Genomic DNA, 42,165 nt, shown 5'->3' on the forward strand with positions numbered 1-42,165 from the left:
CGCCGGCCTGCTGCTGGTGCTCTGCGCCGTGCTGCTGTACTGGGGCGACCGGCCGGCAGGGCGGAGCGCGGAGCGGGCCGGGGGGCGGGCCGGGTGGCGGGCCGTCTGACCCGGGCGGCTACCCTCGGACGCGTGGCGCTCAAGAACATCCCCGATCCCGGATTCTCCGGTGACGACGGCTCGGCCGACCCCGCACTCGCCCGGGCGCTGGCCGCCTGGGCGCAGGACCGCACCGCCGAGCCCGGGGTGCTGGCCGCCCTGGCGGAGGCCCGGCTGCTGGTGCCGGTGGTCGCCGTCCTCGGCGAGGTGGAGACCGGCGAGGACGGTCTGCGGCGGGAGAAGACCAGCGACATGGCGGTCCCCACGCTCAACGCACCGGGCGGGCGGAAGGCCCTGCCGGCCTTCACCTCCACCGACAGTCTGGCCCGCTGGCGCCCGGAGGCCCGCCCCGTCGCCGTCCCCCTGCGCCAGGCCCTCCAGGCCCTCGCCCAGGAGGGCGCCGACACCCTCGTACTGGATCTGGCCGGGCCGGTGACCTACCAGCTCACCGGCCCCGCGCTGGCGGCGCTCGCCGAGGGCCGCACCACCACCGCCGATCCGCTGGAGGACCCGGCCGTCCTCGGGGCGCTGCGCACGGTGCTGGCCGCCGAGCCCGCGGTGAGCGCCGCCCGGCTGGGTCCCGGCCGGGGCACCGACGGTGTCCTGGCCCTGCGTCTGGACCCGGCCGCGCCGCCGCGCGAGACGGCCGGGCGGGTGGCCGCCGCGCTCGCGACGGACGAGACGCTGCGCACGCGCCTGGTGCGCGGCCTGGACCTGGCACTGCTGCCGCCCGAGGGAGCCCTGCCGGGGCGCCCGCTGTACGACCGAGGCTGAGCCACCGCCGGAACGGGCCGGAGCGCGGCCGAACGGCCGGCCGCGGGGGCCGCCCGACCGAGGCGGCCCGCAGGAGGCGGCTCCCCTCAGCCGATGACCGGACCGGTGAACTTCTCGCCCGGACCCTGACCCGGTTCGTCCGGAACCGCCGACGCCTCGCGGAAGGCGAGCTGGAGCGACTTCAGGCCGTCGCGCAGCGGAGCGGCGTGGTAGGAGCCGATCTCGGTGGCGGCGGCGGTCACAAGCCCGGCCAGCGCCTGGATCAGCTTGCGGGCCTCGTCCAGGTCCTTGTGGTCCTCGCCGCCCTCGGCCAGACCGAGGTTGACCGCGGCCGAGCTCATCAGGTGGACCGCGACCGTGGTGATCACCTCGACCGCGGGCACGTCCGCGATGTCGCGGGTCATCGTCTCGAAGTCGGCCGCCCCCGCGGCCCCTCCGGCGGCGCCGGGGGAGGGAGTGGGGGTGCCGCTGTCGTCGCTCATCGTTCTCCGCTTCCTGCCGATCGGGTGCGCTTCAGCCTAGGCTCCGTCCGTCGCGCACGCGTGCGACACCGGGGGAGGAACTTCTTCGCGGCCCTGCTATGCTGGGATATCGACCGGCCGGACCACCCTCTGGGGACAGATGTGTGATCCGGCCCGCAAGTGGAGGCTCCGAAGCTCCCACCCGACCGACCCCGGAGTCGGCGGGTCACAGGTCAGGCTGCGCCCCGCGGTGTATGCGGCGGTGCTCCCGGTCAATGAGGAGCCCCGCCTGCGTTCCGTCCGGGGCGCTTTCGCGTTCCGGCTCGGTGGTCACACCAAAGCAACCGTGCGCGGCTGTCCGCCAGGCATCCGTGTGGCGCAACCGAGGAGGCCCCATCAGCGCCGAGCCCCGCATCAACGACCGGATTCGCGTCCCCGAGGTGCGACTCGTCGGTCCCAGTGGCGAGCAGGTCGGCATCGTGCCGCTTGCCAAGGCCCTGGAGCTTGCCCAGGAGTACGACCTCGACCTGGTCGAGGTCGCGGCGAACGCCCGTCCGCCGGTGTGCAAGCTCATGGACTACGGAAAGTTCAAGTACGAGTCGGCCATGAAGGCCCGTGAGGCGCGCAAGAACCAGGCGCACACGGTCATCAAGGAGATGAAGCTCCGGCCGAAGATCGATCCGCACGACTACGACACCAAGAAGGGTCATGTCGTCCGGTTCCTCAAGCAGGGGGACAAGGTCAAGATCACGATCATGTTCCGCGGTCGTGAGCAGTCCCGTCCCGAGCTGGGCTACCGGCTGCTCCAGCGCCTCGCGGAGGACGTCCAGGACCTGGGCTTCGTCGAGTCGAACCCCAAGCAGGACGGCCGGAACATGATCATGGTTCTCGGTCCGCACAAGAAGAAGACCGAGGCGATGGCCGAAGCCCGTGAGGCGCAGGCCGCCCGCAAGGCGGAGCGCCAGCAGCAGGGGAACGCGGCCCCTGCCGAGGAACACGCCGAGGCGTGATCCGGCGGCCGCGGAGCCGGCCGCCGATCGCACGGGCCCTTCCAGGGCCCGGACAGCAACCGAAACAGCTGACGCTGCCCGCACGCCGGCCCACGGCCGGCTCCGGCGGCGCCACCGACGAGGAGAGAACGGCGACATGCCGAAGAACAAGACGCACAGTGGTGCGAGCAAGCGCTTCAAGATCACCGGCTCCGGCAAGGTGATGCGCCAGCGCGCCGGCCGCCGCCACCTTCTCGAGCACAAGCCGTCCACGCTGACGCGCCGCCTCGCAGGCAAGACCGAGATGGCTCCGGCCGACGCCAAGAAGATCAAGAAGCTTCTCGGCAAGTGAGCCCTGCCGCCCGCTGATCCCCGTGATCGGCCGGGCAGGACACCGGACACCGGGACCCCATCGAACCTTCGGGCCGGCGGCGCCGCAGCACGGCAGCCGGACCACCACACCGGCCCCGCGACAAGGAGTAATTCACGTGGCACGCGTCAAGCGGGCGGTCAACGCCCACAAGAAGCGCCGGGCGATCCTCGAGCAGGCCAGCGGTTACCGCGGCCAGCGCTCCCGCCTGTACCGCAAGGCGAAGGAGCAGGTCACCCACTCCCTGGTCTACAACTACAACGACCGCAAGCGCCGCAAGGGCGACTTCCGGCAGCTGTGGATCCAGCGGATCAACGCCGGCGCCCGCGCCAACGGCATGACCTACAACCGCTTCATCCAGGGTCTGAAGGCCGCCGAGATCGAGGTGGACCGCAAGATCCTGGCCGATCTCGCGGTCAACGACCCGAACGCGTTCGCCGCGCTGGTCGAGGTGGCCCAGAAGGCGCTGCCGAGCGACGTCAACGCCCCCAAGGCCGCCTGACGACGGCAGGGACACCACCGGACCCGCGGGCCGCCGAGCCCGCGGGTCCGGTCGTCCGCCCCGGCCCGTCCGCCCTGTCCGGTACGCCCGCCGGGAAGCCCCGAGAGACCCGAGAAGCGAGAACGCCGCGCCATGGCCGCCGCCCCGGAACTGACCTCCCCGCGCTCCCCGCGCGTCACCGCCGTCCGGCGGCTGGCACGCCGCAGCACCCGCGGCAAGGAGCGCCGCTTCCTTGCCGAGGGGCCCCAGGCCGTACGCGAGGCGGTCGGCCACCGCGGCGGCGGTGAGCCCACGCTCACCGAGCTGTTCACCACCCCCGAGGCCGCCGAGCGGCACGCCGACATCGTCGCCGACGCCCGCGCCGCCGGGGCCCGTGTCCGCACCGCCACCGACGAGGTGATCGCGGAGCTGTCGCAGACCGTCACCCCGCAGGGGCTGGTCGGGATCTGCCGCTTCCTCGACCTGCCCTTCGACCGGGTGCTGGCCGCCCGTCCGAAGCTGGTCGCCGTCCTCGCCAACGTGCGCGATCCGGGGAACGCCGGGACGGTGCTGCGCTGCGCGGACGCCGCCGGGGCCGACGCGGTGGTGCTCACCGACGCCTCGGTGGACCTGTACAACCCCAAGTCGGTACGCGCCTCCGTCGGCAGTCTCTTCCACCTGCCCGTCGCCGTCGGCGTCCCCGTGGAGCGGGCCGTGGCCGGGCTGCGCGAGGCGGGTGTACGGGTGCTGGCCGCCGACGGCGCGGGCGAGCACGATCTGGACACCGAGCTGGACGAGGGCCGCATGGGAGGCCCCACCGCGTGGCTCTTCGGCAACGAGGCGTGGGGACTGCCCCAGGAGACCCGCGCACTGGCCGACGAGGCGGTGCGCGTACCCATCCACGGGCGCGCGGAGAGTCTGAACCTCGCGACCGCCGCGGCGGTGTGCCTCTACGCCTCGGCCCGTGCGCAGCGCGCACCCGGAGGGTGCCGCAGCGTCACCCCGGGCTAGTAGGGTGGCGGCCCCGGGAACCGAAGGGGGTGCGAGCGGGAGTGGACGTGAGGACATCCGGCAGGCAGGGCGGCGCCCCGCCCGACGCGCCCCATGCGTCCCGTGTCCGCCCCGCCCGGCAGGAACCGCAGCGGCCCGGCGGCGCGGCGGTGCTTCCCGACGATCTCCCCGACGGGCTGGTCGTCGCCGACGCCCGCGGCCGGGTCGTCTGCTTCAACGCCGCCGCCGCCCGCATCACCGCGCTGCCGTGCGAGGACGCGCTGGGCCGTCCCGTCGAGCAGGTCCTGCCCCTGGAGGACCTGGAGGGACGCCGCTGGTGGAAGGTCACCGACCCCTACGGGGGTCTGGCCATCCGCACCGGCCAGCCCGAGCGCAACCTCTTACTCCCCGGAGGCCGGGAGGTCCTGGTCTCCGCCCGGTACGTCCGCGCCCGACCCGCCGGCCCCGTGCAGCGGCTGGTGGTCACCCTGCGCGGCACCGAGGCCCGGCGGCGCACCGAGCGCAGCCACGCCGAGCTGATCGCCACCGTCGCCCACGAACTGCGCTCACCGCTGACCTCGGTGAAGGGCTTCACCGCGACGCTGCTGGCCAAGTGGGAGAGGTTCACCGACGACCAGAAGCGGCTGATGCTGGAGACGGTGGACGCCGACGCCGACCGCGTCACCCGGCTCATCGCCGAACTGCTGGACATCTCGCGCATCGACTCCGGGCGGCTGGAGATCCACCGCCAGCCCGTCGACATGGCCGCCGCCGTGGAGCGGCACATCCGGGCCCACGTCGCCGCGGGCCGGCCCCGGGAGCGCTTCGCCCGCAGGATCGTCACTCCGCTCCCGCCGCTGTGGGCCGACCCCGACAAGATCGACCAGGTGCTCGGCAACCTGCTGGAAAACGCCGTGCGACACGGTGAGGGAACGGTCACCATGGAGGTGGCACCGGCACGGACGAGGACGGGCGACGAAGGGACGGCGGTCACGGTGAGCGACGAGGGTCCCGGTATCCCCGAGGAGTCGATGAGCCGTGTCTTCACCCGCTTCTGGCGCGGCAGCAAGCGCGGTGGCACCGGTCTGGGCCTGTACATCGTCAAGGGCATCGTCGAGGCCCACGGAGGGGCGATCACGGTCGGCCGCTCGCCCGCGGGCGGCGCCGAGTTCAGGTTCACCCTGCCCGCGGGCGTCCCGGCCTTCATGGCCTGAGCGGGCACCCGCGGGTTCCTCCGGGTCCGTGGCGATCTTCCTCGCCCCGTAGACTCGACAGCCGGTACCTTCGAGCGGCCCGGGGACCGGCTCCGCCGAGACACCAGGGTGCCGAAGCGCCGAAGCGGGGCGAAGCAACCAACCGAAACCACGGGCCAAGCGAAAAGCACGGGAAGAGATGTCCGCACCCAACAAGTCGTACGACCCCGTAGAGGTCGAGGCACTGAAACCGGAAGAGATCGACCGGGCACGGGACGCGGCCCTCGCCGCGATCGCCGCCGCCGGTGATCTGGAGGCGCTGCGCGAGGTGAAGGCCGCTCACGCGGGCGACCGCTCACCGCTGGCACTGGCCAACCGAGAGATCGGCGCCCTCCCGCCGCACGCCAAGGCCGAGGCCGGCCGGCGCGTCGGCCAGGCGCGCGGCGCGGTGGGCCAGGCCCTCAAGCGGCGCCAGGAGGAACTGGAGGCCGAGCGCGACGAGCGCGTGCTGGTCGAGGAGGCGGTGGATGTCACGCTGCCCTTCGACCGCGTCCCCACGGGCGCCCGCCACCCACTGACCACACTGTCCGAGCGCATCGAGGACGTCTTCGTCGCGATGGGCTACGAGGTCGCCGAGGGGCCCGAGGCCGAGGCCGAGTGGTTCAACTTCGACGCCCTCAACTTCATCCCGGACCACCCGGCCCGCACCATGCAGGACACCTTCTTCGTCCAGGGCCCGGACGGCTCCGGCGAGGGGGAGTCGGGGGTCGTGCTGCGCACCCACACCTCGCCGGTGCAGGTCCGCTCCCTGCTGGAGCGGAAACCGCCGGTGTACGTGATCTGCCCCGGCCGGGTATACCGCACCGACGAGCTGGACGCGACCCACACCCCGGTCTTCCACCAGGTCGAGCTGCTCGCCGTGGACGAGGGCCTGACCATGGCCGACCTCAAGGGCACCCTGGACCACATGGTCAAATCCCTGTTCGGCGAGGATCTGAGCACCCGGCTGCGCCCGTCGTACTTCCCCTTCACCGAGCCGTCCGCCGAGATGGACATGGTGTGCTTCGCCTGCCGCGGGGAGTCCGTCGGCAACCCCGACCGCCCCTGCCGCACCTGTTCGTCGGAGGGCTGGATCGAGCTGGGCGGCTGCGGCATGGTCAACCCGCGGGTGCTGACCGCCTGCGGTGTGGACCCGGAGCGCTACAGCGGCTTCGCCTTCGGGTTCGGTATCGAGCGGATGCTGATGTTCCGCCACAACGTCGAGGACATGCGAGACATGGTCGAGGGCGACGTCCGGTTCACCCGGCCGTTCGGGATGGAGATCTGATGCGGGCCCCGCTTTCGTGGCTGCGGGAGTACGTCGACCTGCCGGCCGGTGAGACCGGCCGCGATGTCGCGGCGAAGCTGATCGCGGCCGGTCTGGAGGTCGAGACCGTCGAGCGGCTCGGTGCCGACATCACCGGGCCGCTGGTCGTCGGCCGCGTCCTGGCGATCGAGGAGTTGACCGGCTTCAAGAAGCCGATCCGCTACTGTCAGGTCGACGTCGGGGAGGCCAACGGAACCGGTGAGCCGCAGAACATCGTCTGCGGCGCCACCAACTTCGCCGTCGGCGACAAGGTCGTGGTGATCCTGCCCGGCGGCGTGCTGCCCGGCGACTTCCGGATCAGCGCCCGCAAGACCTACGGCAAGCTGTCGGAGGGCATGATCTGCTCGGCCAGCGAGCTGGGCATGAGCGACGACCACGAGGGCATCATCGTGCTCCCGCCCGAGCACGAGGTGGGCGCCGACGCGATCGAACTGCTGGAACTGGTCGACGAGGTTCTCGACATCGCCGTCACGCCCGACCGCGGCTACTGCCTGTCCATGCGCGGTGTCGCCCGCGAGGTGGCCACCGCCTACGGTCTGCCGCTGCGCGACCCGGCGCTGCTGGACGTCCCCGTGCCCAACGAGCACGGCCACCCGGTCAGGATCGACGACCGGCGCGGCTGCGACCGCTTCACCGCCCGCATGGTCACCGGCGTGCGGCCCGACGCCCGCTCCCCGATCTGGCTCCAGCGGCGGCTGCAGAAGGCCGGGATGCGCCCGATCTCGCTGGCCGTGGACATCACCAACTACGTGATGCTCGAACTCGGCCAGCCCCTGCACGCCTACGACCGCTCCCGTCTCAGCGGGACGATCGGTGTGCGCCGGGCCCGGCCGGGGGAGAAGCTCACCACTCTCGACGGCACCAAGCGTGAGCTGCATCCCGAGGACCTGGTCATCACCGACGACACCGGACCGGTCGGCCTGGCCGGTGTGATGGGCGGAGCCGACACCGAGATCGCCGACGCGCAGGAGGCGGCGGGCACCACCGAGATCGTGATCGAGGCCGCGCACTTCGACCCGATCTCCATCGCACGCACCGCCCGCCGCCACAGGCTCTCCTCCGAGGCGTCCAGGCGCTTCGAGCGAGGCGTCGACCCGCAGGCCACCTCCGCCGCCGCTCAGCGCACCGTCGACCTGCTGATCCTGCTGGCGGGCGGCGCCGCGGAGGCAGGTGTGACCGAGGTCGTCTCGCCCAGCGGTCCGCGTACCGTCAGGATGCGCGCCGACCACCCGGACCGGGTCGCGGGCGTGGCCTATGGCCGCGAGACCGTGGCACGCCGGCTGCAGGACGTGGGCTGCGACGTCTACGGCACCGACGAGCTGACCGTGACCGTGCCGTCGTGGCGGCCGGACCTGACCGACCCCAACGACCTGGCCGAGGAGGTCATGCGGCTGGAGGGCTACGAGGCCCTGCCCTCCACCCTGCCGCGTCTGCCCTCCGGCCGCGGCCTGACCGAGCGGCAGCGGCTGCGCCGCCGGGTCGGGCGGGCCCTGGCCGGAGCGGGATACGTCGAGGCGCCGAACTACCCGTTCGTCGGTGACGCCGCCTTCGACCGGCTCGGTCTGGAGGCGGACGACCCCCGCCGCCGCACCGTACGGCTGGTCAACCCGCTCTCCGACGAGGAGCCGGTGCTGCGCACCACGCTGCTGCCCGGACTGCTCGCCGCGCTGCGCCGCAACGACGGCCGGGGTTCCCAGGGCGGTCACGGGGGGCTCGCGCTCTTCGAGACCGGCCTTGTCTTCCGGCCCACCGGGCAGGAGACCGCCGCCGTCCGGCTGCCGGTCGACCGCCGCCCCACGGACGAGGAGCTCGCCTCCCTCCGGGCCACGCTGCCCGAGCAGCCGCGCCGGGCCGCGGTCGTCCTGGCCGGTGCGCGCGAGCAGGCCGGCTGGTGGGGCAAGGGTCGCCCGGCGACCTGGGCCGACGCGGTCGAGGCGGCCCGTACCGTCGCCCGCGAGGCCGGTGCGGAGCTGATCGTGGAAGCCGACCGGCATGCCCCCTGGCACCCGGGGCGCTGCGCCGCGCTGTACGCGGAGGCCGACGGCGGGCGCACTCTGGTCGGGCACGCCGGCGAACTGCATCCGCGCGTGATCAAGATGATGCAGCTGCCCGCCCTCACCTGCGCCATGGAGATCGACCTCGATCTGCTGGAGCGGGCCTCCTCGGGCGCTCCGCGGGCCCCGCACGTGTCCACCTTCCCGGTGGCCACGCAGGACGTAGCCCTGGTGGTGGACGCCTCCGTCCCGGCGGCCGAGGTCGAGTCGGCGCTGCGCGAGGGCGCGGGCGAGCTGCTGGAGTCGCTGCGGCTGTTCGATGTCTTCACCGGCGAGCAGCTCGGTGAGGAGAGGAAGTCCCTGGCCTACGCCCTGCGCTTCCGCGCACCCGACCGCACGCTGACGGCCGAGGAGACCACGGCCGCCCGCGAGGCGGCGGTGGCCGCGGCGGTCGAGCGCACCGGCGCGGTGCTGCGCGGCGCTTAGCCGTCTTCCGTCCGCCGGGACGGAGGCGGAGAGGACGCGGAACGCCGACGGCGGGGCGCCCCCTTTCAGGGGGGGGCACCCCGCCAGGTGCGGCGGATCTCAGTAGGTGTAGAAGCCCGCGCCGGTCTTGCGGCCCAGGCGGCCGGCGTCGACCATCCGCTGCAGCAGCGGCGGTGCGGCGTACAGCGGCTCCTTGTACTCCTCGTACATCGAGTACGCGACCGAGGCGACCGTGTCCAGGCCGATGAGGTCGGCGAGCTTGAGCGGCCCCATGGGGTGCGCGCAGCCCATCTCCATGCCGTTGTCGATGTCCTCGCGGCTGGCGATGCCCGTCTCGAACATCCGGATGGCCGAGAGCAGATACGGGATCAGCAGTGCGTTGACCACGAAGCCCGAGCGGTCCTGGGCGCGGATGGCGTGCTTGCCCAGCAGCTTGACGACCGCGGTCTCGGCCCGCGCGATGGTGTCGTCGGAGGTGGTCAGCGCGGGGATCAGCTCCACCAGCCGCTGCACCGGCGCGGGGTTGAAGAAGTGGATGCCGATCACCCGGTCCGGACGGGAGGTCGCCACGGCCAGCTTCACCAGCGGGATGGAGGAGGTGTTGGAGGCCAGGATCGCGTCCGGGCTGGTCACCACCTGGTCGAGGATCTGGAAGATCTCGGTCTTGATCTGCTCGTTCTCCACGACCGCCTCGATCACCAGATCGCGGTCGGCGAACTCGCCGAGGTCGGTGGTGAAGGAGAGGCGCTCCAGGGTGGCGTCGCGCTCCACCTCGCTGATCTTGCCTCGTGCGGCGGCCTTCTCCAGGGAGGTCACCAGCCGGGTACGGCCTATCTCCAGGGCTTCGCCGGTGGTCTCGGCGACCATGACGCTCAGGCCGGCCCGTGCGCAGACCTCGGCGATACCCGAGCCCATCTGGCCGCAGCCCACCACTCCGACGCGTTCGATGTCGGTCACATCGTGCCTTTCGCTGGTCCACTGGTCCGCGACGCCGCCCCGTACGGTTCCGGCCGCAGCGCCTCGCCGACCGACGTTACCGCGTCGAGCCGGGGAAACGGGCGGCCGGGGCTCGGCGGTCCCCGCCGACCGGCCGTCCGGAAGACCGGCTCGTGACGCGGGGATCGCCCGGGCCTCGGAATCCCGGGGCCGGCCGGGGCCGGGCTCACGGAGGCGGTCGGTCATCCTCCGGCCGGGCCGGCGCCGCCGGTGAGGCGGCCGTCGACTCTTTCTTGGCATGGGCACGGCATTCTCGGACGGGGTCGACCACGCGGGTGGTGCGGCGCCGACGGGCGCTCACGCGTCCGCTACGTGCGGTTGCCGCCCGGATACCCGGCCGGGATGATCGAGTGAGTCGTCGCCAGGAGGAGGCAGCATGGGGCTTTTCCCTCGGAGGACCTTCGGCGCGGCGGCGGTCGGGGTGCTCTCCGGCTCGCTGCTGACCGGCCCGGGGGCGGGAGCGGCGTCGGCGGGGGTGCGGGGCGGGAGCGGCCGGCACCGGGCCGGTCAGCGGTTGCGCGGAGTGTGGGTGGCGACCGTCGCCAACATCGACTGGCCGGCCAGGCCCGGGCTCGCCGCGGCCGAGCAGCGAAGACAGCTGCTGGCGCACCTGGACACGGCGGTCGAGCGCCGTCTCAACACGGTGTTCTTCCAGGTGAGGCCCACTGCGGACGCCCTGTGGCCCTCGCCGTACGAGCCCTGGGCGCAGTATCTCACCGGCACCCAGGGCGAGGACCCCGGCTGGGATCCGCTGGGCTTCGCCGTGTGCGAGGCCCACCGGCGCGGGCTGGAGCTGCACGCCTGGTTCAATCCCTACCGGGTGGCCAACCACACAGACCCCGCGCGGCTGGCGGACTCCCACCCCGCGCGCCACCACCCGGAATGGGTGGTGGCCTACGGCGGCAAGCTCTACTACAACCCCGGGCTCCCCGAGGTGCGTGCCTTCGTCCAGGACGCGATGTTCGACGCGGTGGAGCGCTACGACATCGACGGCATGCACTGGGACGACTACTTCTACCCGTACCCGGTGGCGGGCGAGGTCTTCGACGACGACGCCGCCTACGAGCGGTACGGCGCGGCCTTCGCCGACCGGGCCGACTGGCGGCGCGACAACATCGACCGGCTGGTCCGGGAGGCCGCGCTGCGCCTGAGGCGGACCAAACCGCGCGTGCGCTTCGGGATCAGCCCCTTCGCCGTGTGGCGCAACGCGGGCACCGACCCGGAGGGCTCCGACACCCGCGCGGGCGTGGAGACCTACGACGACCTGTACGCCGACACCCGCAAGTGGGTGCGTGAGCGCTGGATCGACTGCATCGTGCCGCAGGTGTACTGGGACATCGGCTTCGCCGCCGCCGACTACGCGAAGCTGGTGCCCTGGTGGGCCGACGTGGTGAGGGGCACCGGCGTCGAACTCCACATCGGCGAGGCGCTGTACAAGGCGGGTGACCCGGCCCAGGGGCCGGCCTGGCACGATCCGGCCGAACTCTCCCGCCACCTGACGTTCTGCGGCCGCCACCCCGAGGTCCGCGGCAACGCCTACTTCTCGGCGAGACACGTCGCCGCGGACCCGATCGGAGCGATGAGCCGGGTGGTGGAGGACCACTACGACCGTCCGGTGCGGGCACCCCGCTAGCGCTCCCGCGTGTTCCCCCGTTCGGCGTGGGGCCCCGGCCTCAGCGGCGCCGGGGCTCGCCGTGCTCCAGCAGGGGCTCGCCGTGGTGCCTCACCACGGAGTCGGGCCCCGGCGACATCACGGTCTCGTGTCCGTCCTCGAAGCGGACCCGGTACGGCGGCTCGCCGTTCGTGCCCAGTACCTCGATGATCTCCGCGACCCTCTCGTGCTGCCCCACGAACCTGCCATGGACCAGCAGCAGGTCTCCCGCGTTCGCCTGCATCGGCGGTCTCCTGTCCGTATAAAGAAGAAAATCCTGTTCATTCCGATTCTAGAGGCGGAAGGCGGCCGTGCGCCCGCGAGCGCGGAAGCGGGGAGACGGACGGGAGACGGACGGGAGACGGAGGGGAGACGGAGGGGAGACGGAGGGAGGGGCAAAACCGGTCGACGGGCCGCACCGGGGCTGCCAGGCTCTCCAGCCATGAGCATCCCGTACGAGATCTCCACCGACCCCGCCCGCCTCGACGCCGCCCGCGTCCACCGCTGGCTGTCCACCGACGCCTACTGGGCGCTGGGCCGCAGTCGTGTGAAACAGGACACGGCCATCGCGGGCTCGCTCAACCTCGGGGCGTACGACCGGGACACCGGTGAGCAGCTCGGCTATGCGCGAGTGGTCACCGACCGGGCCACCTTCGCCTGGCTGTGCGACGTCTACGTCGCCCCCGCCGCCCGTGGCCGGGGCCTTGGGAAGGCGCTGGTGGGAGCCGCGCTCGCGGAACTGGAGCCCTGCGGGCTGGGGCGGGTGCTGCTGGCCACCGAGGACGCGCACGGCCTCTACGAGGGCCTCGGCTTCCGCCGGCCGGCGGCTCCGGGGCAGCTGATGGCGCTGGTCCCCGGGTGATCCGGGCATACGTCCGAAAACAGTCCGTGCCCGACCGTCGAACAATCCGGTTCACGGTTCTACCATCCGGTAATGCACCTGCGGATCACGCTGCTCGCCGCCGCCCGGAGCTCGTCCCCGCTGGACGTGCGCTTCGAGGACGACCGTCCTCTGGACGCCGCCGGGTGGTGGGAGGCCGAGCGGGCCATCCCGGCGTACGCGCACCTGGCGGGCGCCGAGCTGCGCTACTGCTCCCCGACCATGCGCTGCCGCGAGACCGGGGGCGTCCTGGGGATGCGGCCGCTGGCCCAGCCCGCGCTGCGCGAGTGCGACATGGGCCGGTGGCGCGGACACACCCTCAGGGAGGTCGCCGCGATCGAGTCGCGGGCCGTGGACATCTGGCTCGCCGACCCCCACGCCACTCCGCACGGGGGCGAGTCGCTGTTCTCCTTCATCCTGCGCATCGGTGAATGGCTCGACACCCGGCCCGGCGGCGAGGGCGACGCCCTGATCGCTGCGGTCGTCGAGCCGACGGTGCTGCGCGCGGCCGCGGTGTACGCGCTGAAGGCGCCGCCGCACACCTACTGGCGGGTGGACGTCCGGCCGCTGTCGTCGGTCACTCTGGCCGGGCGGGCGGGGGACTGGACGCTGGCCATGGACCACTGACGTGCGGCGGGGGGGGGGGGGGGGGGGGGTGCGGCGTTCCCGCCGCACCCCGCCTCTCCCGCTCGGGGAGGCCTACAGCTCCCGCTCGGCGTAGGCGCCCATGGCGTCCCGGACGAAGGCCGCCGTGCCCTCGCCGTACCGGTCGTAGGCGGCGGTGAAGCGCGGGTCGTCGACGTACATCTGCCCGAGCCCGGCGAACTGCTCCGCACCGGGGCGCCTGCCCTGCCAGCCGGCGGACACCCACTCGTAGTGCCGCCGGGTGATCGCGAGTACCTCCTCGCTGTCCGGTGCGAGACCGGCCCGGTGGGCGCGGGCGTAGTCGGTGGAGATGTCGGTCTGGCGCTGTTGGAGGGCCTTCCTGCTCTCCTCCGTCAGCGAGCGCCACCAGCGGTCGCCACGCTCGAAGGCGTCGCGGCCCCAGCGTTCGATCACCTCGTCCTCGTACTCGGTATGGTCGAAACCGTCGAGAGCCTCCTGGGGCATCAGGGGCTCGCCTCCTTCCATCCTGGCCAACGTCTTCCGCACCGACTCGATCCGCCGGCCCAGGCGCTCCCGCTCCCGTTCGAGCAGCTCCAGATGGGTGTGCAGCGCGGCGGCCGCGTCCCGCTGCCCGTCGAGCGCCTCGGAGATGGCGGTCAGCCCCAGGCCGAGCTCGCGCAGCAGCAGGATCCGCTGGAGTCGCACCAGCGCGCGCTCGTCGTAGTAGCGGATCCCGCCGTGCCCGACCCGGCTGGGACGCAGCAGCCCCACGGCGTCGTAGTGGCGCAGAGTGCGGCTGGTGGTCCCGGCCGAACGGGCGATCTCCTGAATGGACCATTCCATCGCCTGCCGCCTCCGGGGCCTCGGTGATCTGGTCGGTGCCGACGACGCTAGGGGTTTACGCGGCGTCAACCGCAAGCCCGGCACCGGGGTCCGTCCCCGAAGGCCGCGAGAGGCGCGGTGAGGGGTGCGGTGAAGGCGCTACGACCTGCGACGGGGCCTGCCGCGACGACCGCCCCCGGCACCGCCGGAACCCCTCAAGCCTCCGGAGCCGCGCCGGACGTCCCGGCCGGACTGCCCGCCTCCCACGGACTTCCGCCGCGCGCCACCCCCGTCCGGGCGCCTAGGCTTCTCCTTGTCCCGCTTCTCCCGCCCGCCCGGCCCGGCCTCCTCGGCGGCGGGGCGGCGGCCCCGGGTGCTGTTGACGGTCCGGCCCCGGACGATCCCGATGAGGTCCTCCACGAGATCGGTGGTCCGGTCCTCCCGCCACGACAGTGCGACGCGTGACCGGGGGGTGTCCGTGACGGGCCGGTAGGTGAGGTCCCTGCGGTGGTGCAGCCGGGCGAGCGACTGCGGCACGACGAGCAGTCCCACCCCCGCCGCCACCAGCTCGATGGCGTCCGCCGTCGTGGCGGGGCGCTCGAAGGCGGGCCGCCCCGGCGGGCGCTCCCACTCCAGGGTGTCGTCGAGGGGGTGCAGCACGGTCTCCTCGTCCAGTTCCCCGGCGGACACCTCCTCGACGGCGGTCACCAGGTGGTCCCTGGGGACCACGACCACCGTGGTCTCGGTGTAGAGGGGGATCGCGCTGAGATCCGTACGGTCGGTGGGCAGCCGCAGGAAGCCCGCGTCGGCGCCGCCGTCGCGCAGCACGCCGGCCGCCCCGGCGGCGGGCACCTGGACGAGGTCGAGCGGGACACCCGGCAGTCGCTCGTTCCAGATCCGCACCCACTTGGTGGGCGTCACTCCCGGGACGTACGCGAGCCGGAACGAGGAGGATGTTTCCGAGCCGTTCACCGGGCCAGGCTACCGGGGAGCCGGGGCCGGGTGGCGGGAGGAGCCGCGGGCGCTCGATACCCTGGACCCCATGAAGTCGCAGCAGACCGCCCAGACGATGAAGCCCGCCACCGCGGCGAAGAAGCTGGGCGTGTACCTCGAGGCCACCCCCGCCGAGTTCCGGGAGGGCGTCGTCTCACGCGCGGAACTGAACGCGCTGCAGACCGACCCGCCCGAGTGGCTGAGGGAGCTGCGGCGCGACGGACCGCACCCCCGCCCGGTGGTCGCGGCGAAGCTGGGCGTCTCCAACTCGGGACTCGCGCGCGGCGGGATCACCGACCCCCTGACCACCGAGCAGATCGAGGCGCTGAAGGCGGAGGACCCCGGGTGGCTGCGGAAGGAGCGCGCCACCCAGGCGGAGGTCCGCAAGGAGGCGGCGCGCCTGAAGGAGCGGAAGGCGGAGCAGGAGGACCAGCCCCGCCCGCCGCGCCCCTGATCCCGTCCCCCGCCGTGCGGCGCCGCGCTCGTGGCCGCAGCCCCGCCCGGCCCGTCGGCCGGTCCTTCCGACCGACCGGCGGGCCGGGCGTCTTCACGGGCGTCTTCCCCTCGCTCCCGGCGCCGCACCATGCGCTCATTGCATAAAACTGCCACTATGCGTATAGTCATGCTCTCGATGAGGAGGATTCCATGACGGTGCGAGCGGCAGTGGCGGGAGCGAGCGGTTACGCGGGAGGCGAGATCCTGCGCCTGCTGGCCGGGCACCCCGGTGTCGAGGTCGGGGCGCTGACGGGCAACTCCAACGCCGGGCAGCGCCTGGGCGCGCTCCAGCCGCATCTGCCGCCACTGGCCGACCGTGTGCTGGAAGTCACCACGGTGGAGACGCTGACCGGCCACGACGTGGTCTTCCTCGCCCTGCCGCACGGCCAGTCCGCGGCCGTCGCCGAGCAGCTCGGCGACAAGGTGCTGGTCATTGACTGCGGGGCCGACTTCCGGCTGAGGGATCCGGGGAGCTGGGAGCGTTTCTACGGCACGCCGCACGCCGGCACCTGGCCGTACGGCCTCCCCGAGCTGCCGGGGGCACGCGACGCGCTGAGGGGGTCCCGGCGCGTCGCGGTCCCCGGCTGCTATCCGACGGCCGTGACACTCGCGCTCTTCCCGGCGTTCGGGGCCCGTCTGGTCGAGCCCGACGTGGTGGTGGTCGCGGCCACCGGCACCTCGGGCGCGGGCAAGGCGCCCAAGCCCCACCTGCTGGGCAGCGAGGTGATGGGGTCGATGAGCCCCTACGGCGTCGGCGGCGTCCACCGGCACACCCCCGAGATGGCCCAGAACCTCTCGGCCGTCGCGGGCGGGCCGGTCACCGTCTCCTTCACTCCTACGCTCGCCCCGATGTCCCGCGGCATCCTGGCCACCTGCACCGCCAGGGCCCGGCCCGGCCTGACCGCCGACCGGCTGCGCGAGGCCTACGACAAGGCGCTGGCCGCCGAGCCGTTCGTCCATCTGCTGCCCGAGGGCCAGTGGCCGTCCACCGCCGCCGTCCACGGCTCGAACAGCGCGCTGCTCCAGGTCGCGTACGACGAGGCGGCCGACCGCGTGGTCGTCGTCAGCGCCATCGACAACCTGACCAAGGGCACCGCGGGCGGCGCGGTGCAGAGCATGAACATCGCCCTCGGCCTTCCCGAGGAGACGGGCCTCCCCGTCACCGGGGTCGCCCCGTGAGCCGGCGGAGGCGTCCGCCGGTGCCGGCGGGCGGCGTGTGCGCGGCTGCCGGTGCGCTGCCGACGGCGATGATGCCCGCGCCGTGCCGCGCGGGTGGGGAAGGGAACGGTAAGACACCGTGAGCGTCACCGCTGCCAAGGGATTCACCGCGACGGGGATCGCCGCCGGGATCAAGGACAACGGCAACCCCGACCTGGCCCTGGTCGTCAACACCGGGCCGCGCCTGGCCGCCGCCGGTGTGTTCACCTCCAACCGGGTCAAGGCCGCCCCCGTCCTCTGGTCCGAGCAGGTGCTCAGGGGCGGGCAGGTGTCCGCGGTCGTCCTCAACTCCGGCGGCGCCAACGCCTGCACCGGCCCGCTCGGCTTCCAGGACACCCACGCCACCGCCGAGAAGGCCGCCGAGGTGCTCGGCCACAGCGCCGGCGAGGTCGCCGTCTGCTCCACCGGCCTGATCGGCGTCCGGCTGCCGATGGACCGGCTGCTGCCGGGGATCGAGGAGGCCGCCGAGGCGCTCTCCCCGCACGGCGGCGACAGGGCCGCCATCGCCGTCAAGACCACCGACACCGTGCACAAGACCGCCGTGGCCGAGGGCGACGGCTGGGTCGTGGGCGGCATGGCCAAGGGCGCGGGCATGCTCGCCCCCGGTCTGGCGACCATGCTCGTGGTCCTCACCACCGACGCCGACGTGGACGCCCCCGGTCTGGACGCCGCACTGCGCGAGGCCACCCGTACCACCTTCGACCGCGTCGACTCCGACGGCTGCATGTCCACCAACGACACCGTGCTGCTGCTGGCCTCCGGAGCCTCGGGGGCCGCCCCGGAGGCGGAGGAGTTCACCGAGGCCGTGCGGACCGTCTGCGGCGACCTGGCGCAGCAGCTGGTCCTGGACGCCGAGGGGGCCTCCAAGGACATCCGGATCGAAGTGGTGAACGCCGCCGACGAGGACGACGCCGTCGAGGTGGGCCGCGCCATCGCCCGCAACAACCTCCTCAAGTGCGCCGTCCACGGCGAGGACCCCAACTGGGGCCGGGTCCTGTCCGCCATCGGCACCACCTCCGCCGCCTTCGAGCCCGGCCGGCTCAACGTCGCCATCAACGGCGTGTGGGTCTGCCGCGGCGGATCGGTGGGCGAGGACCGCGAACTGGTGGACATGCGCTACCGCGAGGTCCGCATCACCGCCGACCTGGCGGCGGGCACCGAGTCCGCCGTCATCTGGACCAACGACCTCACCTCCGACTACGTCCACGAGAACAGCGCTTATTCGTCATGAGTACACGTAGGCACATCGCCCTGCCCAAGGCCCAGATCCTCATCGAGGCGCTGCCCTGGCTGACCCGCCACCACGGGAAGACCGTGGTCGTCAAGTTCGGCGGAAACGCCATGGTGGACGAAGACCTGAAGGCCGCGTTCGCCCAGGACGTGGTCTTCCTGCGGCACGCGGGTCTCAAGCCCGTCGTCGTCCACGGCGGCGGGCCGCAGATCAGTGCCCACCTCGACCGGCTCGGCCTGGTCAGCGAGTTCAAGGCCGGCCTGCGCGTCACCACCGACGAGGCGATGGACGTCGTGCGAATGGTGCTGGCCGGCCAGGTGCAGCGAGAACTGGTCGGCCTGCTCAACCGGCACGGCCCGCTCGCCGTCGGCATGACCGGCGAGGACGCCCACACCCTGACCGCCACCAAGCGCTACGCGCACATCGACGGCGAGAAGGTGGACATCGGCCGCGTCGGCGAGATCACCGAGGTCGACGCGGGGGCCGTCCAGGCCCTGCTGGACGACGGCCGCGTCCCGGTGATCTCCTCCATCGCCCGCAGCGCCGATGACGGGCACGTCTACAACATCAACGCCGACACCGCCGCCGCGGCCCTCGCCGCCGCGCTCGGCGCCGAGACGCTGATGGTGCTCACCGATGTCGAGGGCCTCTACGAGGACTGGCCGGGCAGTGACGACGTGATCAGCCGGCTGACCGCGAGCGAGCTGGAGAAGCTGCTGCCGGACCTGGCCAGCGGCATGGTGCCCAAGATGGAGGGCTGTCTGTACGCCGTGCGCAACGGAGTCAACACCGCCCGGGTCATCGACGGGCGCGTCCAGCACTCCATCCTGCTGGAGATCTTCACCGACGAGGGGATCGGAACCATGGTCGTGCCGGACGGTGACGCGCCGGAGAGGGAGAAGCGGGCATGAACGACACCACAGGCACCCGTACGGGCACCGCCACCGCCACGCACGACGCCCCGCCTGGCAACACAGGCCTCACCCGGCGCTGGCAGGACGTGCTGATGGACAACTACGGCACCCCTCGCATCCCGATCACCCACGGAGAGGGCGCCCGGCTGTGGGACGCCGACGGCAGGGAATACCTTGACTTCGTCGGCGGCATCGCCGTCAACTCGCTCGGCACCGCCCACCCGGCGGTCGTCCGCGCGGTCTCCGGGCAGATCGCCACCCTCGGCCACGTCTCCAATCTCTTCGTCGCCGAACCCCCGGTCGCCCTGGCCGAACGGCTGCTCCAGCTCTTCGACCGCGCGGGACGCGTCTACTTCTCCAACTCCGGTGCGGAGGCCGTCGAGGCGGCGTTCAAGATCGGCCGCCGGACCGGCCGGACACACATGGTCGCCACCGAGGGCGGCTTCCACGGCCGCACCATGGGCGCCCTCGCGCTGACCGGCCAGCCCGCCAAGCGTGATCCCTTCCTCCCGCTGCCCGGTGAGGTCACCCACGTCCCCTACGGCGACGCCGACGCGCTGCGGGCGGCTGTCACCGAGGAGACCGCGCTGGTGATCGTCGAGCCGCTCCAGGGCGAGAACGGCGTCGTCGTCCCGCCCGAGGGCTACCTGGCCGCGGCCCGCGAGATCACCGCCGCCACCGGCTCCCTGCTGGTGCTCGACGAGGTCCAGACGGGTATCGGCCGCACCGGGCACTGGTTCGCCTGCCAGGCGCGGGGGGTGCGGCCCGATGTCGTCACGCTCGCCAAGGGACTGGGGGCCGGACTGCCCATCGGCGCCACGGTCGCCTTCGGCGAGGCCGCCGAACTGCTGGGCCCCGGCCACCACGGCTCCACCTTCGGCGGCAACCCGGTCTCCTGCGCGGCGGCGCTCGCCGTCCTGGACACCATCGCCTCCGAGGGGCTCCTCGATCAGGTCAAGAGGATCGGCAGCCGGCTGCGCGACGGTGTCCGGGCCCTGGGACACCCGCTGGTCGGCCAGGTCCGCGGCGCCGGGCTGCTGCTGGGTATCGTACTGACCGAACCCGTCGCACCCCAGGTGCAGCAGGCTGCCCAGGACGCGGGCTTCCTGGTGAACGCGTGCGCCCCGGACGTCGTCCGGCTGGCACCGCCGCTGATCATCGGCGAAGCCGAGGCGGACGCGCTGGTCCGGTCCCTCCCCGCCGTCCTCGACACCGCCGGCGGGACCCGACGAGCCGGAGACTGACGAGACGATGACCGAGGCGCAGGCGCAGGGCGGCAACCACGGCGGCCCCGCCCTACCCCATACGCGTACGGCCCGGCACCGCCGGATCGTGGAGATCCTGAACCGCGAGCCGGTCCGGTCCCAGAGCCAGCTCGCCAAGCTGCTCGCCGACGACGGGCTGAGCGTCACCCAGGCGACTCTCAGCCGGGATCTGGACGAGCTGGGCGCGGTGAAGATCCGCAACACCGGGGGCGAGCTGATCTACGCCGTCCCCGGCGAGGGCGGGGACCGCACGCCCCGGGCTCCGCTGGGGGAGTCCGCGAGCGAGGCGAGGATGGCGCGGCTGGCGGGCGAACTGCTGATCTCAGCCGAGGCGTCGGCCAACCTGGTGGTGCTTCGCACCCCGCCCGGCGCCGCCCAGTTCCTCGCCTCGGCCATCGACCAGGCGGAGGTGCACGACATCATCGGCACCATCGCGGGCGACGACACCCTGCTGCTGATCAGCCGTCATCCCACCGGTGGGCAGGAACTGGCCGACCACCTGCTGCGGCTGGCGCAGCGGAATTCCCCATCGCGCAACTCCAACTAGCCTTTCAGGCAAGTGAGTTGGGACAGGACACCCGGCTGCCGCCATGACACCGCTCTGTCCGGCATGGAAGGTTGTGGAGACCATGTGCGGGGGTGAACGGCGGTGGTCCGGGCAGAGACCCGGGAAGCGGATCCCGAGCCGGTACGGGAACCGAGGAGACTGCGCAACGACAGCGGACTGACTCTCGCGGCCCCGGCGCGGTGCACGGGCTGCAGCGAGTCGTCCTGGGAGCGCTGCCTCAATGGCAGGACGCTCCCCCGAAACAGGCCGTGGCCGCTTTCGCGCGAGCGGTCGGCGTCCCCGCGGAGCCGCCGCTGAGGCAGCAGGGGGGCGGCCGCCGCGGCCGGTCGTCAGGGCACGAACCGGCCCCCGACGCGCAGCGAACGCCACGTCCGCGGCCCGACGACGCCGTCGGCCGTCAGGCAGTTCTCCGGCCGGAACGCCTTCACCGACGCGGTGATGACCGGCCGCGGGATGCCGTCACGCCGTTGGCGGGGAGACAGCCGGGGACGCTCGTCCCGGCGGGATCCCGGGACGGCTCGGCGAGGGGCCCGCGGAGTGCGGGACGCCCGGGAGGGCGTCAGCGTCAGACGCCTCTTCGGGACGTCACCTGCCGCTCGTGCGCCAGCAGCGACCAGACCTGGAGGTCGTGACGGCGGCCGCCCATGGGGAACACACCGCGCAGGGTGCCCTCGTGAGTCATGCCCAGCCGCCGGGCCACCGCGATGCTGGGGGCGTTCTCGGGCGAGACCATCCACTCCACCCGTGCCAGACCGCGTACCCCGACCGCCCAGTCGATCATGTGCCGGGCGGCGGTGGTGACCAGTCCGCGCCCCCGCGCCTCGGGCGCCAGCCAGGCCCCCAGTTCGCAGGAGCCCTCGGAGACGCTGAGTCTCCGCAGGAGCATGCCGCCCACCAGTTCGCCGCCTCGCCGGATGCCGCAGATCCGGCCCACGTCCGCGGCCTGCTTGTCCGCGTACCGCTGGAGGAAGGTCCGGGCCGAGGCGGTGTCGGTGACGGTGTGTGCCCACGGCAGCCAGGGCGCCAGATGGCCGCGCACCCGGTCGGTGTGCGCGGCCAGTTCCGCCGCCTGCCACGGCTCCAGGGGGCACAGCTCCGCGCCGTCGCCGAGAGGGATGCTGAACATGGAAGGCTCCTCGGAAGGTCGCTCGCGGGTGGTGGGGGCGTGCGGTCGCGGTGTTCGCGCCGGTCCCGGTGACAGCCATGATCGGACCCTTCGTCGCGCCGGGGGCGCCCGCCGGTGCACTCCGGGTCAGAGTGGTCTCTTGTGGAACAGGGTCGTGGGCCGGAGTACGCCCTCGGTGTCGGCGGCGTAGTCGGGGATCGTGCCGGCCTCGGTCCAGCCGGCCGAGCGGTAGAGGTGCTCGGCCGGGCTGCCGGTCTGGGTGTCCAGCACCAGCAGGGAGATTCCCGCGCCGGCGGCTTCCCGTTCGGCAGTCGCCAGCAGTCGCCGGCCCAGGCCCCGGCCCCGGGCGTCCCGGTGCACGATCAGCTTGGCGATCTCCGCGCGGTGGCGGCCGTTGGGCATGTCGGAGAACCTGAGCTGCACGGTTCCCAGGATTCGGCCGTCCTCCCCCGGGCCGCCCACACCGCCGTCCGGCCCTCGCCCGCCTCGGTCGCCAGCCCCTCCCACCAGGCCACCGCCTCAGAGAGGCCGAGCGGGGCGAGGAAGCCGATCGAGGAGCCGCCCTCGACGGCGTCGCGGAGCAGGGCGGCCAGGTCCCGGGCCGCGGCGAGGATTCCGGTGGCCGGCAGACGGGTGATCACCGGCGCGGCACTGCTGATGTGTTCGATTCGCACCGCCTGATGGAACTCCTTCCGGGCCCCGGGCGCAAGGTCGTTCCGTGGGACGGGGGCGGGATGGGGGTCGGGGTACGGGTGCGCCGGGTGGGTGAGGAGACGGCGGGGCACACTGGCCCGCCGACCGCGCAGCTCGCCCCGGACGGGCCGGAGGAGGGGAAGAATGGCCGAAACTGTCATGTGCGCGAGGGAACCGTACCGGCCTGTGTCACGCTGACCATCGGATGTCCGGGGCTGTCCGGGACCAGCGGTGGCTGAAAGTTCCTCCCGATTTCCCTCGGAAGGCCGTTCGGAATTATCTGTCGCATTTCGGGGCGGCATGTCCACGATGCTGGCTCCCGCCCGCCGGTGGAAGAGAAATGAGGCCCGGGTTTCCCTGGGGTGCCGCTTATGCGGATTATACGGAAAGCTGTTGACAGCGGATGAGCTCCTCTGCCATCTTTGGTCGCCGCACCGTTCGAAAGCTACTCGTCCCGGGCGGACCCGTTTCCCAGGAATCGATCGAGTGGTTCCCGTTCCGTCGTACGCGCGCGTCTGGATTCGAGAGAAGCAGGAGCCGATCATGTTCCGCAGCACGCCAGTCCGGAAGGCATCGTCGTGACCCTGGTGGTTATCGGGGCCAATCCGACGGTGGCGCGAGCGATCGCGGAACTGTCTGGTGATCAGGTGCACGTCCGCTTACCCGGAGTGCCGGTACTCGGCCTGGACGGCTGGGATGCCTCCGGGGTCCGGAAAGTTTTCACCGCGGATTTCCGGGACGCCCCGGCCTTCCTGACATTCGTCGACGAGGTGCTCGCTCCCATGGCGCCCGCGGCGGTCGTCTCGCTCACAGAACCCGGCCTGGAGCCCGCCGCGGTGGCTGCTGAACGGCTCGGTGCGAGGGGAGTGGATCCCCAGGTCGTCAGGGTCACCCGCGACAAGTTGCGGATGCGGCGCGTGCTGGCGCGCCGGGCACCGCACCTGAACCCGGCCTTCGCGCCGGGCGACGCCCCGGGCGCGGTGGCGCGGCTATTCGCCACGCACACACCGGTGGTGGCCAAACCGGTGGACGGTTTCGGCAGCCGCTCCGCGACGCTCTTCGAGCGCCCGGCGGACCTCCCCCCGGACCGCGGAACCGCCGCTACGCTCTTCGAACAGTTCGTCGGCGGAGTGGAGTTCAGTGTCGAGGCGCTCTCCTTGAACGGACGGCACACCGTCATGGGTATCGCCCAGAAGGGGACGACGGGAGGGTTCGTCGAGGTCAGTCACATAATGCCGCCGCCGTCCCTGGACGCACGCCGTCGGCTGCTGGTGGAGCGGGCCGTCGCCGAACTGCTCGACGCACTTGGCCTCGAGGACGGCCCGAGCCACACCGAGGTCAAGGTCGAAGGCGACCGGGTCACCGTCATCGAGACCCACACCCGTCTCGGCGGGGACGGCATCGCCGATCTGGTACGGCTCACCACCGGTGTTGACTGGCGGTGCGCCGCCGTCGGATGGGCTGTCGGCGCGGAGCCGCAAAGGGCGGCCGCCGCGGCCGCCGCGGCGGCGACCGTGTTCTTCACCGCGCCGCCCGGCCGGGTGACGTATGTCGCGCCGCAGCCATCCCTGACCCACGGGTCCGTGGTGGAGTGGGATGTCCCCGTACGGCCTGGCGACCCTGTGGGCCCTCTCCGGTCCTCCGAGGACCGGCTGGGCAGGGCCGTCCTGACCGCCGAGAGCCCGGCCGAGTGCGCCGCGGCCGTGGCGGAGCTGATGTCCCTGCGAGTGGTGACCACGCGACGGGACCGCTGACCCGGAGCGAGCCCGCCACGGACGGCACACCGCACTGTTCTCCGTAGTCCTTCGGTTCATTCATCCGTTCATCCGTGACAAGGGGGAAGCATGACCGTCGAAAACATGCCCGTTTCCTATGACTTTCATGGCGACGAGCCCTTTACAACGCCTTTCCGGGACATCAAGCCTGAGGACATCCATGTATACCTCGACCTCGACACCAAGGTCGGGAAGAACACCTGTGGCCAGAAATGTACACACTGCTGGTTCGTCAACTACGAGAAGGTGTATGACAAGTCTTTCGCGATGGAGGAGGGGCCGCTGATTCTGGCAGGCCTCCGGTCGCACGGTTACCACGTCTATCCGCGCTATGTAGACAGTTTCGCGTACGGCGGCGAGTTCATGCGTATCTACGGGCCGGCCAACAACCGGGAATTCCGGCAGGAGGACGACCACAAGCCCACCGAGACGATGGAGAAGGGCGATGCCTGGACCAGCGGCCGCCCGCTGCTCGGTGACGACTACCTTGAACTCCTCGATCTCGCCCGGGAGAGCGGCTACGGAACGATCTCCATCACCTATCACGGAGTGATCGACGAGGACCTCCGTGTCGTGGACGACGGAAGCTACCCCATAAAGGGCGTGTTCAGCGGAGCCGACACCGAGAAGGTGCTCCGCCGGATCGACGAGTACAACGAGCGCCACCGGGCCGGCCTGCTCTCGGATGCGGAGCCCTCGGACGCCTTCCGGGTCAACATCGGCGTCACCATCGGCCGCCACAACCACGGTCGCGAATCCCTGGAGCGCTACGCCCGCTACTTCAACGGACTGGGCGTCGACACCGTCCGGTTCAACAGCTTCTCCGACCACGGCGGCCGTCACCCCGGACTTCAGCTCAGCCGAGAGGAGACCGAGCAGGCGTACCGCGATTTCAAATGGCTGCACGAGAATGTGGAACTGAACTTCCAGCTCGGCGTCAGTGAGGACTTCGGCACCTTCGGGATCAGGGTCATGGGTTTTCCCGGCCACGTCGGCTGGTGCCGGGCTGGTCGCCAGCTGTTCGCCGTCATTCCCGCACGGGAGACGGTCCTGTCCGAATCCGGGGGCGTGCGCCGAGAGAAGATTGGCGACATCGTCGGCTGCGTCAACACCTTCGAGCCCCACCTCGGCATCCTCGTCCGCACGGTCTCCGACGGCGGCCGGAGCACCGGCTACGACCTGGAGTTCGACCACGAGGGCATTGAGGAGTTCACCGCCAGGCGGCTCTCGGGCGTCTACCGGGACGGCTGCTTCGCCAGAGAGCTCTCCGAGGAGCTGGAACTGGTCTCGCGTGTCCCCAGGCGGCGCAGACTGCCCCTGGTCGAGACCACGAGCTGAGAGGGGAGAGGGAAAGCCATGCGCCACGTTCTCGTCTTCGCCAAGACGCCGTACGCCAGAACCCCGTACGACCGCTGGCTGGACGGCTCCGGGATCGAGCCGGTCATCCTGACTCCCACCGAGTACGCGCCGGGCTACGGCCATCTGCCGCATGTCCACGCCTTCGACGACTACGACACCAACCTGCTCGTGGAGAAGACCGCGATTCGGCTGGCCCGGGCACACGGCGTCGAGGCGGTCTTCGCCCGGGCCGAGGCGGATGTGGTGCGGGCCGCCCAGTTGCGGAGTCTGCTGGACCTGCCCGGGCAGCGGACCGCGAGCGCACTGGCGTTCCGGGACAAGGTGATCATGAAGGAACACCTGGTCGGCGGCTCGGTGGAGGTTCCGGCCCACCGGCTCCTGGACTCCGCCTACACCGCGGTGGAATTCGTGGCGGCGCACGGCTACCCGGTGGTGATCAAACCGGTCTCGGAGTCGGGCTCCCTGGGGGCTAGCGTCATCCGCGACGAGACGGAGCTGGACTCCTGGCTGCGCAGGCCGTGGCACGGGACCAGCCAGATCGAGACATTCGTCCCAGGGCAGATGTACCACGTGGACGGGCTGGTCCTGGGCGGCGAGACGATGTTCCTCCACCCCTTCCGTTACCTCAACGACTGTCTGTCGTTTCGTTCCAACGACTGGATGGGCAGTGTCCCGCTGGCGCCGCGGGACCCGGCGTACGACCGGCTGGTGGAGGCGACCAGGGCGGTCCTCGCGCAACTACCCACCCCGGAGCACACCGCGTTCCACGCGGAGCTGTGGATCACCCCCGATGACCGGGTGGTGTTCTGCGAGATCGCCAGCCGCACCGGCGGCGGCATGGTCGCCGTCCTCATCCGGCACGCCTTCGGGGTCGACCTGGACAGGGAGTGGTTCCGTGCCGAGTGCGGTCTGACCCCGGCTCCGGTCACCGTCGCGTACCGGCCCGCCGGCGGCCTGTGGATCCCGCCGTCGAACGGAGTGCTGGAGCGCCTACCCGCCGACGGCGAACCGGACTGCGTCCAGGAGGTGTCCCTTAACGGGACGGTCGGCCAGGAATTCCACGGAGGAGTGAAGTCCGGCCTCTTCCTCGCCGGCTACATCGTCGGCGGCGACACCGAGCAGGACGTGACCGCCAACATGGAGAAGGTGGCGGCCTGGTTCTCCGGGCAGGTCAGATGGCGTCCCACCGGATCCGCGGACGGTGTCCTGTGAGTGCCCCCGGGCCACTCGGCCCGCCTCCCGGCCCGCTGGTCGGCGCCGACTGGCTCGCGCCGCGGCTGGGCCGGCCGGGGCTGGTGGTCCTCGACGCCTCGGTGGGCGCGCACCGAGGCGCCGTGTGGCGGATACCAGGAGCGCGGGTGTTCGACATCGACGGGGCCCTGTCCGACCACTCCTCCCCACTGCCCCACACGATGCCCGGGGCGGATCGGTTCACCGAGGAGATGCGCTCCCTCGGTGTAGACGATGCCGACACTGTCGTCGTCTACGACGGTGCGGGTATCTACTCCAGCGCCCGCGCATGGTGGATGCTACGGGCGATGGGCTTCGACCGGGCCGCCGTGCTCGACGGCGGTCTGCCGGCCTGGAGGGCCGCCGGACTGCCGGTGGACAGCGGTGAGTCGGCCCCCGTGGGGCCTCGGGGCGACTTCACCGCACGTCCCCGGGAGGGACTCGTCGTCGGGGCCGAGGAGGTGGCGGCGGCTCTGTCCGATCCAGGAGCGGCCGTCCTGGACGCCCGCTCCCGCGAACGGTTCGCCGGGGAGGCCGCCGAGCCCCGCTCGGGACTGCGCGGCGGCCACATGCCCGGAGCGGTGAACCTGCCCTTCGGCGACCTGCAGCAGGGGGGGCGGATGCTCCCGGCGCCGCGACTGCGCGCCGTGTTCCGCGCCGCCCTGGCCGGAGACCGGGACCGGCTGGTCCTCAGCTGCGGCTCGGGCGTCACCGCCTGCGTCCTTGCGCTGGGCGCCGAGCTGGCCGGGTACCGCGGGCTGTCGGTCTACGACGGGTCTTGGAGCGAGTGGGGCCGGCCCGGCGGACCGCCGGTCGTCGCAGGAGAGGAGAGCGAGGGCGCACCGCTTTGACGGCCTCCCTGTCCGCTCGGTGGCGGACTTTCGCGGACCTGCCGCCGAGTCTGAGACACCTGATCGCGCTCTCCTTCGTCGTCGCCTTCGGCAGCTACATGGTCACCCCGTTCATCGGTGTGCTCATGGTCAAGGGGGTGGGGCTGGACGTGCGCCTGGCCGGTGTGCTGGTGGCCGTCGCGATCCTGGTCCAGTTCGGCGGCAGTGTTCTGGGCGGCCCGGTGGTGGACCGTCTCGGCCTGAAGCGGACGATGGTCCTCTCCCTCGCCCTGCGGACCGTGGGCCTGGTCCTGCTCGGTCTGGCGGTCGGAGCCCCCTGGCTGGCGTACCCGGCGGTGGTCCTCGTCGCCGCCGGCCCGGCACTGTACCTTCCGGCGAACAAGGCGTACATCGTCACCTGTGTCTCCGACGACCTGCGGCCGTTGTTCCTGGGGGTCAGCAGTGCCGCCCTCAACGCGGGCATGGGGCTGGGACCGCTGCTGGCCGCGCTGCTGGCCGACGCCGACCCGGTGGCGCTGCTGACCGGCGCCGCGATGTTGTTCGCACTGATCACCGCGGCTCACCAGGCGGTCCTGCGCCCCGTGGCCGGGTGGCCGGGTGGGGCCGGGAAGAACGGCGAGGCCGGCCGACCCGGCGGGGCCCGAACGATGCGCGGTGCGCTGCGGCCGGTGCTGTTCACAGCCGTGTCCTTCTACCTGTACTTCTTCTTCCAGAGTTTCATGGGCCTGTACACCGCGGAGGTGTCGGACATCCGGGTGCTCGGCTGGGTCATGCTCCTCAACTGCGCGATGATGGCGCTGCTCCAGCCCCCGCTGTCAGGCCGGATCGCCCGGGCCGACTACCGCCGCCTACTGGCGGGCTCGTTCGCGCTGATGGCGGCGGGCACGGCGGTGATGTCCCTGGGGAATGTCCGTGCCCTGCTGGCGGGCACGGCCGTCTTCACACTGGGGGAGGTGTTCCTGTTGCTCCGTTGTGACCTGGAGCTTGTTGAACGCGTACCGGGCAACCCCGCCTTCGCCTTCGGGGTCCAGCGACTCGCCGCGGGTGTCGGAGGTCTGCTCGCCGGTGTCGTCGGCGGCTTCGTGTTCGCCCACTACCAGGAGGCGGGCGATCCGGGCGGGTTCTGGACCGCAGTCGCCCTCCAGTGCGCGGCCGTGGCGGTCGCGGCCCTGCTGTTCGGCGGTTCCCCGGCGGCCGCCCGGCGGGGAGTGGAGCGGAAGCCCCAACCGGAGGCGGCGTCATGACAGGCCGACGTCCCTCGGCGGAAACCCGGTTCGTACACGCCGGTTCCGATCCCCGGAAGCAGCACGGCTACGTCAACCCGCCCGTTCACCGGGCCTCGACCGTGCTGTACGAGGACGTGGCGGCGATGAATGCCTCGCAGGCCGACCCCCTCAAGCGTGAGATGCCGGTGTACGGCCGCTTCGGCACCCCTACCGGTCGAGCCCTGGAGGGAGCGCTGGCCGAACTGGAGCGCGGGTACGATGCCGTCGCGACGTGCTCGGGTCTGGCGGCGATCACCACGGCGATCCTGTCCTTCGTCCGGGCCGGGGACCACATCCTCGTCAGCGACTCCGTCTACCCGCCCACCCGGAGATTCTGCGACTCACTCGCCGCGCTGGGGGTGGAGACCGAGTACTACGACCCCCTGGCCGGCGGGGGCGTCGGGGAACTGATCCGTCCGGGCACCCGGCTGGCCTACCTGGAGTCTCCTGGATCGACCACCTTCGAGGTGCAGGACATCCCGGCCGTCACCGCCGTGTGCCGGTCCCGGGGCGTGGTCACGGTCGCCGACAACACCTGGGCCACACCGGCGTTCTGCCGGCCGCTGGACCTGGGCGCGGATGTCGTGGTGCACTCCGCGACGAAGTACCTGACCGGCCACGCCGACAGCATTCTGGGCGCCATCGTGTGCACCGAGGAGAGCTACGGGGCGGTCCGCTCCGCGGCGATCCGGCTGGGACAGTGCGCGGGTGCGGACGACGTGTACCTGGCCTTGCGGGGACTGCGCACTCTGGGCGTGCGGCTGGACCGGCACCAGCACCAGGCCCTGGAACTGGCGCGCTGGCTGCGAGAGCAGGACGAGGTGCGCGGCGTGGTCTATCCGGCGCTGCCCGGCGATCCGGGCCACGAACTGTGGCGCCGGGACTTCACGGGCGCGACGGGCCTGTTCGGGCTCGAGCTGGACCCCCGATTCGGGGAGCCCGCGGTGGAGGCGATGCTGGGACGGATGCGGCTGTTCGGGCTCGGCCACAGTTACGGCGGCCACGAGAGCCTTATAGTGCCGGCCGACCCGATGGGGCACCGGCTGCCGGGTACCTGGGCCGGCCGGGGCCCGCTGCTGCGCGTCCACGTCGGCCTCGAGAGTGTCGAGGACCTGAGGGAGGACCTCGCCGCAGGACTCCGCGCGCTGTCCGGGCACGGGGAGTGATCTGAGGGGCCCGGCTCTCGGGAACGCCCTTACGGAGTCGGATCCCGCCCACGCCCCGCTGCTTCACGGTGAGGCGAGCCCGCTTTGACGGACCATGCGGAGGAGTGCATACTTATGCTAGTCACCGTATGCATCGTAAGGAGTCCCCCGTGACCGAGCGCGTCGTACTCGCCTACTCCGGTGGCCTGGACACCTCCGTCTGCATCGGCTGGATCGCCGAGGAGACGGGCGCCGAGGTCGTGGCCGTCGCCGTCGATGTCGGCCAGGGCGGAGAGGACCTGGACGTCATCCGCAAGCGCGCGCTCGCCTGCGGCGCCGTCGAGGCCGAGGTCGCCGACGCGAAGGACGAGTTCGCCGAGGAGTACTGCCTCCCCGCGATCAAGGCCAACGCGCTCTACATGGACCGCTATCCGCTGGTCTCCGCCCTCTCCCGGCCGACCATCGTCAAGCACCTGGTGGCCGCCGCCAGGAAGCACGGCGCCACCACCGTCGCCCACGGCTGCACCGGCAAGGGCAACGACCAGGTGCGGTTCGAGGCGGGCATCTCCTCACTCGCCCCCGAGCTGAAGTGCATCGCGCCGGTACGGGACTACGCCATGACGCGTGATGCGGCGATCGCCTTCGCGGAGGACAAGGGCCTGCCGATCGCCACCACCAAGAAGTCGCCGTACTCCATCGATCAGAACGTCTTCGGGCGGGCCGTGGAGACCGGTTTCCTGGAGGACATCTGGAACGCGCCGGTCGAGGACGTCTACGACTACACGCAGAACCCGGCAGTCGCGCGCGAGGCCGACGAGGTGGTCATCACCTTCGACAAGGGCGTCCCCGTGGCCCTCGACGGCAGGCCCGTCACCGTCCTGCAGGCCATCCAGCAGCTCAACGAGCGGGCCGGAACCCAGGGCGTGGGCCGGATCGACATGGTCGAGGACCGCCTGGTGGGCATCAAGTCCCGCGAGGTCTACGAGGCGCCGGGCGCCATCGCGCTGATCACCGCCCACCAGGAGCTGGAGAACGTCACCGTCGAGCGCGAACTGGCCCGCTACAAGAGGCAGGTCGAGCAGCGCTGGAGCGAACTGGTCTACGACGGTCTGTGGTTCTCCCCGCTCAAGCGCGCTCTGGACGGCTTCGTCGAGGAGGCCAACGAGCATGTGTCCGGCGACATCCGGATGACCCTGCACGGGGGCCGGGCCACCGTTACCGGTCGGCGCTCCCGCACGTCGCTGTACGACTTCGACCTGGCCACCTACGACACCGGCGACACCTTCGACCAGTCGATGTCCAGGGGCTTCATCGAGATCTTCGGCATGAGCAGCAAGATCGCCGCAAAGCGGGACCTCGCGCAGTAACCTGCCCCCGCGGCAGCCGCCCGCCGCCCGCCTCTTCCGCCTCGTGGTGGGGGAGGCGGGCGCCTTCCCGCCCGGCCGGGCCCGACGCCGCCCGGCGCGGTCCGGCACGACCCGGTGCCGTCCGACACCGCCCAGCACGACCGGTAAGCGCACGAGGAGCAGCGATGACCAACGCCCCCCAGACCCCGCCCCCCGCCGCAGGCGGTGACGTACGGCTGTGGGGCGGCCGGTTCGCCGACGGGCCGGCCGAGGCGCTGGCCGCCCTCTCGGCCTCCGTCCACTTCGACTGGCGACTGGCCCCCTACGACATCGCCGGGTCGCGCGCCCACGCCCGTGTGCTGCACCGGGCCGGGCTGCTGACCTCCGAGGAGCTGGAGAGGATGCTCGCCGGCCTCGACCGCCTGGCGGCTGACGTCGCCGGCGGAACCTTCACAGGGACCGTCGCCGACGAGGATGTGCACACCGCCCTGGAGCGCGGTCTGCTGGAGCGTCTCGGTTCGGAACTGGGCGGCAAGCTGCGCGCCGGACGCTCCCGCAACGACCAGGTCGCCACGCTGTTCCGGATGTACCTGCGCGACCACGCCCGGATCATCGGCGGCCTGCTCGCCGACCTGAACGAGGCCCTGGTATCCCTGGCCGAGGCGCACCCGGACGTGGCGATGCCCGGCCGCACCCACCTCCAGCACGCCCAGCCGGTCCTCTTCGCCCACCACGTCCTCGCCCACGTCCAGGCGCTGTCCCGGGACGCCGAGCGGCTGCGGCAGTGGGACGCGCGCACCGCCGTCTCGCCCTACGGGTCGGGGGCGCTGGCGGGTTCCTCGCTCGGTCTGGACCCCCGCGCCGTCGCCGCGGACCTCGGCTTCGAGCGCGGCTCGGCCGCCAACTCCATCGACGGCACCGCCTCGCGCGACTTCGTCGCCGAGTTCGCCTTCATCACCGCGATGATCGGTGTGGACCTCTCCCGGATCGCGGAGGAGGTGATCATCTGGAACACCAAGGAGTTCTCCTTCGTCACCCTCCACGACGCCTTCTCCACCGGCTCGTCGATCATGCCGCAGAAGAAGAACCCGGACATCGCCGAGCTGGCGCGCGGCAAGTCCGGCCGGCTGATCGGCAACCTCACCGGGCTGCTGGCCACCCTCAAGGCGCTGCCGCTGGCGTACAACCGCGATCTGCAGGAGGACAAGGAGCCGGTCTTCGACTCCTGCGACCAGCTGGAGATCCTCCTTCCGGCGTTCACTGGGATGATGGCCACCCTCACCGTCAACCGCGAGCGGATGGCCGGGCTTGCCCCGGCCGGCTTCTCCCTGGCCACCGACGTCGCCGAGTGGCTGGTGAAGCGGGGCGTGCCGTTCCGGGACGCGCACGAGATCGCGGGGGAGTGCGTCAAGGTCTGCGAGGCCGCCGGGATCGAACTGGACGAGCTCACCGATGGGCAGTTCACGAAGATCTCGCCGCACCTCACCCCCGAGGTCCGCACCGTGCTGAGCGTATCCGGCGCTCTGGCCTCCCGCGACGGGCGGGGCGGCACCGCGCCGTCGGCCGTCGCCGTCCAGCTCGCCGAGGTCAAGGAGGACCTGGCCCGGCAGCGGGAGTGGGCCGGGCAGGACCGCCCGGGCGCCGTGAGCTGATCGAACACCAGGATCCGGGCAGAGGTGGGGCTCCTCCCGCTGGGGGCCGGGCTGCGGAGCACCCGCCGCCTCCCCTCCTCGAGCCCCTCCCGAACCGGAGGCCGCCCTCCCGGAGTCGCCGTGGCGCCCCGGAGAAGCACGGGCGGTCCCGGGCCGGGGCATGCCGCCGGAGGGAGGGATCCCGGGCGTGCCGGAGGAGGCGCGGCCGCCCGCGCGTCCGTTCGCGATGCCGCGGGCCGCGCCTTTGACGGCGGACCCTGGTGGTGGGGGCCGTCGGCCTGGGGGCCAGACCGTGCCGCTGGTCACCGCGCCGGGTGGAATGGCCTGGCCGCCCGTGGTGCTGCTGCTCAGACTGATCTTCGCGCATGGCGTTCCCGAAGGTGACGCCGCGCCGACCGGGTCGCGCGGGGGCCCGCCCCGGTGAGCCCCCGTTGCGCCGCCCGCCGGCGGAGAGCGGCGCAACGGGGGAACCGGCGGAGCCTCAGGCCGCCTTGGCCTTGGTGGCGTACACGTCCACGTACTCCTGGCCCGACAGCCGCATCACATGGCTCATCACCTCGTCGGTCACGGCCCGCAGCACATAGCGGTCACGGTCCATGCCGTCGTAGCGCGAGAAGTCCAGCGGCTCGCCGAAACGGACGGTGATCCGGCGGCCCGGGCCGACCCGGGGCAGTCCGCTGCCGCCCGGCTGGACGCGGTCGGTGCCGATCATCGCGAACGGGACGACCGGCGCGCCGGTCATCAGCGTCAGCCTGGCGATGCCGGTGCGGCCCCGGTACAGGCGGCCGTCGGGGGAGCGGGTGCCCTCCGGGTAGATACCGAAGGCGTTGCCCTCCTCCAGTACCCGGCGGCCGGTCATCAGCGCCGCGACGCCGCCGCGCCCGCCGTCGCGGTCCACCGGGATCATGCCGACGCCGGTGAAGAACCACGCCATCAGACGGCCCTTGAGGCTCTTGCCGGTGACGTACTCGTCCTTGCCGATGAAGAAGATCCGCCGGTCGACAACGGTGGGGAGGATCATCGAGTCGATGAAGGTCAGGTGGTTGCCGGCCAGGATCACCGGACCGCTGCCGGGGATCCGCTCCGCCCCCTCCACCCGCGGACGGAACAGCACACGCAGGAGCGGGCCGAGCAGCGCCTTGATGAGCAGGAAACGGGACAACGTGCCCTCCGGTCATGATGGTCAGCGCGCGCACCCGCGCAGGTGAGTACGGTACTCGTCGGCCACCGGCGGGCGCGCGCCGGGTTCGTCCCACGGATACCCCGTGATGGCGCGATTTGTCAGCAGTTCACGCCTCGTTTCGCGTACGGCCTCCCGCGGTGAAGCGACACGCACCTACCATGCGCGGGTTCCGTTGCTTGTCAGGTGCGGGACAGTCACAGGTGTGTGAAGGCGAGAGGAGTGCCCATGGGACAGGCGCAGAGGCCGGACCGCAGAGCCGTGCTGGGCGCGGCGGTGCTGGGCGCGGGGGCGGCGGCGCTGGGACCGGCCGCCGCCGCGTCGGCGGCCGACGGCGGACAGGAGAGCGGTGCGGGCCGGGGCCGTACGGCCCTGCCGGCGCCCGCCGTCATCGCCCACCGCGGCGCCAGCGGCTACCGGCCCGAGCACACCCTGGGGGCCTACCAACTCGCCCTCGACATGGGTGCCGACGTCATCGAGCAGGATCTCGTGCCCACCCGGGACGGCCACCTCGTCTGCCGCCACGAGAACGACATCACCGGCACCACGGACGTGGCCGACCACCCGCGGTTCGCCGACCGCAGGACCACCAAGGCGGTGGACGGCACCGAGGTCACCGGCTGGTTCACCGAGGACTTCACCCTCGCCGAACTCAAGACGCTGCGTGCCACCGAGCGCATCCCCGGCACCCGGCCCGACAACACCCTCTACGACGGCCGCTGGACGGTCCCGTCCTTCGAGGAGGTGCTGCGCTGGGCCGAGCGCGAGGGTCGCCGGCGCGGACGCCCGGTCTGGCTGCACATCGAGACCAAGCACCCCAGTTACTTCCGAGGTCTGGGCCTCGGCCTGGAGGAGCGGTTGGCGAGACTGCTGCGCCGGTACGGGCGGGACCGCGCGAATTCGCCCACGTTCCTGCAGTCCTTCGAGCCGAGCAGCATGGAGCGGATGAGCCGGCTGGTGAGGACCCCGCGAGTGGTGCTGCTCTCCTCGGCCTCCTCCCGGCCGTGGGACTTCACCGAGGCCGGCGACCCGCGCACCGTGGCCGACCTGGTCACGCCCGAGGGGCTGGAGTGGATCTCCGGCTTCGCCCAGGGCATCGGGCCGACGCTGGACCTGATCGTCCCCCGGCGGGCGGACGGGCGGCTGGGCGAGCCCACCACCCTGGTGCGCGACGCCCACGCCCGCGGGCTGCTGCTCCACCCGTACACCATGCGCAACGAGAACCGGTTCCTGCCCGCGGACTTCCGCCGCGGCACCGACCCGGACGCGTACGGGGACGCCTTCGGCGCACTGCGGACGTACTTCGCGACGGGCATCGACGGCATCTTCGCCGACCAGCCGGACACCGCCCTGCTGGCCGCGGAGGACTTCCGCCGGGGCTGACGGCCGGTCGGTCCAGTCCGGACGCTCCCCGAAGGAGGCGCGGGCCGCGCCCTCCGGCCGTCACGGCAGCCGTGGCGCCGGAGACCCTTCCCGCCGGTCCGAACTCCCTGCCGGCCCCGTTGTCCCTGCCGGCCGCCGGCGGGGACAACGGGGCCGCCGACCTCGAACAGGCCGTGCGGCCGCACCGGCGGACCGCCGCGGCGCTCTCCCACCGAGGCCCGCCCACCGTGAAGCAGCCCGGGAGTTGGGAATCTCACAGGGCGGTCTCGGACCGATTCGTTCCCGTTGCATCGATTGCCTGCGCAGAATGCTCACGGCGGAGGTTGCGCCCCCCGAACCAGGGGGAAGGGTGCGGTGAACCACCGGCGTCATCAGGGCAGACAGTTCGGGCGCGCGACCCTCGTTCAGCACACGCGCCCGGACGTGACGAGACATGGGGAGACGTGCGCACATGGGAACGAGCGTGACCATCTCGGCGGCGACGGACGAAGACGCCGAGCAGATCCTCAAACTGCAGTACCTGTGCTACCAGTCCGAGGCCGCGCTCCACGGCGACTACGGCATCGAGCCGCTCACCCAGACCCTCGGCGACCTGCGCGCCGAACTGACCCGCGGCTGCGTGCTCGTGGCCCGGCTCGGCGAGGAGGTCGTCGGCTCGGTACGCGGCCGTGTCGAGGACGACGGCACGGCAGTGATCGGCAAGCTGATCGTCCACCCCCGCATGCGGCGGCACGGTCTCGGCGGGAGGCTGCTGTCCGCGGTCGAGGAGCGGCTGGCGCGGGAGCGGTCCGCCAGGCGCTACCGGCTGTTCACCGGCCACCGCGGCGAGGGCGGCATCCGCCTCTACCGCAGGCTCGGCTACACCCCGGTGACCACCGAAACGGTCTCCTCCCGGCTGAGCACGGTGACCCTGGAGAAGACTCCCGGGTGCTCGCCGGAGGGCGGCGGGATCTCCCGGACGTACGCCGCCAGCGCCTGACCGGCGCCTCGTCCGCGTTCCGCACGCGCGGCCGTTCCGGCGGGCATCGCGGGGCGGCCGCAGGTGCCGGGGCCCAGGGGCGTTCCCGCGCTCAGGCTCCTCCGGCGCCGGCGGGCGAGCGACGCAGCCACAGCAGGCCGACCACCGGCAGGACCAGCGGGAGCAGCAGATACCCCAGGCCGTAGTCCGACCAGACCGTCGCATCGGGGAAGGCCGGCGGATCCAGCACCGTCCAGGTGCCGACCGTCAGCACACCGGCCAGCTCGGCGGCGCAGCACACCAGCGCCACCCGGCGGGCGCCCCTGCCGCCGCGGACCAGGGCGACGGTGATCACCACGTACACCGCCGCGGCCACCGCGGAGAGGACGTACGCCAGCGGGGCCTCGTCGAAGCGGGTGGAGAGCTGGTAGACCGAGCGGGAGGTGGCGCCGACCGCGAAGACCGCGTACAGCGTGACCAGCAGCCGGCCCGGCCCACGGCTCAGACCCGGCCGTGCGGGCCGCCCCGGCGGCACCGTGGGGCCCGGGGGCTCAGCCATGCCCGCCTCCCCACACGTCGTACAGCCGTACCTGGAGCACCGCCATCACCACCGCGCCCGCGGCGACCGTCGCGGAGCCCCAGCGGGTTCGCTCGGCCAGCGACATGAAGCCGACCGCCGGCACACAGGCCGCCACGCCCAGCAGGTAGGAGACGAAGACCACCGTGCCGCCGTCCGGCTCCCCGCCGCGCGCCAGCTGTACGACGCCGACGACCAGTTGCACCAGGGCGAGTACGGTCACCACGGCCATGCCGGCGAAGTGCCAGTCCTTGGTCGGCTGGTCCCGGTAGGCCGCGAAGCCGCACCAGGCGGCCAGGGCGAGTGCGGCCACGGCGACCACGACCGTCAGCGGGGTGAGCATGTCGGCACTGTATTCGAGCCCGTCATCGCGGACGGAACGACCCCTCGCGAAGCGCTCCCGAAGCACACCCGAAGCCTCTCCGGAACCCACCCGGATCCTTGTCGACCGTGGCCTTGACCACATGCCGACCCGCTTCCCGGACGGCCCGCGAACAGCCTCCGCGCAGGTGGCGGCGGGCGCGGCGGCTTCTTCGGGGAGCGGACGGGACGGACGCCGCACACCTGGACTGTCCACTATCCGGACGGTAGCGTCCGTTTTTACGTGTAGAGGCCAGGGGTCTGTTTTACTCGCCCGCATGACCGCGACGAGCTGCCGCACCCGTGCGACCGAGGCGACCACGACGCCCGGTGCTCGCCGCATGTGTCGAATGTGTGACCGCTGAGGGCCCCCGTCCGAGCCGCCTCGCGCCCTGAAGCGAGACCTGAGCCTCCCTCTCCCGGCGGTACGCCGGGGGTTGCCCGGCCCCGCGCTCACCGGCCGTCCGTCCGCCCGTCCGAGGCGTGATCCCGGACGGCCGGCTCCCGCTCCTTTCCGTCAGGAACATCCCCGTGTCCGGCGCGGCACCCCCGCGCCGGACACTCGACAGTCATGGACACCCAGTGATCACCACCACGGGACTCACCAAGGTCTACCGCTCCCGAGGCCGGGACGTGACCGCACTCGACGGCGTCGGCCTTCATGTCCGAGAGGGCGAGGTCTTCGGCGTCGTCGGCCGCAGCGGCGCGGGGAAGTCCTCCCTCATCCGCTGTGTCAACCTGCTGGAGCGCCCCACCTCCGGCACGGTCGTCGTCGACGGACAGGACCTCACCGCCCTGGCCGGGCGCGGACGGCGGGCCGGTGCCGAACTGCGCCGGGCCCGCAGCCGCATCGGCATGGTCTTCCAGCACTTCAACCTGCTGTCCTCCCGGACCGTCCAGAGCAACGTCGAACTGCCACTGGAGATCCTCGGCGTCCCCGGCCGCGAGCGAGCCCTCAAGCTCCTGGACGACCACGGCCTGATCGAGCTGAAGGAGAGCGCCGGGCAGGACGCCACCCTGGCCGACATCGCCGACGACAAGGGCCTGGAGTTCAAGGAGCTCGAGGCCGCGGCGCTGCCCCGCTCCCTGGACGACGTGGACGCCGCCGTCATCAACGGCAACTACGCCGTCGAGGCCGGCCTGGAGCCCGTCGAGGACGCCCTGGCCCTGGAGGAGGCCGAGGGCAACCCCTACGTCAACCTCCTCGTCGTCAAGGAGGGCGGCGAGGACGACCCGCGGGTGAGGAAGCTGGCCGACCTACTGGCCTCCGAGGAGGTCGCCGACTTCATCGAGGAGGAGTACCGGGGCTCGGTGGTGGCCGCCTCCGACGCCTCCTGACACCGGTGCGGCGGTGAGCCGGGGCCCGCGCTGCATGCCGCCGGGGCGATGCTGCATGCTGTGCACTCGACCCCGTCAGGCTGGAGCGGCGCATGACATCCATCTTCCCGGAGATCTCGATCAGCACGGAACGGCTCGTGCTGCGTCCCCTCGAGGCCGAGGACGCACCCGCGTTCACCGAGATGATGAACGACGAACTGGTCACCGCCTGGACCTCCGTGCCCGTCCCCTACACCGAGGAGCACGCCCGGGAGTGGATCACCCGGGGAGCGTCCGCGGAGCGGACCGGGGGACACGGCATCGTCTTCGCCGTCACCGAGTTCCTCACCCAGCGCCTGGTCGGCACCGTCCATCTGCGCAAGACCGACTGGCGGGTGCTGTCCGCTGAGGCCGCCTATGTGACCGCCCCCTGGGCGCGCGGCGAGGGGTACGCCGCCGAGTCGCTGCTCGCCGCCGTCCAGTGGCTTTTCCAGGACCGGAAGTTCGAGCGGATGGAGATCCGCACCCCGGCCGACAACACCGCCTCCCAGCGGGTCGCGCAGAAGGTCGGCTGCGTCAGCGAGGGCGTACTGCGCAACGCCTGGATAGCCCGGACCCGTACCGAGGACGGGAGCTGGACCGACATCCGCACCGACCTGATCGTCTGGAGCCTCCTGCCGGAGGACCTGGAGGACGGACCGGGCGAGTCGGTCGGTGCCGGAGGCTACCCCGCCTACCCCGAGGCCGGGAGCTACTCCGCCTATCCCGACTGGCGCTGACGGACCGGAGCCGCGCACCTCCGGAGCCGCGAAGCCCGGGAACCCAGAAGCCCGGACCGGGCCCCCGCGCCGGGCGCGGTAACCTCACTGCGGCGATCCCGCCGCCCCGCGGGTACCGCGTCCCGCGCACACCCCGCACCGTCTTCCGCCCCGCCCCGCGACGCGCCAGGAGAGAGCCGACGATGGCCGACCGTGTCACCGTGATCGGGTGGGACGGCTCGCCACTGACCGAGGCCGCCCGCGCTGCTCTCGGAGCCGCCACCCTCGTCGCCGGTGCCGTCCACCACCTGGCCCTTCCCGAGATCCCGCCCGGCGCCGAGCGCATCCGGCTGGGCAGCGTGCCCCCGGCCGCCCGCCGTATCGCCGGGCACCGCGGCACCGCGGTGGTCCTCGCCGACGGAGACCCGGGCTTCTTCGGTGTCGTCCGCACCCTGCGCGCACCCGAGTACGGCCTGGAGGTCGAGGTCGTACCCGCCGTCTCCTCGGTCGCCGCGGCCTTCGCCCGCGCGGGGATGCCCTGGGACGACGCCCGGATCGTCGTCGCCCACGGCCGCACCCTGCGCCGCGCCGTCAACGTCTGCCGTGCCCACACCAAGGTCGCCGTCCTCACCTCGCCCGGCGCCGGCCCCGCCGAACTGGCTCTGCTGCTGGACGGGGTGCACCGCACCTTCTTCATCTGCGAGGCCATGGGCACCGACCGGGAGCGGGTCACCGTACTGACCTCCGACAAGGTCGCCGACCACGTCTGGCGCGATCCCAACGTCGTGATCGTGGTGGGCGGTTCGGCGTCCGCGGCCGGGCCCGTCGCGCCGGGTCCGAGCGGATGGCTGGCCGGAAGCGAACCGAACTACCCGCCCGCCGTGCGGGGCTGGGCCCTGTCGGCCGCCGAGTACACCGGTCAGGACGCCCCGGCGGCGACCGCGGACTCCCCGCAACTGCGCGCCGCCCAGCTCGCCCGGCTCGGTCCCAGAGCAGGCGACCTGCTGTGGGACATCGGCGCGGGCAGCGGAGCCGTCGCCGTGGAGGCCGCCCGCTTCGGCTCCGCGGTCCTCGCGGTCGAACGCGACGCGGCCGCCTGTGCGCGGATGTCCGCCGCCGCGCGGCGCTTCGGCGTCCAGCTCCAAGTCGTGCACGGCATCGCGCCCCTGGCGTTGGAGGCGCTGCCCGAACCCGACGTGGTGCGCGTCGGCGGGGGAGGGGCGCGTACGGTCGCCGCCTGCGCCGACCGCAGACCCGAGAGGATCGTCACACACGCCTCCACCCGCGACGGGGCCGAGGCCGTCGGGCGGGTGCTGGCGGACGGCGGATACACCGTGGAGTGCACCCTGCTCCAGTCCCTGGAACTGGACACCCGGGAGTGGACGGAGCGCGAACGCGCGGTCGTCTTCCTGTTGTCCGGCAGCCGGATGTGATCTCGTCCGAGACGAACCGGACCAACCGGGGTCAGTCGTCCACCCCCGCCACCTGCGGGGCGCGACGGCGGGTAGGCTGATGGACCGTTGTGCCGCCGACCGGTATTGACACTTTGTCTGTCGATGTCGGGATGGTTCGGACGGGGGCACGGCGGGCGCCCGCTGGGGCCGGAAGGAGCACTACCGATGGGCGAGGGGTACGCATGACTGACACCGGCCGGGTCCCGGGCGAGGGACAGTCGGAGAACGCAGGCGGACAGCCGGGGCAGCCGGGCGCACCGGCACCCGGCACGTACACCTTCGCGGGCCCGGTCGAAGGTGTGGCGTCGGGCTACGAGGACGACCTGCTGCTGCCCGGCTCCCACGGCTGGGGCGAGGCGGCGTCCGCACAGTCCCAGGCGTCCGCGCCCGCCTCCGTGCCCGGCCCGCGCGAGTCGGACGGATACGGGCAGTACCCGGCGCCGCCCGAGCGGACGGCCCACGGGCATGTGTCCCACACCGCCGCGACGCCCCCCCGCCCGCCGCACCTGGGGCCGCCCGTGCCCGAGCAGTCCGGCGTGGTGCGCACGCTCGCCGACCGCAGCAGCGCCCCCGCGGCTCCGGCGCCCACGCCCCCGCGGGGCGTGCCCGTACGGCAGCCGGGACCGCCGACCACGGGGCCCGAGTACTTCGACGTCGCACACGAGGAGCACGCGGCGCGGAACACCCCCTCCCAGGAGGCGTCCGGGGAGGCCGAACCCGAGGGGGCGGTGACCGCTCCCGGCGCGCCCGCTCCTGCCGCGCAGCACGGAGCGCAGCAGCCCGGCACGCTTCCGTCCGACCCGGTGCAGCCGGGCGCCTGGGCGCCGCAGCCACCCGCGCCGGCCCCGGTCGCGGAACCGGCGCCCGCTCCTGTGCGGCCGGCGGCCGGATGGC

At 72.5% G+C, this 42,165-nt stretch carries 39 protein-coding genes and 4 pseudogenes; 33 read left to right on the forward strand and 10 right to left on the reverse strand.

Translation table 11 applies throughout. The annotated features are described in order from the left end of the window. The first annotated feature begins 132 nt into the window (after positions 1–132). Positions 133–873 (forward strand): SseB family protein, encoded by a 741-nt coding sequence (locus LJ221_RS07565; RefSeq protein WP_241714845.1) that lies wholly within the window; start codon positions 133–135, stop codon positions 871–873. A gap of 86 nt (positions 874–959) precedes the next feature. On the opposite strand, the gene LJ221_RS07570 is transcribed toward LJ221_RS07565, so the two are convergent. Continuing rightward, positions 960–1,355, reverse strand: a complete 396-nt coding sequence (locus tag LJ221_RS07570; RefSeq protein ID WP_237879704.1) for a DUF1844 domain-containing protein — start codon at positions 1,353–1,355, stop codon at positions 960–962. A gap of 350 nt (positions 1,356–1,705) precedes the next feature. On the opposite strand from LJ221_RS07570, the gene infC reads away from it, so the two are divergent. The 7 genes from infC to pheT all read left to right on the forward strand — a co-directional run bounded on the left by infC (position 1,706) and on the right by pheT (position 9,203). Beyond that, complete coding sequence (gene infC / locus LJ221_RS07575) at positions 1,706–2,344, forward strand: translation initiation factor IF-3 (RefSeq protein WP_241714846.1); 639 nt, start codon at positions 1,706–1,708, stop codon at positions 2,342–2,344. A gap of 136 nt (positions 2,345–2,480) precedes the next feature. Further along, entirely contained in the window at positions 2,481–2,675 is a 195-nt protein-coding gene (gene rpmI, locus LJ221_RS07580) for a 50S ribosomal protein L35 (protein WP_093850868.1), read from the forward strand. Positions 2,676–2,811: 136 nt separating this feature from the next. After that, entirely contained in the window at positions 2,812–3,195 is a 384-nt protein-coding gene (gene rplT / locus LJ221_RS07585) for a 50S ribosomal protein L20 (protein ID WP_241714847.1), read from the forward strand. Between the two features lie 132 nt (positions 3,196–3,327). Next, a complete protein-coding gene (locus tag LJ221_RS07590; RefSeq protein ID WP_241714848.1) occupies positions 3,328–4,185 on the forward strand; it encodes an RNA methyltransferase in 858 nt (285 codons plus the stop codon). Positions 4,186–4,226: 41 nt separating this feature from the next. Beyond that, complete coding sequence (locus LJ221_RS07595; protein ID WP_374228399.1) at positions 4,227–5,378, forward strand: ATP-binding protein; 1,152 nt, start codon at positions 4,227–4,229, stop codon at positions 5,376–5,378. A gap of 178 nt (positions 5,379–5,556) precedes the next feature. Next, the gene (gene pheS / locus LJ221_RS07600; RefSeq protein ID WP_241714849.1) at positions 5,557–6,684 is read left to right on the forward strand and encodes a phenylalanine--tRNA ligase subunit alpha; all 1,128 of its coding nucleotides are present in this window, start codon (positions 5,557–5,559) and stop codon (positions 6,682–6,684) included. Beyond that, the gene (gene pheT / locus LJ221_RS07605) at positions 6,684–9,203 is read left to right on the forward strand and encodes a phenylalanine--tRNA ligase subunit beta (protein WP_241714850.1); all 2,520 of its coding nucleotides are present in this window, start codon (positions 6,684–6,686) and stop codon (positions 9,201–9,203) included. The genes pheS and pheT overlap by 1 nt, the downstream gene beginning before the upstream one ends. Before the next feature lie 99 nt (positions 9,204–9,302). Here the strand turns inward: pheT and LJ221_RS07610 are convergent, their stop codons facing one another. After that, positions 9,303–10,160 (reverse strand): 3-hydroxybutyryl-CoA dehydrogenase, encoded by an 858-nt coding sequence (locus tag LJ221_RS07610; protein WP_241714852.1) that lies wholly within the window; start codon positions 10,158–10,160, stop codon positions 9,303–9,305. Between the two features lie 415 nt (positions 10,161–10,575). Between LJ221_RS07610 and LJ221_RS07615 the strand changes: the two genes are divergently transcribed. Beyond that, positions 10,576–11,832, forward strand: coding sequence for a glycoside hydrolase family 10 protein (locus LJ221_RS07615; RefSeq protein WP_241714855.1), 1,257 nt, complete (start codon positions 10,576–10,578; stop codon positions 11,830–11,832). Between the two features lie 40 nt (positions 11,833–11,872). Here LJ221_RS07615 and LJ221_RS07620 read toward each other — a convergent pair whose 3' ends face one another. Further along, positions 11,873–12,094 (reverse strand): DUF1918 domain-containing protein, encoded by a 222-nt coding sequence (locus LJ221_RS07620; RefSeq protein WP_101257188.1) that lies wholly within the window; start codon positions 12,092–12,094, stop codon positions 11,873–11,875. A gap of 198 nt (positions 12,095–12,292) precedes the next feature. Here LJ221_RS07620 and LJ221_RS07625 point away from each other — a divergent pair, with 198 nt between their 5' ends. Both LJ221_RS07625 and LJ221_RS07630 read left to right on the forward strand, forming a co-directional pair. Continuing rightward, positions 12,293–12,712: a GNAT family N-acetyltransferase gene (locus LJ221_RS07625; RefSeq protein ID WP_241714857.1), complete on the forward strand. Its 420-nt coding sequence runs from the start codon at positions 12,293–12,295 to the stop codon at positions 12,710–12,712. Between the two features lie 72 nt (positions 12,713–12,784). Continuing rightward, complete coding sequence (locus tag LJ221_RS07630) at positions 12,785–13,357, forward strand: histidine phosphatase family protein (protein WP_241714859.1); 573 nt, start codon at positions 12,785–12,787, stop codon at positions 13,355–13,357. 72 nt (positions 13,358–13,429) lie between these two features. Here LJ221_RS07630 and LJ221_RS07635 read toward each other — a convergent pair whose 3' ends face one another. Further along, positions 13,430–14,179 carry a TipAS antibiotic-recognition domain-containing protein gene (locus tag LJ221_RS07635; RefSeq protein ID WP_241714861.1) on the reverse strand — a complete coding sequence of 250 codons (750 nt, stop codon included), beginning with the start codon at positions 14,177–14,179 and terminating at the stop codon, positions 13,430–13,432. Between the two features lie 138 nt (positions 14,180–14,317). Beyond that, complete coding sequence (locus LJ221_RS07640; protein WP_241714863.1) at positions 14,318–15,130, reverse strand: LysR family substrate-binding domain-containing protein; 813 nt, start codon at positions 15,128–15,130, stop codon at positions 14,318–14,320. 70 nt (positions 15,131–15,200) lie between these two features. Between LJ221_RS07640 and LJ221_RS07645 the strand changes: the two genes are divergently transcribed. From LJ221_RS07645 to LJ221_RS07675, 7 genes are all read left to right on the forward strand, one after another. Continuing rightward, positions 15,201–15,605, forward strand: a complete 405-nt coding sequence (locus tag LJ221_RS07645; protein WP_241714865.1) for a DUF5997 family protein — start codon at positions 15,201–15,203, stop codon at positions 15,603–15,605. Positions 15,606–15,796: 191 nt separating this feature from the next. Continuing rightward, the gene (argC, locus tag LJ221_RS07650; protein WP_241714867.1) at positions 15,797–16,825 is read left to right on the forward strand and encodes an N-acetyl-gamma-glutamyl-phosphate reductase; all 1,029 of its coding nucleotides are present in this window, start codon (positions 15,797–15,799) and stop codon (positions 16,823–16,825) included. 118 nt (positions 16,826–16,943) lie between these two features. After that, positions 16,944–18,095: a bifunctional glutamate N-acetyltransferase/amino-acid acetyltransferase ArgJ gene (gene argJ / locus LJ221_RS07655; protein ID WP_241714869.1), complete on the forward strand. Its 1,152-nt coding sequence runs from the start codon at positions 16,944–16,946 to the stop codon at positions 18,093–18,095. After that, positions 18,092–19,006, forward strand: a complete 915-nt coding sequence (gene argB, locus LJ221_RS07660) for an acetylglutamate kinase (RefSeq protein ID WP_241714871.1) — start codon at positions 18,092–18,094, stop codon at positions 19,004–19,006. Before argJ ends, argB begins: the two co-directional genes overlap by 4 nt. After that, on the forward strand, positions 19,003–20,253 hold the full coding sequence (locus LJ221_RS07665; protein ID WP_302851963.1) for an acetylornithine transaminase: 1,251 nt from the start codon (positions 19,003–19,005) through the stop codon (positions 20,251–20,253). Before argB ends, LJ221_RS07665 begins: the two co-directional genes overlap by 4 nt. A gap of 7 nt (positions 20,254–20,260) precedes the next feature. After that, positions 20,261–20,821, forward strand: a complete 561-nt coding sequence (locus tag LJ221_RS07670) for an arginine repressor (RefSeq protein ID WP_241714872.1) — start codon at positions 20,261–20,263, stop codon at positions 20,819–20,821. A 102-nt stretch (positions 20,822–20,923) separates the two neighbouring features. Continuing rightward, positions 20,924–21,139 carry a helix-turn-helix domain-containing protein gene (locus LJ221_RS07675; protein ID WP_241714874.1) on the forward strand — a complete coding sequence of 72 codons (216 nt, stop codon included), beginning with the start codon at positions 20,924–20,926 and terminating at the stop codon, positions 21,137–21,139. Positions 21,140–21,407: 268 nt separating this feature from the next. Here the strand turns inward: LJ221_RS07675 and LJ221_RS07680 are convergent, their stop codons facing one another. Together LJ221_RS07680 and LJ221_RS07685 are read right to left on the reverse strand one after the other, a co-directional pair. Further along, positions 21,408–21,968: a GNAT family N-acetyltransferase gene (locus tag LJ221_RS07680; protein WP_241714876.1), complete on the reverse strand. Its 561-nt coding sequence runs from the start codon at positions 21,966–21,968 to the stop codon at positions 21,408–21,410. 126 nt (positions 21,969–22,094) lie between these two features. Further along, a pseudogene (locus tag LJ221_RS07685) lies at positions 22,095–22,609 on the reverse strand (GNAT family N-acetyltransferase). Positions 22,610–23,239: 630 nt separating this feature from the next. Between LJ221_RS07685 and LJ221_RS07690 the strand changes: the two are divergent. From LJ221_RS07690 to argH, 8 genes are all read left to right on the forward strand, one after another. Further along, the gene (locus tag LJ221_RS07690) at positions 23,240–24,415 is read left to right on the forward strand and encodes an ATP-grasp domain-containing protein (protein ID WP_241714878.1); all 1,176 of its coding nucleotides are present in this window, start codon (positions 23,240–23,242) and stop codon (positions 24,413–24,415) included. 105 nt (positions 24,416–24,520) lie between these two features. Then, on the forward strand, positions 24,521–25,774 hold the full coding sequence (locus tag LJ221_RS07695; RefSeq protein WP_241714881.1) for a radical SAM protein: 1,254 nt from the start codon (positions 24,521–24,523) through the stop codon (positions 25,772–25,774). A gap of 18 nt (positions 25,775–25,792) precedes the next feature. Beyond that, positions 25,793–27,007, forward strand: a complete 1,215-nt coding sequence (locus LJ221_RS07700; protein ID WP_241714883.1) for an acetyl-CoA carboxylase biotin carboxylase subunit family protein — start codon at positions 25,793–25,795, stop codon at positions 27,005–27,007. After that, positions 26,971–27,876 (forward strand): sulfurtransferase, encoded by a 906-nt coding sequence (locus LJ221_RS07705; RefSeq protein ID WP_374228400.1) that lies wholly within the window; start codon positions 26,971–26,973, stop codon positions 27,874–27,876. The genes LJ221_RS07700 and LJ221_RS07705 overlap by 37 nt, the downstream gene beginning before the upstream one ends. Beyond that, positions 27,873–29,120, forward strand: coding sequence for an MFS transporter (locus tag LJ221_RS07710; RefSeq protein ID WP_241714887.1), 1,248 nt, complete (start codon positions 27,873–27,875; stop codon positions 29,118–29,120). Before LJ221_RS07705 ends, LJ221_RS07710 begins: the two co-directional genes overlap by 4 nt. After that, entirely contained in the window at positions 29,117–30,307 is a 1,191-nt protein-coding gene (gene metC / locus LJ221_RS07715) for a cystathionine beta-lyase (protein WP_241714889.1), read from the forward strand. The genes LJ221_RS07710 and metC overlap by 4 nt, the downstream gene beginning before the upstream one ends. Before the next feature lie 149 nt (positions 30,308–30,456). Continuing rightward, positions 30,457–31,653 (forward strand): argininosuccinate synthase, encoded by a 1,197-nt coding sequence (locus tag LJ221_RS07720; RefSeq protein WP_241714890.1) that lies wholly within the window; start codon positions 30,457–30,459, stop codon positions 31,651–31,653. A 164-nt stretch (positions 31,654–31,817) separates the two neighbouring features. Continuing rightward, on the forward strand, positions 31,818–33,284 hold the full coding sequence (gene argH / locus LJ221_RS07725; protein ID WP_241714891.1) for an argininosuccinate lyase: 1,467 nt from the start codon (positions 31,818–31,820) through the stop codon (positions 33,282–33,284). Positions 33,285–33,765: 481 nt separating this feature from the next. Here the strand turns inward: argH and LJ221_RS07730 are convergent, their stop codons facing one another. Next, positions 33,766–34,446, reverse strand: coding sequence for a 1-acyl-sn-glycerol-3-phosphate acyltransferase (locus LJ221_RS07730; protein WP_241714892.1), 681 nt, complete (start codon positions 34,444–34,446; stop codon positions 33,766–33,768). Positions 34,447–34,692: 246 nt separating this feature from the next. Here LJ221_RS07730 and LJ221_RS07735 point away from each other — a divergent pair, with 246 nt between their 5' ends. After that, entirely contained in the window at positions 34,693–35,847 is a 1,155-nt protein-coding gene (locus tag LJ221_RS07735; RefSeq protein ID WP_241714893.1) for a glycerophosphodiester phosphodiesterase, read from the forward strand. A gap of 451 nt (positions 35,848–36,298) precedes the next feature. After that, the gene (locus LJ221_RS07745; RefSeq protein ID WP_241714894.1) at positions 36,299–36,826 is read left to right on the forward strand and encodes a GNAT family N-acetyltransferase; all 528 of its coding nucleotides are present in this window, start codon (positions 36,299–36,301) and stop codon (positions 36,824–36,826) included. A gap of 91 nt (positions 36,827–36,917) precedes the next feature. Here LJ221_RS07745 and LJ221_RS07750 read toward each other — a convergent pair whose 3' ends face one another. Both LJ221_RS07750 and LJ221_RS07755 read right to left on the reverse strand, forming a co-directional pair. After that, on the reverse strand, positions 36,918–37,364 hold the full coding sequence (locus LJ221_RS07750) for a hypothetical protein (RefSeq protein ID WP_241714895.1): 447 nt from the start codon (positions 37,362–37,364) through the stop codon (positions 36,918–36,920). Further along, positions 37,357–37,725 carry a hypothetical protein gene (locus tag LJ221_RS07755; RefSeq protein WP_241714896.1) on the reverse strand — a complete coding sequence of 123 codons (369 nt, stop codon included), beginning with the start codon at positions 37,723–37,725 and terminating at the stop codon, positions 37,357–37,359. The genes LJ221_RS07750 and LJ221_RS07755 overlap by 8 nt, the downstream gene beginning before the upstream one ends. Before the next feature lie 599 nt (positions 37,726–38,324). Here LJ221_RS07755 and LJ221_RS07760 point away from each other — a divergent pair. From LJ221_RS07760 to LJ221_RS07780, 5 genes and pseudogenes are all read left to right on the forward strand, one after another. Beyond that, a pseudogene (locus LJ221_RS07760) lies at positions 38,325–38,744 on the forward strand (ATP-binding cassette domain-containing protein); the annotation flags it as partial. Between the two features lie 3 nt (positions 38,745–38,747). Then, a pseudogene (locus LJ221_RS07765) lies at positions 38,748–39,080 on the forward strand (MetQ/NlpA family ABC transporter substrate-binding protein); the annotation flags it as partial. Positions 39,081–39,172: 92 nt separating this feature from the next. After that, positions 39,173–39,838, forward strand: coding sequence for a GNAT family N-acetyltransferase (locus LJ221_RS07770; protein WP_241714897.1), 666 nt, complete (start codon positions 39,173–39,175; stop codon positions 39,836–39,838). A gap of 182 nt (positions 39,839–40,020) precedes the next feature. Next, complete coding sequence (cbiE, locus tag LJ221_RS07775) at positions 40,021–41,250, forward strand: precorrin-6y C5,15-methyltransferase (decarboxylating) subunit CbiE (RefSeq protein WP_241714899.1); 1,230 nt, start codon at positions 40,021–40,023, stop codon at positions 41,248–41,250. Between the two features lie 203 nt (positions 41,251–41,453). Then, positions 41,454–42,165 (forward strand): annotated as a pseudogene (locus tag LJ221_RS07780) (5,6-dimethylbenzimidazole synthase); the annotation flags it as partial.

Source organism: Streptomyces sp. CNQ085 (assembly GCF_022614595.1).
Classification (GTDB): Bacteria; Actinomycetota; Actinomycetes; order Streptomycetales; family Streptomycetaceae; genus Streptomyces.

Excerpts from the sequence above, each read along its gene's own strand:
- argC (WP_241714867.1), top strand. The coding sequence starts at position 15,797 with ATGACGGTGCGAGCGGCAGTGGCGGGAGCGAGCGGTTACGCGGGAGGC.
- LJ221_RS07695 (WP_241714881.1), top strand. The coding sequence starts at position 24,521 with ATGCCCGTTTCCTATGACTTTCATGGCGACGAGCCCTTTACAACGCCT.
- rpmI (WP_093850868.1), top strand. The coding sequence starts at position 2,481 with ATGCCGAAGAACAAGACGCACAGTGGTGCGAGCAAGCGCTTCAAGATC.
- LJ221_RS07615 (WP_241714855.1), top strand. The coding sequence starts at position 10,576 with ATGGGGCTTTTCCCTCGGAGGACCTTCGGCGCGGCGGCGGTCGGGGTG.
- LJ221_RS07665 (WP_302851963.1), top strand. The coding sequence starts at position 19,003 with ATGAACGACACCACAGGCACCCGTACGGGCACCGCCACCGCCACGCAC.
- LJ221_RS07645 (WP_241714865.1), top strand. The coding sequence starts at position 15,201 with ATGAAGTCGCAGCAGACCGCCCAGACGATGAAGCCCGCCACCGCGGCG.
- LJ221_RS07705 (WP_374228400.1), top strand. The coding sequence starts at position 26,971 with ATGGCGTCCCACCGGATCCGCGGACGGTGTCCTGTGAGTGCCCCCGGG.
- pheS (WP_241714849.1), top strand. The coding sequence starts at position 5,557 with ATGTCCGCACCCAACAAGTCGTACGACCCCGTAGAGGTCGAGGCACTG.
- argH (WP_241714891.1), top strand. The coding sequence starts at position 31,818 with ATGACCAACGCCCCCCAGACCCCGCCCCCCGCCGCAGGCGGTGACGTA.
- LJ221_RS07745 (WP_241714894.1), top strand. The coding sequence starts at position 36,299 with ATGGGAACGAGCGTGACCATCTCGGCGGCGACGGACGAAGACGCCGAG.
- argB (WP_241714871.1), top strand. The coding sequence starts at position 18,092 with ATGAGTACACGTAGGCACATCGCCCTGCCCAAGGCCCAGATCCTCATC.
- pheT (WP_241714850.1), top strand. The coding sequence starts at position 6,684 with ATGCGGGCCCCGCTTTCGTGGCTGCGGGAGTACGTCGACCTGCCGGCC.
- LJ221_RS07770 (WP_241714897.1), top strand. The coding sequence starts at position 39,173 with ATGACATCCATCTTCCCGGAGATCTCGATCAGCACGGAACGGCTCGTG.
- LJ221_RS07635 (WP_241714861.1), bottom strand. The coding sequence starts at position 14,179 with ATGGAATGGTCCATTCAGGAGATCGCCCGTTCGGCCGGGACCACCAGC.
- LJ221_RS07625 (WP_241714857.1), top strand. The coding sequence starts at position 12,293 with ATGAGCATCCCGTACGAGATCTCCACCGACCCCGCCCGCCTCGACGCC.
- LJ221_RS07700 (WP_241714883.1), top strand. The coding sequence starts at position 25,793 with ATGCGCCACGTTCTCGTCTTCGCCAAGACGCCGTACGCCAGAACCCCG.
- LJ221_RS07680 (WP_241714876.1), bottom strand. The coding sequence starts at position 21,968 with ATGTTCAGCATCCCTCTCGGCGACGGCGCGGAGCTGTGCCCCCTGGAG.
- LJ221_RS07620 (WP_101257188.1), bottom strand. The coding sequence starts at position 12,094 with ATGCAGGCGAACGCGGGAGACCTGCTGCTGGTCCATGGCAGGTTCGTG.
- LJ221_RS07630 (WP_241714859.1), top strand. The coding sequence starts at position 12,785 with ATGCACCTGCGGATCACGCTGCTCGCCGCCGCCCGGAGCTCGTCCCCG.
- LJ221_RS07750 (WP_241714895.1), bottom strand. The coding sequence starts at position 37,364 with ATGGCTGAGCCCCCGGGCCCCACGGTGCCGCCGGGGCGGCCCGCACGG.
- LJ221_RS07570 (WP_237879704.1), bottom strand. The coding sequence starts at position 1,355 with ATGAGCGACGACAGCGGCACCCCCACTCCCTCCCCCGGCGCCGCCGGA.
- LJ221_RS07670 (WP_241714872.1), top strand. The coding sequence starts at position 20,261 with ATGACCGAGGCGCAGGCGCAGGGCGGCAACCACGGCGGCCCCGCCCTA.
- metC (WP_241714889.1), top strand. The coding sequence starts at position 29,117 with ATGACAGGCCGACGTCCCTCGGCGGAAACCCGGTTCGTACACGCCGGT.
- LJ221_RS07735 (WP_241714893.1), top strand. The coding sequence starts at position 34,693 with ATGGGACAGGCGCAGAGGCCGGACCGCAGAGCCGTGCTGGGCGCGGCG.
- cbiE (WP_241714899.1), top strand. The coding sequence starts at position 40,021 with ATGGCCGACCGTGTCACCGTGATCGGGTGGGACGGCTCGCCACTGACC.
- LJ221_RS07590 (WP_241714848.1), top strand. The coding sequence starts at position 3,328 with ATGGCCGCCGCCCCGGAACTGACCTCCCCGCGCTCCCCGCGCGTCACC.
- LJ221_RS07755 (WP_241714896.1), bottom strand. The coding sequence starts at position 37,725 with ATGCTCACCCCGCTGACGGTCGTGGTCGCCGTGGCCGCACTCGCCCTG.